Source organism: Streptomyces sp. NPDC026417, from assembly GCF_055567695.1.
Map to the genome: position 1 here is coordinate 162,156 of NZ_JBVHPY010000019.1, position 45,110 is coordinate 207,265.

The following is a 45,110-nucleotide window of genomic DNA, read 5'->3' on the forward strand; positions in this document are numbered from 1 at the left end:
TACCCGGAGTCGTACAGCCGCGACTGCATCTGCTTGACCAGGTCCGCCCGCTTGGCCGGGTCGTACTCGGCGAGCTGCCGCGCGTACAGGTCGTCGTACTTCTTGTCGCAGATGAAGTTGTCGGTCGCGCCGGTGTCCTTGGGGGTGGCCGGCAGTGCCGCACAGGTGTGGATGGACAGCACGAAGTCGGGGTCCGGGTTGACCGACCAGCCGTCGAAGGCCAGGTCGTACTCGCCCGCCAGCCAGGGATCGGTCACGTTGTCCAGGCAGTTGAGCGTGACGCCGATGCCGAGCTTGCCGAACCACTCCTTCAGGTACTTCCCGACCGCCTTGTCGTTCGGGTCGGTGGCGTGGCACAGCACGCGGTAGTTGATCGGCTTGCCGTTCTTCTCGACGCGCTTGCCGTCACCGTTCTTCTTGTAACCGGCGTCGTCGAGGAGTTCGGCCGCCTTCGCCGGGTCGTACGCGAGCTTCTGACTCGCCGACGGCTTCCAGTAGTACGTCGAGAAGCGTGGCGGGATGTATCCCTCGCCCTCGACGGCGTGGCCCTGGAAGACCTTGTCGATGAGGGTCTCGCGGTCGATCGCCATGAACAGGGCCTGGCGGACCTTCTGGTCGAGGAGCGACTTGGCGCCGTTGCCGAAGTGCTTCCCGTTCTTCGCCTGGGCGCCCGGGTTGGTGGCGAGGGCGTAGAAACGGCGGCCGGGGGCGTCGTTGACCTTGATGTCGTCCTGGCTCCTGAGGGCCGCAGACTGCGCCGGGGTCAGCCCGGAGACGAACGACACCTCGCCCTTCTGCAGGGCCGCCACCGCCGCGTCACCGTCCTTGTAGTACTTGAAGACCAGCTCGTCGAACTTGGGCGCCCCGCGCCAGAAGCTCTTGTTGGGCTTCAGCCGTACGTAGCTGTCGGCCTTGTAGTCGGTGAGGACGAACGGGCCGTTGCCGACGATCGGGAAGCTCTTGTCGTTGTTGAACTTCGAGAAGTCGTCGACCTTCTCCCACACGTGCTGCGGCACGATCGGCACGTCGAGCGCCGCCATCGTCGCCTGCGGCTTCTTCAGCTCGATGACCAGCTGGGTGGGGCTCGGGGCGGTGACCTTCTCGAAGTTGGCGACGAAACTGCCGTTGGCCGTCGCCGCGCCCTCGTCCGTCATCATCTTGTTGAAGGTCCACGCGGCGTCCTCGGCGGTGGCCTGTTCGCCGTCCGACCACTTGGAGTCGGAGCGGATCGTGTAGGTCCAGGTGAGCTTGTCCGCGGACGGCGTCCACTTGGTCGCGAGACCCGGGATCGCGCGGTTGTCCTTGGCGTCGTAGTTGGTCAGGTACTCGTACATGAGCCGGTGGATGCTCGTACTGACCAGGCGGGACGCCAGGAACGGGCTCAGCGAGTCGACGCTCTGCGCGACCGCCACCGTCAGGACGTTCTTGCTCTCCTTGGCCTGGGCCGGCTGCGGCGCCGGGTTGAGCGGGGTCGCGAGACCGGCGGTGAGGGTGAGGGCCGCGGCGCCTGCGAGGGCGACCAGCCGGGGGAGGCGGATGCGTGGGCGCAACGGCCCTCTGGCGTACTGATCTTGTGTGTTCATGGGTCGGTGACCTCGCGTCATCGCTCGCACAGGGATGGCTTGTCGAACTGCTGGATCAGGGTTGATCGGGTGACGCCGGCGGGGTTGATGTGTGTGTCTATCAGCGGCGGTCTCCGCACGTCAACGGCGCGTGAACCCCATGTGGCCTGCGGAAATAACGAGTTGATGCGGATTTCTCGCTCATTGGTCCAGACCCCTGAAGCCGCCCAGGTCGGGGCCTGACGCCTCGTATCGTCCATGCGTGAGCGCGGCAGGGGTGAGAAGAGAACCGGCTGACATGCGAAGGGCCCGCACCGTCGTCGACGGTGCGGGCCCGAGCGGGAACCGGTCCCCGGAAGGGACCGATCGGGTTACTGCTGAGGCGGCGGGGTCTGCCCCGGGTGCTGCGGGTAACCGGGCTGCGGGGAGCCCTGCTGGGGGTGGCCCGGCTGCTGCGGCGGGTGGGCCGGGCCGGGCTGCGGCGGGTACGCCTGCCCCGGCTGGGGCGGGTACGCCTGCCCAGGCTGGGGAGCCTGCGGCACCTGGCCGGGCATCGGCTGGTCCGGGACAGGCTGCCCCGGCATCCGGCCGGCGCCGTACTGCCCCGGCATCGGCTGCGGCGGGACCTGCTGCCCCGGCAGCGGCGGCGCGGCCACCGGCGGCGGGTTGCCGTCGGAGGTCCACAGGCCGAGCGACTGCTGGTGCCGCGCGATGTCCTCGGCGACCATCGCGGACAGGTTGAAGTACGCCTCGCGCACCTTCGGCCGCATCATGTCGAGGTCGACCTCGGCGCCGGCCGCCAGGTGTTCGTCGAACGGTACGACGACGACACCCCGGCAGCGCGTCTCGAAGTGCCCGACGATGTCCTCCACCTTGATCATCTTGCCGGTCTCGCGGACCCCGGAGATGACGGTGATCGACCGCGAGACGAGATCCGCGTACCCGTGCGCGGAGAGCCAGTCCAGCGTCGTACTGGCGCTGCTCGCGCCGTCGACCGACGGCGTCGAGATGATGATGAGCTGGTCCGCGAGGTCGAGCACCCCGCGCATGGCGCTGTAGAGGAGCCCGGTACCCGAGTCGGTGAGGATGATCGGGTACTGCTTGCCGAGCACGTCGATCGCCCGGCGGTAGTCCTCGTCGTTGAAGGTCGTCGACACCGCGGGGTCGACGTCGTTGGCGATGATCTCCAGCCCGGAGGACGCCTGCGAGGTGAACCGCCGGATGTCCATGTACGAGTTCAGGTACGGGATCGCCTGGACGAGGTCGCGGATCGTGGCGCCGGTCTCCCGGCGGACCCGGCGGCCGAGCGTACCGGCGTCCGGGTTGGCATCGATCGCGAGGATCTTGTCCTGCCGCTCGCTGGCGAGCGTGGACCCGAGGGCGGTGGTCGTGGTCGTCTTGCCCACGCCGCCCTTGAGGCTGATGACGGCGATCCGGTAGCAGGACAGCACCGGGGTGCGGATCAGCTCCAACTTCCGCTGGCGCTCGGCCTCTTCCTTCTTGCCGCCGAGCTTGAAGCGCGAACCGCCGGCCGTCGGGCGACCGCTCTTCGGCTTCTGCTTCTTGTTGTTGAGCAGCCGGTCGGAGGACAGCTCCACCGCGGCGGTGTAACCGAGCGGCGCGGCCCCCGGGTTGGTCGGCTGCCGCTGGTCGTGCTGGATGGGCTGCGGCCAGGCCGCCCCGGCACGGGGGTCCACGGGTGCGGCCGGGGGCTGCGGGTGCGCCTGCTGCGGGTGCTGCCCCTGCTGGGCGTGCGGCTCCGGGAATCCGTGACCGGCCTGCTGCGGCGAAGGGCCGGGAGTACCGGGCATGCCGGGAGGAGACGTCTGCGGGAAGCCGTAGCCGCCTTGCGGTGGCACCGGTGCGCCGGTCTGCGGGAAGCCGTAGCCGGGCTGTGGGGCGGGCGGCTGCGGCGCGTGGGGTTGGGTCTGCGGCGGCTGGGCCTGGGGTGCCGGAGGCTGGGGTGCCGTGGCGTCCGGGGCGGGAGTGCCTGGCTGGGGGAAGCCGTAACCCGTGGGCTGTGCGGGGGTGTTGGGGGCGGCCGGGGGCTGCGCGGGGGCCGGGACACCGGTCTGCGGGAAGCCGTAGCCGCTCTGCGGGGCCGGCGGGGCGTCGGCCGCCGGGTGCTGCGCCTGAGGGTGCGGCGGGGGAGCCGTGTTCCACGCGGCCGGAGCGGGCTGCGGGGCCTGCGGCTGGAAGGGCTGCGGGGCCTCGGGCCGGGACGGCTGCTGCTGCGCGGGCGGTGCCTGAGGCGCGGGGGCCTGGGGGTGCTGTGCCTGCGCGGCCTGCGGCTGCGGCGGTACGGAAGCCTGTGCGCCGGTCGGCTCGGCGGGCTGCGTGGACGCGGGCCACTGCGCGGCCGGAGCGGGCGTCGCGGGCTGGTAGGCCGGCGGCAGCGGCGGAAGGCCGCTCTGCGGCACCGGCGGGGGAGACCAGGCGGGAGGCGCGGCCGGTACGTCGCCGGGAACGCCCGCGGCCGGGTCCTCGCCGACGCCGGGGAGGCCGACGCCGGGGAGGGCGTCGGGTCGCACCGCGGTGCCCTGTGCGCCCTCGGCCTCAAGAGCGGCGGGAGCGCCGGGAGCGCCGGGAGCGGGGGAACCGTGCGGCTCCGCGTCCTGCGCGGAGGCGCCCTGCGGCCCTTCGGGGGTGACGACCGGTTCCTCGGCGTCGGGCGCTTCTTCGCGGGCGTCCGTGCCCCGGGAGTCGGCGGGCGCACCGGATTCGGCGTCCGCGAGTGCGCTCTCCGGCGCCGCGACGGAAGCGTCGTCGTGCGCGGCGACGCCGGTGTCGGTGTCGGATGCGGTGTTCTCGCCCGTACCGGCGACTGTGTCGCCGCCCGCGGTGGGCTGCGGCGCGGCGTCCTCGGCCGTTCCGTGGGACACGACGTCCGCGCCTTCGGCCACGTCCGCGGTGCCCGAATCGTGCGGGCCGTCAGCTGCCTCGGGAGCCTCGGGGGCTTCCGAGGCGGGCGCCTGGGACGCCGTGTCGCCGGCCGTGGTGCTGTCGGAGGAGGCGGGCGCCTCGGAGGGAGCGTGGGCCTCGGGCGCGCCGGAACCGGCGGGGCCCTGGGGGAAGCCGGGGGCGTCCGAGGGAAGAGGGGCGTCGGGCGCGATGCCGACCGGGCTCGTGCCGTCCCCCGCGGGCCCGACCGGCCCGGCGGCGACACCCTCACGCGCATCGGCATCCACGCCCGTCGGCGCCCCACCGCCGGAGGTGTCCGTGTCTCCCGGCGCAGGAGCCTCCGGGGTCGCCTGGGCGGCATGCGCCTCTGCCGGACTCACCTGCGCGGGGTTCGTGTGCGTGGGACTGACCTGCGCGGGACTGACCTGTGCGGGATTCACCTGCGCGGGGTTCGCCTGTGCGGCAGCCGCCGCCTCGGCCCGCTCTGCGATCTCGCGCCGCAGCGCCGCCGACGAGAAGCGCATGGTCGCCCCGCTCTCCAGATCGCCGTTCCCGGCGTCCGCCTCGACGGGCGCCGGGGCCTGCGGCGGCCAACCCGGCTGCTGGAAACCGTCCGAGGGCGGGGGAGGAAGGTCCACGGGCGCACCGACCGGGGGAGCCGGCGTCGACGCCGCTCCGAAAGGAGCCCCCGGGCCGACCGGAGGAGCCGGCGGCGACGGAACCCTAGGCTCCGCCGCGGGTGACGCTTCCGCCGAACCGCCCGACGCGTTCTGCGTGTACCAGGCAGGCGGCGCGTAGTCGATGGTGAACTCGCCCGTCGTCTCGATGGCGGACTCCGCGTCGGACTGGTCATCGCCGGGCGTGGCCCAGCCCCCGCGGATCCCGTCCCGATCGCTGTTCACAATTCCTCCTGGTGTGGTCGAGCACCCTCATGCCGTGCCGGGGCGACCGCTGTCGTTGTCCGAAGTCGTCCGAATCCGCCCGGCTGTCCCCCTGGGGCGCCGACGGCCCGCTCACGGGTCTCGGTGTCGCTCCCCGGTCCCAGCCTAATCACCACAAGCGCCCCCAGGGCAGGCCCGTCCATCCCTCCGCGCCCGCACACTCGGTCCTGCACCGCCCGGAGGGTGCGCACACGTCTGTCCCACCCGCGAACAAAACGGATGATTGTGGGAGGGTAACCGGCCGGAAGTGGGGGCGAATCAGCCTCAAATGCCCCACGGTGATCCGCCGTTGACCCGGATCAGTCCATCCTGCGTGGCGTACCCAACAATCCGGTCTCGGCGTCCGTCGGCTGCGTCATCACGTACTGCCGGTCGCGGTCGGCGCACCAGAGCGTGACGCCGTCGGCGAGCGTCGGCAGCGAGTCCATGTCCCCCCGGGGCAGCGCCAGGGTGCGGCTTATCTCCGCGGCCTCGTCCGGCGAGACCCGCTGCACTCCGACGAGACGCGCCTGCCGCATCAGCCGCGGAGCCACCGGGCTGAGATACGGAAGCAGCGTCAGCACCGCCTGCCACGGACCCGCGACGACCCGCCCGCGCGGCGGCCGCATGCCACAGTCCCGCACCACGAGCACGGGATTCCCCGCCGAGGCGCCCTGCGGCGGGACCCGCCCCACGTCGTACACACTCATCCCGGACTGCCCGCCGCCGACGGCCTGCACCATCTGCGCCCAGGCCTGCGGCCGCCCCGTCTCCACGGCGACGCGCGTCCCCGTGGCCGCGGCCCGCAGGGCGAGCACCTGCGCGGTCCACAGTCCGCCGATCAGGACGACGTCGTACGGGGTCGGCCTGTTGAGGCCCAGCACCGCCGGTTGCCCCTCCGCGTCCACGCCGATGACGACCCCGTCGTCACCGATGGGCAGCGCGAGCGAGTCCACCTGGTCCGCGGGCAGGGTGTGCCGCCCGTGTCGCGGACCGATCAGCCCGAACCCGCTGCGCACCCGGGCCCGCAGCCGGTGCGCCGCCGAGGCATCCGCGGCGCCGCCGGACCCCGGACCACCGGCGGGCACCTGCCCACCGGGGCCTGCACCCGGCCCGTGCGGCCCCGGCGCGTACGCGCCCGGACCGCCCGCCGGCTGGGACGTCATGGCCGTCACCGGGCACCTCCGAGAGGCAGAGTGGCGAGTACGCCGGGCAGTTGCTGACGATCGAGCCGGGCGAGGCCGGCTCCGGCCTGGCGTGCGGCGCCCTCCAGCGCCCGCCGGGCCGCGACCAGTTCGTCGTCCGAGCGGCCCGTCACCCGCAGGTGCCCCGTGAGCGACACCTCCTGCCGCTCACCGCGCCCCAGCGTGAGACTGAACGTGGTGGCCAGCGCGGGAACGGCGGTGAGCAGGGCGACGAGCTGCGGCAGCGCCGGCCCCCGCCCGCCCAACTGCGGCCAGCGGCGCACCCAGTACGTCGTGTGCCGTCGGTTGTCGCAGCGCCAGCTCCGGCTCGACTCCTCGGTCCGCCGCTCGGGCACGTCCGTCCGGCCGGCCTCCGCGGTCACCAGCGGGTTGGCGCACGCCGACGTCGCGACGGCGGCCGTCAGCTCCTCCTCGTCGAGCAGCGTCGTACGGAAACCCGCTCCCGTGAGCCGGCTGGCAAGGTGGTCGGCGGTCCGTACGACGCACTTCTGCGCCCCCACCAGACCGCCCCCGCGCGCGGCCACCGCCTCCGGGCACAGCTCCGGATCAAGCTTCAGCGCGATCCAGGTGATGCGGACCGCGGGAGCTCCGGTCTGGGCCTGCAGCGGCGCGTAGTTGCTCACCGCGACGGACTGCTGGGGGAGATGCAGCGCGGGCGCGGGCTGCGTGTGCAGCACGATCTGCGCCGACTCCAGCCGGATCCCGTCCACGTCCAGGGCGTCCCGCACCAGGCCCAGCGGCAACGGCTGCCGGCTCCGCTCGGCCCGCAGCGCCGTCGCGTCGGCCTCCACCTGAAGGACCGCGGTGACGAACGTGCCGTCCCCGATCATGCCCACGGAACGCCGGTCGCGACCGCCGTACGCATACGTGCGCAGGCTGGGGTCGCACTCCACGGCGGGGGCGAGTCCGGGCTCCGTGCCCGGCTGGATCGGCGTACCCGCCGCATGGCGACGGCGGGCGCGCAGGGCCCTGGCCGTACCGAGCCATTCGGGCAGGGAGCGGCCCCGGCGGCGGACGAAGGCGAGCAGCACCAGTACCAGGGCGACCACGCCCGCCACGATCAGCGCCACCGGGCCGACGACCCACCCGGTGAGCACCACGGCGGCGGCGAGTTCGAGCAGAACGACCCGTTGCAACCGGAACGACCCGAACTGCCCGGGACGCGTTCTCAGATGAAGGGCGTCCGGTTCCTGCGGCCGCGTCCGCGCCGCGGGGAGGCGCGGAGCGTGCGGTGACCGAGGGGCCGCGGACGTACGCGTCCGCGACCGGGTGCGCACCCGGGCCCCCGTTCCGGAACTCATCACTCCATCCCCCCGTTTTGCTCACAACTCGCTGGAATTCCGCCACCACAAAGGGCCCTTGAAGGTCCGGGTACCCTACCCGCTCCACGAGACCGTTCTTTTACCAGGCATAGTAGGGGGCCGGTCCGACAACGGAGGGCGGGGGACGGTGACCCCCGGGCGCCGACCAGGCGAGACACGGGGAGAAGCAGGCACACATGGCATCTCGGCGGGACCAGCTCAACGCCTACACCTTCGCGAAGCGGCGCATGCTCGCGTCCTTCGTCCAGTCGTCCCCCGACGGCTCGGAGGAGGGGGCCCCGCGCCCGCTGCGCGCCGTGGTCCCGGGAGTCGTCGTCGGCGTGATCGTGATGGCCGCCTTCGGGGCGTGGGGCATGTTCAAGCCGACCGCCCCGCAGGGCTGGGACAGCCCCGGCGAGAAGGTGATCGTCGCCAGCGACTCCACCACCCGCTACGTGGTCCTGAAGACCAAGGGCAAGACCCGGCTGCACCCCGTCCTCAACATGGCGTCCGCGAAACTCCTCCTCAAAACGGGTGAGGGCGAAGTCGTCACCGTCGACGAGTCCGTGCTCGACAAGGGCGACATCCCCCGCGGCGTCACCATCGGCATTCCGTACGCCCCCGACCGCCTCCCCTCCGAGGAGGAGGCCGGCTCCGCGAAGCGCTGGGCCGTCTGCGAACGCCCCGGCGCCGGGGGCCGGTCCATCCAGAAGGCCGCGTTCGTCCTCGCCTCCCGCGACATGGCCAGGACCGAGGGCACGAACAAGCTGCGCGGCGGCGAGCTCATGTACGTCGTGGGCCCGGACAGGACCCGCTACATCGTGGACGCGCACGGCACCGCGTACGAGGTCGACGCCTCCGACGAACTGCTGCTGCGCACCCTGGTCGGATCCGGGCGCGAACCCCAACGGGTGTCCGAACCCTGGCTGCAGACCCTGCACCAGGGCGACGCCGTCACCTTCCCCGAGGTGAAGGGGCGCATCGGCGCGGCGGCGGGCGTCGAGGGCAGCCTCCCCACCGACGCGAACAAGGTCGGCATGGTCCTCAAGGCCCCCAACGGCGACACCGACCAGTACTACGTCGTCCAGCCCGGCAAGGTGTCCCCCGTCTCGGACTTCACCGCCAAGCTGCTCCTCAACAGCCGCACCCTGGTGAGCCTCGGCCAGGCCGGCCGGGCACTCGACGTCAGCGCGGGCGCCTTCGTCCCCACCACGACCGCGTTCGCCGCGGACCGCGACTGGCCGGGCAACGCCCCCACGGCCGTCAACGACGCGGGAACCACGGACGGCAGCCGCAACACCGTCTGCAACGTGCTGCGTGACGTCGACGAGAAGAACAAGGGCGCGACCACCCTGAGCACCTGGGCCGGCACCGCGTTCCCCGCCGCCCTCCCCACCGGCTCCGACAGCGCGTACGTCACGCCCGGCTCCGGCCAGCTGTACCGCCAGTTCAAGGGCGAGGAGGTCAAGGCGGGCGGCGTCTTCCTGGTCACCGACACCGGCCTGCGCTATGCCATCCAGTCCAACGACGACAGCGCCACCGACGACTCCGGCATCGGCACCACGGCCAAGGAGCGCAAGCAGCTCCAGGCCGAGGCCAAGCTCGCCCAGATCCGCCTCGGTTACGCCGAAGTGGACCCGGCGCCCATCCCCGCCGCATGGTCCCAGTTCCTGTCCACGGGCCCCCGCCTGTCGACATCGGCGGCCCGTCAGCCGCAGGGTTCCTAGGACGGAGGCGACCATGCCGTACGCACCTTCCGCCGCCGCGGGTTCGCGCCGCACGCTCGCCGCCGCTGGCGCCACGCTGATGCTCGCCACCCTCGCGCTCGCGCCGCCCGCCGCCGCCGACTCGTCCGGTGACCAGTGCACCTTCCCCAACGAGAAGTACGCCGGGCGCCCTTGGTCCCTGCAACGCGTCCTCCTGGACGAACTGTGGAGCCGGTCCAAGGGCAAGGGCGTCCGGGTGGCGGTGATCGACACGGGCGTCGACGTCAAGAACCCGCAGCTCACACGGGCGGTGGACGCGTCGGCCGGCGCCAACTTCCTGCCGGCCGAGGACGACAAGGGCGAGAAGATCGACCGCGGCAACTCCCGGGGCACCACGGACACGGTGGGCCACGGCACGCGCGTGGCGGGCATCATCGCGGCCCGCCCCGCCAAGGGCACCGGTTTCGTGGGCCTCGCCCCGGAGGCGACGATCATCCCCGTCAAGCAGAACGACGCGGAGGGTCACGGCACCGCCGAGACACTCGCCCGGGCGATCCGCCACGCGATCAAGGCCAAGGCCGACGTCATCAACATCTCCCAGGACACCTCGAACGCCGTCGAGCCCGCCCCCGACCTGAAGCAGGCGGTGGACGCGGCCCTGGCCCGGCAGATCGTGGTGGTCGCCTCCGCGGGCAACGACGGCCTCGGCGGCAACGTCAAGCGGACCTACCCCGCGTCGTACGACGGCGTGCTCGCCGTGGCGTCCTCCGACCGCAACAACGAACGCGCCTCGTTCTCCCAGTCCGGCGAGTTCGTCGGCGTCGCCGCGCCGGGAGTCGACATGATCTCGACGGTCCCCAAGGGCGGCCACTGCACCGACAACGGGACGAGTTTCTCGGCCCCTTACGTCGCCGGGGTCGCCGCGCTCATCAGGGCGAGGCATCGCGACTGGACCCAGCGGCAGATCGTCGCCCAGATCGAGCAGACCGCGGAGCGTTCCGTCGCCGGCCACGACCGCCTCGTCGGCTGGGGCGTGGTGGACCCGGTCCGCGCCCTCACGGAGGACGACCAGGCCATCGAGTCCCCCAGTCCGCACGAGGGCCTCACCAAGGCCGAGGCCCCGACCCCCGCCAAGCTCCAGCTCGGCGAGTCACCGGACGAGCGCAACGCCCGCCTCGGCACGTACGTGGCAGTGGGCGCGGCGGTGCTGGTCGCGGCGCTCAGCGGCACGGCCGTGGCCGTTCGGGACGCCCGGCGGCGGGCCAGACGTGTGGCGAGCCGTACCGGCCCTATTTCTTGAGGCAGTCGAGCGACTTCACCGTCGCCGGCATGTAGGACCGCATGAACCGCTCGATGGCCGCGGTCCGCGCCTCGTCGACGCGCCCTCGCGTCACCTTGAGCGCGAGGGTGAAGTGATCGGCACCGGCCCTGTCCTTGCACCGGGTGGTGGCGATGGCCCCGTCATCGGCGGCCACGGCGCGGTCGGCGAGGCGGATGGGGTGGGGGTTTTGGAGGCCGGTCACCGCGTCATCCGGTGCGGCCGCCGTCATCGGGTTCATAGGCCCCGAGTGCGCGGCAAAGTTGAAGTGCAGCACGTCCTGCTTCCCGACGTATACAACACACCAAGATGACTCCCCTGCTGCACGAAATCCCGCGCTGGTCCACTCCTTGACCTCGCCGTCCGGCTGTAGCAGCGGCTTAGTGAGCCTCTCGCTGACCGGAGTTCCGCAGAGTTTCGCTGGAACGGCATGGTCAGAGAGCTCGCTGTCGCACGAGACCAACGAGCTGGTCACCAGGAGAGTGAGCGACACAATCCTCTTTCGCCTCCGCGAGAGCTTTCCCATCTACCTGCCTCCTGAAATGCCGTCTGCGCGAGAAATGCCGGCCTCCGCTGCCAGATCGACGGTGTGGCGAGTCGTGAAGGGGACGGTTGCACCCGACCCATGCACCCCCCACCACTCGTTGGTCAGTGCCGTTAGCTGCCGGTTTCTGTTCTGAAAGTTGGCAACTCGTGTGTCAGTGGCCTCTTCGTCATAGCGCCGTTGTTCGTCGGCGAGCCACTGCTCAGTGACGTAGTCGACTCCGGCCTGGAGCTCGCCACTGCCTACCGGTAGATGACCGATCGCCTGATCCACCATCCACTTCCCGGGCAGCTCCGCCGTCTTCGGCTCCGAGGCCGTCTGTGCGCGGGCCTCCTCCAGGAAGCCCACCGTGCGGCCGGCCCGGAGCAGGGACTCCTCCGGCTCCCGCTGGCCGGGTTCGTGGATGTCGGTGACCAGTGCGTGGTTGATGCCGCGGTTCAGGGTCCCGTAGGCGCCCTGATCCCTGGAGACCTGCTTCATGACCTCGAGAAGCTGGTCCTGCTTGAGCGGGGATCCCGACATGTCGACACTGCTGGCGGCCGCGTGCACGGTGTCACCGTGATTGGCGAGCATCCCGGCGACGGGCGCCCGCAGTGAGGGCGGGAAGTCGTCGCCGCTGTCGGCCAGATACCGCAGCGACGACCGGAAGACCGCGTTGTTCTCCTTGGAGTGGGGCACGAACTCCGCGCCCTTGTCGGAGGGATCGACCCCGGTTGTCGCGGCCTGGAGCGCCGCGCCGAACCCGGCCCGGTCGTCGCCGTCGAGGGCGGCACGGTAGGCCGAGGCCTTACCGCCGTCCTGCTCCGTCTCGACGACCTTCCAGTCCCGTTCCTCCATCAGGTACTTCATGCGGTCGTCCGAGTTCAGATAGGAGGCCGCGGTCTCCGGGTCGTGACTCATCACGCCGAGCAGCCCGTCCAGCGGGTCGTTCGCGAACCAGCCGCTCCGCTTGCCGGCGTACTCGCCCTTGAGATCCCAGATGTCGGGGTTGCTCTGCTCCGCCCTGACGATGTCGTCCCCCAGATCCTTGAGGAAACGGGGTGCGTATCCGTCGCCCTTCTCCATCAGGGTGACGAGCGACTGGTATCCGCGGGCCTTGTCGAGACGGGCGCCCTGGAAGTCCGTCTCGTACCGCTCGACACCGGCGGTGCGCATCTCGGCCCGCCAGTCCTCGTACCACTCGGACGTCGTGTCCCGGGTGGCGGTGGCGAGCGTGCGGGCCAGTCCGGACTCGATCGCGGAGAACTCGCCGGCGTCCTTGCCGCCCCGGACGTGGATGAGGTCGTTCAGACGGTTCGTCATCCTGATCGTGCCGTCGGCTCCGAGCCCGTCGAGGAACGTACGGCTGAACGCCTTGTCCCCGCCGTTGTCGCGGAAGGTGCGGCGCAACTCCGCGATGTCGCGCCCGGAGAGCTCGTGCCCGCTGTTGAGCTTCAGGGCGATGGCGTCGGCGGCTTCGGCCTCGTACGTCTCGATGTCGCCCGCCGCGCGGGAGTTGAAGCCGTTGCAGGTGCCGTCGGAGACGTCGGAATCGATCACGACGGCCTTCAGGGCGATCTCGACTCCCTGGTCGGCGTCACCGACGGCCCTGACCGCCCGGTCGAGGCTGTCCTGCCAGGAGGACGTCGACGTACAGACCCTCGGTGCGTGACCGGAGCCCTGGCGGGCCGACTCGTCCTGGCCGTCGTACGAGACGACGCCCCGTTCGGAGACGCGCATCCCCGCCTCGACGGCCTCCTTGCGTACGGCCTTGACCTGGCCGCGCAGTTCGACGAACTGAGCGTGGGCATCGCGCAGAAGCGAGGCGACGGCTCTGGCCTCCGTCTGTGCGGCCCGGAACTCCTTGAGAGTGATGTCGAAACGAGCGTGGGCGGCCTGTGCGCTCAACCCGTTCCAGGAGTGCCCGAGGGAGATGCCGTGCACGTCCCGCTTGTACTGAGTCTCGCGTTTCTCGAACTCCTTGGCCATGCCGTCCCAGCGTTCTGCGGCGGTGGTGAGGGCCGAGAGGTCGGTGGTCATGATCTCGTGGTAGGTCGGCATGGTTCCCGGGAGGAGGACGGAGACGGGTACGAGAGACGCAACGAGTGCGTGGAGCAACGGGGTTGAGGGTCTGGTCCGACTAGAGGAGGTCGAGACCGGAAGGCCGCCGCACCTGCGCACCGACCGTCACGTCCGTCTTCTGGAAGAGCGCGTAGGTGCTCCGCAGGGCGTCCTTCTCCGAACCGAGTCTGTCCATCAGGGCCTTGACCTGCTCGCTCCAGGCCTTCTGGGCCTGCCGAAGCGCCCCGGACGTCACCCATCCGTGCCCGTCCCGGGCCCCGAACTCCTTGACGGCGACGGCCGTCTCCTCGTCGGCCCACGTTCCGCTCTTGCGGGTGTCGGGCTCCAGATGCTCCTCGATGGCCCGCGCGGCGGCCTTCTTCTCCGCCGGACGGGACGCCAGGTCGGGCCCACGGCCCCCGGTGCCGCTGCGCTGAGCGGGCAGCTGATCCAGCCGCACCCCGGCATCGCCCTGCCCGGCCACCCGCCCTCGAGCCCGCTCCCACTCGTCCCACGCCACGGCAGACCTCTTCCCGCATGCACTCTCGGTCATTGTCAGTGACGCAGAGTAGCGTTGATCGAAGTCGCCGACCGGGCCGTAGAGAGGGGTAAGGGCCCGTGTGGCGCGTAGCGACACGGCGGAACGGTTGCCGCGACTCGTTGGAGGGACGGAGGCTGCGTGACTTGACTCGTGCGGTGGTGTGCGGTGACCCGCGTCAACGCCGCGTGGAGCCGTGCACCCGCAGGTTTTGTAGTTGCAAAGATCCACTCGGATCGGCGGTGACGGCGAACGGATCGTGAGAGTCACCACTCGACCACGCGGGAGATGTGCGATTTGACGCTCTATTTGGATATTTGAGATCACCCACGCGCCGACACCTGGCGAGGTCTCGACGGTTTCGTAACTGACTCAGCACAAAGTTCAGTTGGCCGGGATTTACACAGTGACTACAGTGGTCAATGAGTGTGCCGCGGGCGGTTGAGCCGCAGCTGCCGCTCGGAGGCTGTACAAACGGGGAACGGGGAAGGGGACGCAGCGTGCTTCCTGCGGACATGGTCGGAGGGGCCGTCGGGCTCAGGCGGGGCCTGGAAGCGCTCAAGGACTTCAAGAAGCGCGTGGACACGCTGCTGACGGAGTTCGAGGGCTCCGCGGCGAGCGCGTCCAAGGTCGCCGCACACACGATCCCTCAGCAGGCCTTCAGCGGGGCGGGTGACTTCCCCGAGGCTTCCGGTCTCTACATCCAGTACCACCGGGTGCACGAGCGCCTCACGTCTCTCTCCAAGACCCTGGGTCTGCAGATCGAGGCCATGGGGATCGCGGTGCACGGTGCGGACGTCACGTTCGACAACCTCGACGAGGATCTGCGGCGTCGGTTCTGGGCGATCAAAGCCAAGGTGGACCACGAGCACGAGGCGGCCAAGCGAGCCAAGGACGGCCACGCCCAGCCGGAGCGCAACAACGAGAAAAAGGTCGAGGGCGGGTGGACGGCGTGACCGACAAGGAGCAGCCCAAGGACGTTCACGAGGCGGCCGATGTCCAGGTGGGCGCGACCGACATGCCCAACCGCATGTCGGAGATCATGCACGACGCCTTCGGGTTCGCGCGCATGAACGTCTTCGGCAGCACGAATTTCGAGGGACATGCCCTCAACGCGATGATCGACCTGGTCGAGAACACGCAGCCCGAGGAGCTCGAACGCGCCGGTGAGGCCCTGTGGAAGGCCCGGGACGCGATCAGCGCCGCGGCCAAGGAGCTCAGCGAGCACATCGACCGTGTCGAATGGGAAGGCGAGGCGGCCGAAGCCTTCCGCACCTGGGGCAGGAACCTCGCCAGGGACTCCACCCTGCTGGCGGACTACGCGGAGGTCGCGGGCGTCCAGATCACCGCTGCCGGTACGGGTCTGGCGTCCGTGCGCAAGGCGATGCCGCCCCGTGACGACAGGGCCGACAAGAAGACCGTCGACGACATCCCCCTCCCGGGACGGGTCGAGGGGAACAAGGACTACGCCGCCGCCCTGAAGGTGGAGAAGGACCGCCAAGAGGCGATCAACCAGATGAACCGCCTGGCGTCCTTCTACTCGGTCTCGGAACAGACCCTGGCGGCAAGCGAACCGCCCACGTTCTCGACGATGCCGGATGTGGGAGTTCCCAAGCCGGTGCCCACTCATGAGGGTGGATATTGGCAGGAGGGTTCGGGAACCTTCTCGGGGCGAACCGCGAGTGACTCACAGTCGACACCTGGGCACACCGGTCTGGTCTCCGAAGGTCGCTCTGGCGTTGCAGACTTGCGGGAGCCGATTACGTCCCCCAACGGGTCGCAGGTCGGTACCGAGATCGACAGCATCGCCGCGCCGCAAACAGTAACGGCCCCCACCACGAGTACGCCCGTGTCGGCCACTGGTGCGACGCCGCCCTCCACCAGCGCCCCGGTGCCCTTTGCCCCAGGGTTTGTGAAATCGGGAATGTCCGGTCCATCGAAGTCACTAGGTGGATCCGGCATTCCTAGGGCTTCTGCTCAGGCTCAGGGGAGCGCGCGTCAGAACGCAGCGAGAACGGGCAACCCGACTGCTACTGGACGTTCGGGGAACCCGACCGCCGCCGGACGAGCGCAAAGTCCTGGTGCCGCTGGACGCGCAGCCGCGAACGCCGCGAACCGCACTCCCAATGCGATGGGGCGGGCAGCAGCGACCGGGCAGGGCGCAGCTGGGGGGCGTTCCTCGGGAGGTGCCCGCTCATTGATGGGGCGGGCCGTCGCAGGAGGTACGCCGCGGGCCAGCGGAGCAAATCCCGCCCCCCGCAGCGGCGCGACGGGCGCCGGGCGGGCCAACGGAGTTGTGGGCGGTCGTCCGACGGGGGTCGCGCCAAGCGGGTCCGGTCCGCGGGTACCACGCGGCACGGTCATCGGCGGCGAGACACAGGCAGCCGCCCGAAACGCTGGTGCAGGAGCCAGGGTCGGGCAACGCGGAGTGATTGGAAACCCGAACGCGACGAGTGGCGAGGGTCGCTCTGTCCGCCGACCGGCAGCCAATCCCGACGGAGTCGTCGGCTCCCCTCAGGGAAAGGCCACGAAAGCCCGAGGTGCGCTCGGAGGACTCAACGCGGGAGGCGCGGGCGTGGTGCGTGACTCGTCAGGCCAGAGTCGGTCCGCAGGTGCGACGAAGCGAGGTTCAGCACCAAAGCCGAACCAGCGCGTGACAGACGAGGAGAGCAACCCGTCCGGCGGGAAGGGTGCTTCACGACGAGCGATCGACAGGCGCGAGCAGGGACTTTCAGACGCATGAAACCAGTAATCAGCCGACCCGGCACCGGAGCCATTCCGCTGAGAGGCCGGATGCGGAAGCGGGTGGCGTCGACAGCCGCAGCCGTCGGCCTATGCGTCGCGGTGTCCACGGGTGTTGCCAACGCAGACAGTAAGTCCCCGGATTTGTGGCACTTGGGCGCCATGTCCGCGCAGCAGATGTGGAAGGTCAGCACAGGCAAAGGCATCAAGGTTGCCGTCCTTGACACCGGTGTCAACGCCTCAGTGCCTGGGCTGCAAGGGCAACTCCTGACCGAGGACATCCCTCCCGGGGTTGCCTACGGGGCGACCAAGGATTACGCGGGACACGGCACGAGCATGGCCGAACTGATCGCTGGTACCGGCCGCGGAGGGGGCATCCAAGGCCTGGCACCCGGCGCGAAGATCATTCCGATCCGGGTCGCCTTGTCTGGATTGCAGGGCAAAGATGAGCGGAAGCGTACGGCCCTGCCCGCGGAGGCGATCCGGGCAGCCGCAGACTCTGATGCTCAGATCATCAATATGTCTTTCGGTGCTTACTACCCCAATGACGCTCAGAAGGCTGCTGTCAAGTACGCGGCCAGAAAAGGCAAGTTGCTCTTTGCTGCCGTCGGTAATGACGGCGACAGCTCCGACGACTTCATCGGCTACCCGGCGGCCTACCCAGAAGTGGTAGGAGTTGGCGCCGCGGACAAGAGCGGCGCCGTGGGGAAGTTCTCGCAGTCCGGCGATTACATCAGCCTGGCGGCTCCCGGCCTGGATGTGCCCGTCTGGTGCGACAACACCTTCCAGAGCTACTGCAAAAGCACGGGCACAAGCCAAGCCTCCGCCATCGCCTCCGCCTCCGCCGCCCTGGTCTGGTCCGCGCACCCGGACTGGACCGCGAACCAAGTGCTCCGCGTCCTGATCGACACGGCGGCGCGCGACTGGCCGAAGAACCAGCCGAGCAAGTACCTGGGCTACGGCCTCATCCGTCCCGGTTCCAACCTGCTCAAGGGCAAGGGCGACCCGGGACCCGCCGACGTCAATCCGATCACCAACGAGAAGACACCGGCCGGCGAGGCCGACGCCACTCCCTCCGCATCCGTCCCAGCCTCGTCACAGCCCCCGAAAAGCACTTCAGGCGGCCGGACTTCAGCGGCAGGATCAAGCTCGGAGCCGTCCGACGGCAACACGCTGTGGGTGGTCCTGGGAGCCGTCGCCGCGGCGGCGGTGATCGGAGGAGGCGGCTTCGCCGTGCTGCGTGCGCGTCGCAACGGCTGAGTACCCCCTCCCACTCGGCCCAACTTTCCAGGCCGGGTCGCGCTCTCCTCGACCTGAGACGCGCGCGCCCGGCACGTTCGTACGGCAATCCAGGAAGGAAGCCCAGTCATGGCAGAAGGCCAGCGGCTATCAGATGCCCAAGTAGTCAAGCTCGAGCAGGACATCGCGACGAAGTTCGAGTCCATCAAGGGGCAGGTCCACCGCCTTCAGGGGACCATCGACAGTCTCGAAAGCGGCCAGTGGAAGGGCATCGGTGCCGGTGCCTTCAACACCAAGCAGTACGAGATCAACACGTCGCTGGTGCGCATCGGCAACATCCTCACCAAGTTCCTCGAGGCCATGAGTGCCACCCGCAAGATCAAGGACGGCACCGAGGACGACATCCGTCAGGCCGTCAACAGCATCAACGTGTACGACGGAGCCCCGAAGTCGAGCCTCAGCGGTTTCTGAGCGAGTACCTCCTCGGACACCCGAGGCCGGATCCGTCGAAGCACAACATGAAGGAGTGGAGTGAGTATGGCCGGCAACAGCCACGATGAACTCGTAGTCAAATACGGGGCCCTCGACGCAGCCGCGACCGAGATCGGCAACCAGGCCAAGCAGCTCGAGCAGGACCTGGAAGAGATCAAGAAGATGGTCGCCAGTGTCGCCTCCGGCTGGGAGGGCGAGGCGCACAACATGTACAAGCAGCAGCAGACCCTGTGGGACAAGGAAGCCCGGGACATCCACCAGGCCCTCGTCTCCATCGCGCAGGTCGTCGGCCGCGCCGGCGGTGACTACATGGGCGGCGACAAGAAGGCCGCCAGCTACTACGCGTAGTGCCGGCGGGCACAGGTCACCGGGGTGGGCGCGCGCGGGAGGCGCCCACCCCGAGCCGTGCGAGGGACGAGGGGACAGAAGACGTGAACGCGCCGGACGGGATGCCGGGTCACTGACGCCATGACAACCGCACACCGCGTCGGCCCCTACACCGTGATCACCGCGCTGGACGCCCCCTCGGCCCACGTGCCGGTCCCGGAACGTCGCTTCATCGCCCGCGACGCCGACGACGGCCGTACCCTCCTGATCAGCACCCCGCGGGCGGGGGCGGACCCCCGGCGCTTCCGGGCGGAGGCCGAGATCTCCCGCTATCTCCTCGGTCCGGCGTCCGCGCCCCCGACCGAACTCGCCGCCCCCGACGACCCTCCCTGGCACGCCCGCTCCTACGTGCCCACGCTTCCGCTGCCCACTGCACTCGCGGTGCACGGCGGCCCGCTCCTCGAGCGCACCGTCCGGGCCATCGGCGCCGCCCTCGCCGAGACCCTCGCCATCGGGCACGGACAGGGCGTGGTCCACGCGGGGGTGTCACCCGCCGCCGTACTGCTCACCGCCGAGGGCCCGCGTCTCGGCTGCTTCGGCGCCGTGAGGACCGCGGCCCCGGACGGCACGCCTCGTTCCGGCCTGCCCGGACTCGACCCGGGGAGCCTGCCGCCCGAGCAGGCCGCCGGCGGCAGGCCCCGCCCCCTGGGCGACGTCTACGCGCTGGGTGCCACCCTCGCCTACGCGGCCACCGGCCACACCGTTCCGGAACGGGACGAACTCCCGGATTCCCTGCGCTCCGTCATCGGGCGGTGCCTCGCCCGGGACCCCTCCACCCGACCCCAACTGGCCGAACTCCTCGACGTGTTCCTCCCGGCCACGACCACCGCCACGACCACGGCCGCCGTCGGCGTCGGGACCGGGGACGGTGCACCCCTCACGAGCCGTGCCTCCGCGCTCACCACTCCCGGCTGGCTGCCCGGCCGCGTGATCGCTGCGCTCGCCCACCAGTCGGCGGCCATCCTCGCCGCGGAGGTTCCCCTGCCGTCCCCGACGGCCGGGGCGGACGCCGGATCCGCACGGAGCCGGCCGCGCCACCCGCACCCCGCCCCTTCCGCATCCGCCCACCGCCAGGACTGACGACACCCGCATGCCTCTGCCGCTCACCCACGACGACCCACAGGCGTTCGGCCCCTACCGTCCGATCGCCCGCCTCGGCGGCGGTGGCATGGGCACCGTTTATCTGGCGCGCTCCGCGGCAGGGCGAACCGTCGCGATCAAGACGATGCACGCCCGCTTCGCCTCGGACCCCGCGTTCCGCACCCGGTTCCGGCTGGAGTCCGATGCCGCCCGCGTCATCGGAGGTCAGCACGGTGCCGAGGTGGTGGACGCGGATCACTCCGCCGAGACCCCCTGGCTCGCGACCGAGTACGTCCTCGGGCCGCCCCTCGACGTGGCGGTCGAGCAGGCCGGTCCGCTCCCGGAGGCGTCGGTCCGCGTCGTGGGCGCGGCCCTGTGCGCGGCGCTCGGCCAGCTGCACCGCTCCGACGTGGTCCACCGCGACCTCAAGCCGTCCAACATCATGCTCACTGCGTACGGCCCGAAGATCATCGACTTCGGCATCGCCCGGGCGGCCGGCGACGACCGGCTCACCAGAACGGGGGCGGCCGTCGGAACTCCCGCGTTCATGTCGCCGGAACAGGCGACGGGGCAGGAGCACACCCCGGCCGGTGACGTGTTCGCGCTCGCCGGGGTGCTCGTGTTCGCCGCCACGGGGCGCGGCCCCTTCGGCCACGGGCAGCCCGCGGACCTTCTCTACCGGGTGCGGTACGCCGATCCGGACCTGGCCGGGGTGCCGACGGACCTGGCCCAAATCCTCGGCCGGTGCCTGGCCAAGGACGCCGCCGCGCGCCCCTCGACCTTCGAGCTGGCGGCCCGACTCCACGACGGTGCGGGGCAGTTCGCCGACCACCTGCCGGACGAGGTGCTCGCGGAGATCGCCCGACGGGCGACAGAGGTCTGGCAGATCGCGCCTCGCCGTCTCCCCGCGCCGCCCGAGGAGCAGATGACGCCCTCGATGGCACAGCCCGCTGCCGTGTCCCGGCGCCGACTGCTGCTGGCCGGCGGGGGCCTCGTGGCCGGGGCCGCGGCCGCCGGAACCGGAGCGTGGATGTGGCGGGAACGGCGCCCGCCGGAGTCGACGGCGCAACCGGCGCCGGGACCGAGCAACAGCGCGCTGCCGAAGAAGAAGCTCGACTCGCTCTGGCAGATCCAGGTGGCCGACCCGCCGAACGACATCCTGCCGGCGGAGCCCCTCGTCGTCGGCGACCTTGTCGCTCTGGTGGCCGGTTCCGGTCTTGGTGGTGTCGACGCGAAGTCGGGGTCGGTCAGATGGTCCTCCGACCAGATGGAGAAGACGACGCAGGTGGTGTCGGACGGCAACCGCATCCTCCGGCTCGTGGATCCCGAGGGGGCCGAAGGCAACCGGGGGCGCGTGAAGCCGTTCCCCCTGGTCATCGCATCCGTGGACGTGGCCGACGGCAAGGCGGACAAACCCCTCGCCGAGCTCTCGGAGTTCAACGGCGTGCTGTACGAGAACCAGGCGCTGTGCACAGCCGACGACATCCTCTGCCTGGCCGCCGGCCAGGGAAAGTACGCGGACGGCTTCCGCGCCGACCAGTCCTGGTCCGTCTTCGCTGTCGATGTCGGCACGGGAAGGAAGATGTGGTCCGACGGACTGCCCCCGCGCCCCGACGGGAGCGACCGCCTGCATTTCCTCGCGGCCAAGATCGTCGACGGCCGTCTCGTCGCCCTCCAGGAGACGAACGACGGCAAGGTGCGGGCCGTCGTACGCGATGTGCGGACCGGAAGTGTGCGGTGGGACAGGCCACTTGCCGGTGTCGAACCGCACACCGTGCGGGTGCCGCTCACGACGGATGACCGGCACCTCTATGTCGGCGGCCCGCTGCAGGCCCTGCGCCTGAGCGACGGCCGCCAGGTGTGGAGCTCGAAGTCCGGCCACGCCGGACGGAGTTACAGTCCACCGGCCCTCAAAGACGGCGTGGTCTACGCGGTGGAGAAGGATGTCGGCCTGGTCGCGTTCGGTGCCGCCGACGGACGGCAGAGGTGGCGGGAGAAGAGCGGAGGAGCAGTGAAGACGGATGCCGCCGTACCGCCGGTGATCGGGTCCGACCAGGCCTACGTCAAGAGCGCTTCGACGCTCCGGGCCATCGACCTCTCCACCCGCACCACCGTCCGTGCCTACAAGACCACGGGGGACCGCTTCATCGCCCATGAGCAGGCCGAGGTGACCATCGCCCTCGGTGGCAAGTTCCTCGCGGCCTTCCCCCTCCGGTGAGTTCATTGAGTCGAGCAGAGAGCAACCAGCCATGAAACCTCTCGGTATCGGCGATCCGCTGCGTCTCGGCCCGTACCGGCTGCTCGGAGTCCTCGGTGAAGGCGGCATGGGCAAGGTGTACGTGGGCCGGGACAGCTCCGGAGTCATGGCAGCGGTCAAGGTGCTGCGTCCGGAACTCGCCCACGAGACGGACCTGGCCCGGCGCTTCGTTCGGGAGGCACAGGCGGCACGAGCCGTGACCAGTGCGGGAGTCGCCGCGGTGCTCGGAGCGCAGACCGAGGGCGGACGCCCGTGGATCGCCACGGAGTTCCTGGTCGGCCCCACCCTGGACGAGGCGGTCGGCACGCACGGGCCGCTGGACGAGACGGCCGTACGTGCTCTCGCGGTGTCGATCGCGCGCACACTCGCGGACATCCACGCGGCCGGCTTCATCCACCGCGACCTCAAGCCCTCGAACATCGTGCTGACGTCGAAGGGTCCGCGCGTCATCGACTTCGGTATCGCCCGGCCCGAGCACGGCCTGACCCTCACGACGACCGGCCAGATCCCTGTGACCCCCGGCTACGGAGCACCCGAGCAGGTGCTGGGGCACCGCGTCACCGCCGCCGCCGACGTGTTCTCGCTCGGCGCCGTCCTCGTGTACGCGGCGACGGGACGACGGGCGTTCGACGGCGGGCATGTGGCCGCGGTGCAGTACGAGGTCGTGCACGGCACGCCTCGGCTGGAGGGGCTGTCGGCCGGGCTTCACTCACTCGTCTCGCCCTGCCTCAGCAAGGACGCGGCGGCCCGCCCCGCACCCGGCCTGGTCGTGGCGGCTTCCGCCACGCGCGGTGCCGGACGAGTGTGGCGCCGGGGCGCGGTAGCCGAGGAGATCAAGGAACGTGAGCGCCGTGTCCGGGAGCTGACGGCCACGGCCCAGGCGGGTACGGCACCCGCGCCGAGCCGCCGTCGCGCGCTCATGGGGTTCGCGGCGGGCACCGCGGCCCTCACCGCTGGGGGCGCGACCGCCGCCTGGCTGCTGTTCCCGCAGGAGGCGGAGGACAAAGCGGAGCAGGACCCGTTCACCTTCCCCGCAGCCGTGAAGACGCCGTCGGCACGCGTGCTCTCGGCGGACGACGGCGACTACATCGTCGGGGAGTCACCGAAGCCGCTCTGGGGCCCGCGCGACATGGTCGCCCTGGACTCTCCCGCGCCGCTTCCCGTTCGGGACGTCGTCGTTTTCGGGGCACCGGAAGGCGGCATAGCGGCGCACAACGTAGTGGACGGGAAGCGCCGCTGGGCGGCGTACGACGTGACGACGGAGGGCCGCTACCTGTCGCTCTCCGACCGCCTGATCGCGGCCGTCGACACCCAGGGGGTGCTGCGAACGTTCGTGGCGTCCACCGGCGAGGCGAAGTGGACGGCCGATGTAGACGCGGCATCGCTGGTGGCCGCGGACGAGGAAGCGGTCTACGTCGTGACGAAGGACAGCCGGCTGCGCAGCGTGGGCCGCTCGGACGCGAAGGTCCGCTGGACGGCGCGTGTCCCGGCCGAGTACCGCAAGCGGATACTCCCGCGAGCTGCCGTCGGGGACGGGCGGCTCGTCCTGGCGACGAAGGACGGCCACGTCTTCGCGGTGGACACGAGCGACGGCCGTCACGTCTGGGAGCTGCGGGACCAGGCGAAGGGGCTCGACGCCGTCGACATCATCCCCCTCGTGCAGGACCACACGGTGTATCTCAACGGCGAGACACTCACGGCCCGCCGGATCGGCGACGGCAAGGAGCTCTGGACGGCCGAGGACACGGACGAGCAAGACCGCTCCGTGGAGTGGGGCCCGGCCCGCTTCCACTCCGGCTCCGTCTACGCCGTCGCCGGGAACTGGCCCAAACGGATCGACAGCGCCGACGGCAGCACCACATGGACGTCGCGGGCCTCGGCGGCCGGCGCGGCGCCGGTGCCCGTGCAGGGGAGCGGGGTCTGGATGGTCGAAGACCGGGACACCAGCGAGGTGCTGACGGTGGACATCGACGACGGCTGGCAGGTCTGGTCGTACCGTCTCCCCGTCGCCGAATGGCACTCGATCGCGGCCGACGGCAACCGGGTCTTCTTCAGAAGCGACACCACCCTCTGCGCCCTGCCCGTCTTCTGAACGCCCCGCAGCGACAGCACGGGCGGGGGCCCTGGCAGCGCCCTCCGCGGGTCAGCCGCCGGCCATGCTCGCCGACGCGGCCTCACCGTCCTGAACCTGGCGGGCGCGCTTCGCGAACGTCGAGGCGAAGTCGGCGATCAGCTCCTCGCTCATGCCCACGCCCGGGGCGGCCTCTCCCATGGTCAACAGGATTGCGCTGCCCACCCGCACCTGAGCGATCACGCTCTTCGAGTCCTTGTCGAAGGAGGGGCCCAGCCCGGCCACGGCGTCGTCGCGCTCGCCGATCTCGCCGAGATCAACGTTCCGGGACTCCGGGACCCCCTTCTTCCACGCCTTCCAGACCCGGTCGTAGGCGGACGCAGCCGTGTCCGCGTCCGGATAGGTCGTGATCACGAAGGAGATCCGGGGCTTGCGGGAACTCTGGAACACGGACGAACCGGCGAAACGCACGTCCTCGCACGACGCCCGCGTGTAGCACCGCGCGACCCCGAGGGACAGCGCCTTCTTCAGGGGATGGGCGACGGGCTCCGCGGCGATCTTCCAGTCGGGGACGGCCTGCTTGTCCGGCAGTATCTCCCGCGTCCGCTTCGCGTCCAGTGTCACGGCGCCTTCATCCCCGCTTCCGCCGCAGGCGGCAAGGAGCGGCAGTACGGCGGTGGTGGCGACGACGGCGAGGAGGCCGCGGCGACGAGGTGTCGGAACCGGCATGATGTGGGGGCTTTCCGATGGTGAGGGAGTCGCGGCTGGGGCGGCGTGACGTCGTCAGCTCATGCGCAGGCGTCCGACTCCGCGACGGCCTTCGTGTAGTCCGCGGTCAGCTTCTTCATCGCGGACGCGTCCTGTCGTTCCTCGTCGTATGCCTGCACCGCGGTGTACAGGACGTGCCCGGCCTGGTCGGGGCTGCTGCAGGGCTGCACCCTGCCCACGCCGCCCGTGCCCGAGTAGAGGAAGACGCCGTCCTGTGTGGACTTCGCCGACTCCAGCTCCGGGTGGGCCTCGGCCACGTCGGTGATGCCGTCCCGCTTCTCCCACCATTCCCGGCTCAGCGTCAACGCGGCCTTGCCGTCGATGTTCACCTGGCAGCGCGTCCGGCTGGGCACCGGGTTCTTCTCCTGGACGTCGAGCTTCTTGCCGGCGGGCAGGAACGTCGAGACCAGGTCCTGGTCGACCGTGACACCGCACAGCGCCCGGGGTACGTCGTACTCCTTCTTCTCCTCGGACCCCGAGCAGCCGGCGAGCATGCCGAACGCCGCGAGCACGGCCGATGCCTGAGCGACCCGTCGAGCAAACAACTGAGAGCCTTCCTTCGGTTCGGGCGACGGGTCACTGGTGTGAGCCGCGCGTGGGTCCGATGCGGGGCCACGCCCCACGGTCGATGGGACGCAGCCCGCGGTCAGATGTCCGTGACCAGTTCCGGGGCCACCCGGTCCATGTAGGACCCGGCCTCCATGAATCCCTTGGACGACTCGTCCTCCGCCCAGGTGGCGACGTCACCGGGGTGCGCCAGGTGATGCGCCAGAGCGGCCTCCGAGGCGGCCCTGCGGGTGTACTTCATGTTGCTGTCCTGGCCGTTCTCCCAGTTCTCGCCCATCTTGGGGCCCGCCTCGTCCTTGGCGCTGCCCTCGACGTCCTTGAACATCTGCTCCAGGACCACGCTGGTCACGGTGCCGGCGGCACCACCGACGCCGGCACCTACGACGGGGCTGGCGATGAAGGACGTACCGACGCCGACTCCCGTACCGACCGTCCCCGAGATGACGTTCTTCCACTGGGACACCGAGTGGTCGTAGTCGTCGTCCGACGCCGCGGCAGGGCCGGCGATCGCTTCGTTGCGCCCCATGGCGAGCGTTCCCGAGACCTGGCCCGAGTGCCGCGCGATGTCGCGGACCGTGAGCTCCAGGTCGTGGTTGGGGCGCTGGCCCTCCGGCAGATCCGGGTTGAGGTGCATGTCCATCAAGCTGGCCATGTACTGCTTCTGGCCCACCTCGACCGCCGCGTACCCTTCCGGATTCTGGCCGACGGCGAAGAGGAAGCGCGAGGCGTCGCGGTGGTTCAGCTCGGCGGACGAGCCCGCGACGGGGTAGAGCTTCTCGACCCGGTCCCAGGCAGCCTGGGCGTCCCGGTCGTTCTTGTCCGGGTTGGGATCCACGTCGGTCGCGGCGCGGTTGATGTCCGGGAGGTACTCGGAGGCTATCTGGCCCATGCTGTCCGACATGTAGCCCTTGTCGGTGAGGCGCGTGGGGTCGTCCGAAATGGAGGCCACGATGCCTTCGAAGAGCTTGGTCTGGCCCGCGTTGTGGGCCGGGGTGTCCGCGGTGGGAAGTTCACCCGCCGGATGCCCCGTCGTCGCCGCCTCCAGGGCCAGCGCCATGTTGTTGCGGCCCGCGATGCTGTCCTCTCCCTTGTCGTCCTGGTCCATGGGCCAGTCCCGCTCGTTGAAGAGGTAGTCGAAGTTGGACAGGGACTTCTTGACGTCCTTGCCGTCCTTCTTCTCGGTGAAGTCGTGGTCCTCGTCCTTGGTGACGAAGTCGTCGTTGAAGAACTCGGTGGCCGCGTCGGGGCTGTTCGACAGCGCCTTCAGATAGCCGGTCATCGGGTCCCAGCCGGAGTCCGTGCCGGTGCGGTTGATGAGCGGGTCCATGCCCATGCGCTGCCAGGCACCGTGCCGGCCGTTGCTCGTGAACTTCTTCTCCGTCTCGATCAGCTTGCCGCCGTAGTCGGTCAGGAAGCGGTCGTCGTAGTCGCCCCACCGCATCAAGTTGGACATCACCTGGGCACCCAGCGGAAAACCGCCGCTGCGGCCGACTGGCTTGTCGGCCAGGTCGACCATCTTGCTCTTCCACTCGGTCATGTCGGCCGTGTCGCTCTGCGTCGCGTTGGCCAGAGTGAGGCTCAGGTTCTTCTGCAGGTCGTCGTACTGGTCCACCCGCTTGCTGCCCACCGCGTAGGCGCTGTGCGGGTCGTTGAGCCCGGTCCAGAAGTCGAGCGTGCCCTTCGGCCCGAGCTTCGTGGCGAACTCCTCCGCGAACAGGTCGTCGTTGGCGTACTTCTTCAGGCCCGCGTTGAGCCGGTCGAAGTCCTCGACGCTGAGGTCCTCCGGCTTCTTCTTCGCGAGCGCGGCCAGCTCGTCGGCCTCCTTGACGGCATCAGCCGCGGAGTCCCGGTCCGTGTAGCTCGCATCGGAGAAGCCGAGCCGGCTCTGGTCGGCCAGGGCCTGCAGCACGGTGCCGGCGGAGTCGTCGATCTGCGTCGCGTCGTCGAGGATCTTCTGGACCTCGTCGCGCAGAGCGGTGACGTCGTGCTCGTCGTGTTCGGGGACCGTCGTCCCCTTCGCCGCACGGTCGGGGTGGATGTTCATCGTGACGGTGAAACCGCCGCCCCCGGTGGTCGTCACGGTGAGGTTCTTCTTCAGGCCGCGCTCGATGGAGTCCTTGAGCTTGGTCTGACTGGCCTTCAGTTCACCGAGGGTGTCCCGCAGGATGTTCCGTATGGAGGTCGCCTGGGTGTGGGCGTCCGCGAACTCGCCGGCGGTCTTGCCGACGAACTCCTTGGACACGGTGGCGTTCTCGCCGGTCCAGTTGGCCTTGTTGGCGGCGCCGCGGAGTCCTTTGTCGGCGGATTCCTTGAGCTCGTCGAGGTCGCCGATCATCGTCGTCCAGTCGGTGACCGCTTCTTCGAGGAGCTTGAAGTCGGCGAAGCGGAGCGCGTCGAGGTCCATCAGTCGCCCTTCTTGTCTTTCTTGTCGTCCTTGTCGACGTACGCGGGGTTCTTCTCACCCGGAGCGCCCACACGTTCGTCGAAGCCCTCGTCCAGGACGTCGATGCTGCTCATCTGCCGCCGGATGTAGTGATCGTCTCCGGCGTGGAGCTTCTTGGTGACGTGCATGTGGTTGGAGATGTGGGCGCACGCGTCGCGCAGGGAGGCGAGCTGCTCGTCCCAGCGGGTGGAGACGTGCTGGAGGCCGCCCCCGAGGGAGAAGCCCTGCTTGGTCAGGTCACCGGCGGCCTTGTCGCTGCTGGGGACGGCGCGGCGGCCCTTGTTCCACAGGTCGTTGTAGAGGGTGAAGGCATGCTCGCCGATCTTCGCCAGGTCACCCTGGTTCACGGTGAGATCGCCGTACTGACTCGGGTCCGTGACCCGGCCACCGCCTCCGCCCGGCTCCAGCTGGTTGAGCTGCATATGGTCCGACTGCCGCTCGGCAGCCCGCGACTTCAACTGCTCCCACTCGTCCCACGCCATGCGCGACCCTTCCCGTGTCCCCGTCGAACCCGCCTTCTGGGCGGGACCGCTCCGCCGTCCATCGGCAGGCTCAATCTGCGAAGCTGATCCAAGAATCCCGAGCGACCGCGACGCACTCCGCGGACGTGACGTCGCCGCCGCCCACCATCAGTAAGCAACCTCCGGCACCAACCCCGTCTGCACCAAGGGCTTCCCCCGCTTCCGGGAGACGAAGACGCCGCGGCCCACCGGCATCGGCCGTGGCCTGACCCCGCCGAGGATGTCGCCCTCGCCCGGATCGCCGGCCATCACGACACCCTGGGCGCCGAGTTCCTTCATCCGCTGCATGAACGGCTCGTACGCCGCACGCCCCGCGCCCGCCGTCGAGCGGGCGATGATGAAGCGCACGCCGACGTCGCGGGCGAAGGGGAGCAGTTCCGTCAGGCCGCCCAGCGGGTTCCCGCTCGACGTGGACACCAGGTCGTAGTCGTCCACGATCACGTACACCGTCGGCCCCCGCCACCAGCTCCGGTCCCGCAGCTGCTGCGCCGTCACGTCGGCCGTGGGCGTCCGGCGCTGCATCAGGTCCGCCAGGGCGGTCATGTGGTGGTCCATGGCGTTGGACATCGGGATGTACTCCGCCAGGTGCGAGGACGGCGTGGCGTCCAGCAGCGAACGCCGGTTGTCCACGACGAACAGCTTGCACTCGTCGCCCGAGTACCGGGTGGTCAGCTGCTGGATGAGCAGCCGCAGCAGGTTCGACTTGCCCGTCTCGCTCTCGCCGAAGACGAGGAAGAACGGGTCCTGCTCGAAGTCGACGAAGACCGGTTCGAGGTTGTCCTCGTCCAGGGCGAAGGCCACCCCGCGGCGCGGGAACCGGTCGCCCGGCGGCAGCTGCTCCGCCGGGAACTCCCGCGGCAGCAGCCTGACCTCGGGCGCACCCGGCCCCTCCCAGTGACGGGCGACCTCGGTCGTCAGCGCCGCCGTGGCATCGGCGAGGTCCGAGTCCGAGGTGAGCCCGTCGATCCGCGGCACGGCGCCCATGAAGTGCAGCTTCTGCGGCGACTGACCGCGGCCCGGCACCCCGGTGGGGACGTTCGCCGCCACCTTGCGGTCCAGCTCGGAGTCCATCGTGTCGCCGAGCCGCAGCTCCAGGCGGTTCATCAGGTGGTCCTTGAGGTTCGAGCGGACCTCCATCGACCGGGACGCGGTGAGCACGACGTGGATGCCGTAGCCGAGACCCCGCGCGGCCATGTCGAGGACGACCTGTTCCAGACCCTCGTAGTCCGCGCGGAAGTTCCCCCAGCCGTCGATGACGAGGAAGACGTCGCCCCACGGCTGCTCGGTCACGGAGATCTCGCCGCGGGCACGCTTGGTGCGGAACTCCGCGATGGACGAGATGCCGGACGAGCGGAAGTACTCCTCGCGGCGCGTCATGACGCCGTACACCTCGGCGACCGTGCGGCGCACCCGCTCGGGGTCGAGCCGGGACGCGACGCCGCCGACGTGCGGCAGCCCGGCGATCGCCGACATGCCGCCACCGCCGAAGTCGAGCCCGTAGAACTGCACTTCGTGCGGGGTGTGGGTCAGGGCGAACGAGGCGACCAGCGTGCGCAGCAGCGTCGACTTGCCGGACTGCGGGCCGCCGACGATCTGCATGTGGCCCGCCGCGCCCGAGAAGTCGACCCACAGCGGGTCGCGGCGCTGCTCGTACGGTTTGTCGACGAGGCCGACGGGGACGACGAGGCGTCCCGCACCCTCGTACCCGGGCTGGGTGAGACCCCGGCCCCGGACCGCCGTGAGGCCCGGCAGCAACCCGTCCAGCGACGGCGGGCTGTCCAGCGGTGGCAGCCACACCTGGTGCGCGGCCGGCCCCTGCGCCTCCAGCCGGCGCACGATCACGTCGAGCACGGTGTCCGCGAGCGCGTCGTCCGTGTCGGGCGACGCCTCCGGGCGCTGCTGGGGCACGGTCACGTACTGCACCGGTACCTCGGCGGCCGTGAACACCACCGGCCGCCGGTCCAGCGGCAGCGGCCCGCCCAGTGCGGCGGACTGGGCCGCGCCCGAGCGGTACACCCCGGAGACGTACGCCGCCTTGAAGCGGACCATCTCGTCCGTGCCGAACTTCAGGAAGCCCGAACCCGGCACGTTCGGCAGCTCGTACGCGTCCGGCACGCCCAGCGCCGCCCGCGACTCGGCGGCGGAGAACGTCCGCAGACCGATCCGGTACGACAGATACGTCTCCAGGCCGCGCAGCCGGCCCTCCTCCAGGCGCTGCGAGGCCAGCAGCAGGTGGACGCCCAGCGACCGGCCGATGCGGCCGATCTGCACGAACATCTCGATGAAGTCCGGCTTCGCGGTGAGCAGTTCGCTGAACTCGTCGATCACCAGGACGAGGGAGGGGATGGGCTGCAGCGGGGCGCCGGCCGCCCGCGCCTTCTCGTAGTCGTGGATGTTGGCGTAGTTGCCCGCGTCGCGCAGCATCTCCTGGCGGCGGTTGAGCTCGCCGCGGATGGAGTCGCCCATGCGGTCGACGAGGGTGAGGTCGTCCGCGAGGTTGGTGATGACGGCCGCCACGTGCGGCATCTGCGCCATGCCGGCGAAGGTGGCACCGCCCTTGAAGTCCGCGAGGACGAAGTTCAGGGTCTCCGAGGAGTGGGTGACGGCGAGGCCGAGCACCAGCGTGCGCAGCAGCTCCGACTTGCCGGAACCGGTCGCGCCGACGCACAGACCGTGCGGACCCATGCCCTCCTGTGCGGCCTCCTTGAGGTCCAGCATCACGGGGCGGCCGTCCTCGCCGACCCCGATCGGCACCCGCAGCCGCTCGGCGAGCGAACGCGGCCGCCAGGTGCGCTTGGTGTCCACCGACGCGGCGTCGCCGAGGCTCAGCAGGTCGGTGAACTCCAGGTTGGCGAGCAGCGGTTCGTCGTCGTCGCCGCCCGACGCCATGCGCAGCGGCGCCAGTTGCCGCGCAAGTGCCTCGGCGGACTCGTACGAGAGGGTGTCGGGAATCCCCTCGTAGACGATGCCGTGCCCGGACTCCAGATGCAGCTCCTGCGGCTGCACGACGATGGAGAGGTCGCCCTGCGCGCCCGTGAGTTCGCCCGGCACGACTTCCAGGACGGTGACGCCCTGCAGGCCCTCGGGCGAGGCCAGGACGGAGTCGGGCAGCAGCGACAGGCCGTCGAGTACGACGACGATGTGCGGTTCGTCGGCGAGCGGGGCGGCGTTCGGGTGGAAGCGCGGGCGGCCGGTGAGGCGGGTGGCGAGCAGGTCCTCCAGCTCGCGGGTGTCGCTGCCGATCAGACGCCGGCTGCCCGCGCCGTCCACCGCGCCGGGCGCCTGGACGTGCGGCAGCCACTTGGCCCACTCCCAGTGGGGCAGCGCCGCACGCCCGGCGGCGACCACGATCACCAGGTCCTCGGGGGAGTGCAGCGAGGCCAGCGAGGCGGTCAGGGCGCGCGCCGAGGCACGGACGGACCCCGGCTCACCGCTGACCGTCACGTGGTAGAAGGCGCGCAGTGAGACGGCCATCGGCAGGTCGTCCAGCGTGCTGTGGGTGGCGACGAACCGCTGCATCGCGCCCGCCGTCAGCGGCTCCAGCTGGTCCACGGGGCCGGTCTCGGGGGTGAGCAGCGGGGTGGCGAGGGACTGCGGTCCGAGACCGATGCGGACCTGGGCGAAGTCCTCGTCGCCGGGACGCCGCTCCCACAGCCGGCTGCCCTCCGCGACGAGCGCCCACAGCTGCTCGGGGGAGGGGTGCAGGTAGTACTGGGCGTCGCGCTGCTTCCTGGCGGTGCCGACGGCCGAGCGCCGGGCCTGCGACAGATAGCTCAGGTAGTCGCGGCGCATGTCCGCGAGCTGGCCCTGGGAACCGCGTCGGAAGCGGACCACCATCGCGATGGACATGGCCACCGTCGACGCGATCATCACCATGCCCATGATCTTCATGAAGGGCTGTCCGTTGGTGAAGAAGAAGACCACCGAGCCGCCCATGCCGAGGGTCGGCAGCAGCTGCATGAGGACGCTCTCGTGGTGCCCCCGCGGCAACTCGGGCGGCGGTTGCAGGACGACCTCGTCCGTGGGCACCTCGGACGGCAGCACCCGCGGCGGCCGCTTCACGACGATGTGGCTCACTGCTCACCAATTCCCTTGCCGGCCCCAGGGTCTTCCGCCCGCCGCCCCGTGTCAGGCGGACGCAGGCCGCCGCGTGATCCTACTGACTTCACGCGGGACCGGTGGGCGGTAGGGTGCCGGATGTTCGCGTGAGCACACGCGAACGAGGCCGAAGAATCAGGGCATTTCGCGCCATGTGAGGGTGTGCGGAGCCCGCTGGTCGGCCGGACGGGCCCCGGACCGGCGCCGCGCCGAGCGATCGGCGGAGGACACCGGAGAAACGGGCGCAGGACCTTCACAGCGCAGTCCCAGAACCATCACTGAGGGGGAGCAGCAGGTGAGCATGACGGCCTCCGCGACGACCACCGGAGCCGGCGGTCCCGGTCCCGGAGCCCCTTCGGGGGCGGACACGGGCCTCGGATTCTGCCGGGTCACCATCGTCGCGCCGGACAGCAGGATCGACGTGGCGCTGCCCGACGACATCCCGGTCGCCGACATCTACCCGGAGATCCTGCGGCTCTCCCGGCAGAGCCCCGCGGAGGGCGCCCCGGTCGGCTACCACCTCGTACGGCGCGACGGCACCGTCCTCGACAGCTCCCGTTCCTTCGCCGCCCAGCGCATTCTCGACGGCGAACTCCTCACGCTGCGCCCGTTCTCCGAGTCACTGCCGCCCGCGGTCTTCGACGACGTGTCCGAGGCGGTGGCCTCCGCCGTCACCCGTGAACGCACCCTGTGGAGCGGAGACCTGACGCGCGCCGCGGGTCTCGTGGGCGGCGGGGTCCTGCCGACGCTGCTCGCCTTCGTCGCCTGGACGGCCGACCCGCGGCACGACATGCACAGCCTGCCGGGCATCCTCGCGGCCGTGACCGGCATCCTGCTGGTGGTGGTCGCCGCCGTGCGCGCCCGGGTCTACGACGACCGGACCTCGGCCGTCGCGCTCGGGCTCGGCGCCCTGCCGAACATGGCGGTGGCGGGGTCCGGGCTGCTGGCCCTCGCCGACGGCCAGGGCATCGGAAAGCTCCAGTTCCTGCTCGGCTGCGCGGCGGTACTGGTGGCCTCGGTGGTGCTCACCCTGTGCTCCCCGCGCGGCGACGGCCCGTTCGTGGCCTTCGTGGGCGCCTCCGCCATCGGTCTGATCGCCGTGTTCGTGGCGCTCCTCGCGCACTGGACCCCCACCGAGACGGCTGCGCTGTGCGCCCCCGTCGCCGTGGGCGCCCTGGCGTTCCTGCCCGGGCTCTCCATGCGCTTCGCCCGGCTGCCGATCGGCTTCGACGCGCCGGACAACACCCAGCGCAGCGCGTACGGCGCCGACCCGGTGGCGCCCGAGCCGGTCGACGCCGAACGCATCCAGGCACAGGCCCGGCGCGGTCACGAACTCCTCGTCGGCCTGGTCGGCGGCTGCGCGCTCGTCGCCGTCGCGGCCTGCGCGGTGCTCGGTTTCTCCGACGACGTCTGGGGCCAGCTGCTGGCCTGCGCGACCGGTGTCGCGCTGGCGATGCGCGCCCACCTCTTCCGCTACACCGCGCAGGTCGCGCCCGTCCTCGCCGCGGGGCTCGCCTCGCTCGTCCTGCTCGGTCTGGGCCTGGCGCTCCATCCGCCGCGGTCGCTGATGCTCGACGCGCTGCAGGGGGACCGTGCGGCCCTGGACATCCGCACGATCTGGCTCGTCGCGGTGATCGCGGCGGCGGCGACTCTGGTCACCGCCCTGGGCCTGATCCTCCCGCGCGGCGGCCTCACCCCGTTCTGGGGGCGCTTCCTGGAGATCGCCGAGGGCTTCGTCCTGCTGACGCTCGTCCCGCTGGCACTCGCCGTCTTCGACGTGTACGCGGCGGCCCGCGCGATGACCAGCTGACGGTGCCCCGGCGCCTCGACCGGCCAGGGCGGCACCGGGTCGGCGCCTTCATCACCCGATCCGGTCCGTGCGGGCGGGGCTGCGAGCGCCGCACCCGCACCCCGCCCCTCGAACCGCCCCCGCATCCCGCACCTCAAGCGGCGGTCAGGCCCGCCGGGCGGTGCCCCGTCCGGCGGTCACTGCGCCGGCTCGACGTCCGCTCCGCCGCCCGGCGCCGACTCCAGGTCGAACTCGCCGTCCCGCGCCCCCAGCACGAACGCGGTCCACTCCGCCTCCGTGTAGCGCAGCACGGTGTCCGGGTCCAGCGAGGACCGCATGGCCACGGCCCCCGCGGGCAGGTACGCGATCTCGACCCGCTCCTCGTGCTCCTCGGTGCCCGGTGCGCCGTGCCACTCGACGCCCGAGATGTCGAGGGCGTAGAGCTCGTCCTTCTCGCGCTCCTTGCGGGCCCTGACATCCTTGTCCTCTGCCTCGGCCATGCGAAGCGACCCCTTCCCGACGTACGACTCGATCCGAGCGCTCACCCTAGTGGCCGCCCCCTCCCCGGCAGGGGTGCTTCCGGGACCCGGGCGAGCACGTCCTCGCAGGCTGGTACGCTGTGTGACGGCCGTTTGTGTACGCACCCCCGGAGCCCCGTGCTCTGGAGGTCGCGCCCAGCGGATCCCCGCCTCCCGAGTCACGGAAGCTCCCCTGAGAAGTGGACCAGGGGCACTCGGTGGCCATCAGAAGACTACGAGGAGTACGCGTGCCGCTCGACGCCGCTACGAAGAAGCAGCTCATCAGCGAGTTCGGTCAGAAGGAGGGCGACACCGGCTCTCCCGAGGTCCAGGTCGCCATGCTGTCCCGCCGGATCTCGGACCTGACCGAGCACCTCAAGACCCACAAGCACGACCACCACTCCCGTCGTGGTCTGCTGATCCTGGTCGGCCAGCGCCGCCGCCTGCTGCAGTACCTGGCCAAGAAGGACATCCAGCGCTTCCGTGCGCTGGTCGACCGCCTGGGCATCCGCCGCGGTGCGGCGGGCGCCAAGTAAGACGCCGTGAAGGGAGCGGTTCCCACCTCAGGAGGGGACCGCTCCCTTTGCTGTACGTGCGGAGTGTCGCCGCCCCTTTGTAGTGTGGTAGCACGACGCAGGACGAACGACACAGCGTGACAGCGCCTCCCCGCACCGGGCGGGGTGAGGTCACACACTGAACGAGGAGAAGCGCACCGCGCCGCCGCCGGTCCTCGGTAGTGGCCCCCGGGTGAGCAAGCCCGGGTGCTTCGATCGAAGACCGGCCCGCACCAGACGGAGCGCTTCTCCGCCACCGTCCCCCTGTCACACGGACAGGTGGGACGAAAGACGAAAAGTATCGGAGAAAACGCTAGTGGAGAACGAGACCCACTACGCCGAGGCCGTTATCGACAACGGTTCCTTCGGCACCCGCACCATCCGTTTCGAGACGGGCCGCCTGGCCAAGCAGGCCGCCGGCTCCGCCGTGGCGTACCTGGACGACGACACCATGGTGCTGTCGGCCACCACCGCCTCCAAGAACCCCAAGGACCAGCTCGACTTCTTCCCCCTCACGGTGGACGTCGAGGAGCGGATGTACGCCGCCGGCAAGATCCCCGGCAGCTTCTTCCGCCGCGAGGGCCGTCCCTCCGAGGACGCCATCCTCACCTGTCGCCTGATCGACCGCCCGCTGCGCCCGTCCTTCAAGAAGGGCCTGCGCAACGAGATCCAGGTCGTCGCGACGATCATGGCGCTCAACCCCGACCACCTGTACGACGTCGTCGCGATCAACGCCGCGTCCGCGTCCACGCAGCTGGCCGGCCTGCCCTTCTCCGGTCCGATCGGCGGCGTCCGCGTCGCGCTGATCAACGGCCAGTGGGTCGCGTTCCCGACGCACACCGAGCTCGAGGACGCCGTCTTCGACATGGTCGTCGCCGGTCGCGTCCTCGAGGACGGCGACGTCGCGATCATGATGGTGGAGGCCGAGGCCACCGACAAGACGATCCAGCTGGTCGCGGGCGGCGCCGAGGCGCCGACCGAGGAGGTCGTCGCCGCCGGTCTGGACGCCGCGAAGCCCTTCATCAAGGTGCTCTGCAAGGCCCAGGCCGACCTGGCCGCCAAGGCCGCGAAGCCGACCGGCGAGTTCCCGGTCTTCCTCGACTACCAGGACGACGTCCTGGAGGCGCTCACCGCCGCCGTCAAGGGCGAGCTCTCGCAGGCCCTCACCATCGCGGGCAAGCAGGAGCGCGAGGCCGAGCTGGACCGCGTCAAGGGTCTGGCCGCCGAGAAGCTGCTCCCGCAGTTCGAGGGCCGCGAGAAGGAGATCTCCGCCGCGTACCGCTCGCTGACCAAGTCCCTGGTCCGTGAGCGCGTCATCAAGGAGAAGAAGCGCATCGACGGCCGCGGTGTCACCGACATCCGCACGCTGGCCGCCGAGGTCGAGGCCATTCCGCGGGTCCACGGCTCCGCGCTGTTCGAGCGTGGCGAGACGCAGATCCTGGGCGTCACCACCCTCAACATGCTCCGCATGGAGCAGCAGCTGGACACCCTCTCCCCGGTGACCCGCAAGCGCTACATGCACAACTACAACTTCCCGCCGTACTCCGTCGGTGAGACCGGCCGCGTCGGCTCCCCGAAGCGCCGCGAGATCGGCCACGGCGCGCTCGCCGAGCGCGCGATCGTGCCGGTGCTGCCGACGCGCGAGGAGTTCCCCTACGCGATCCGTCAGGTGTCCGAGGCCCTCGGTTCCAACGGCTCGACGTCCATGGGCTCGGTCTGCGCCTCCACCATGTCGCTGCTGAACGCCGGTGTGCCCCTGAAGGCCCCCGTCGCCGGTATCGCCATGGGCCTGATCTCCCAGGAGATCAACGGCGAGACGCACTACGTCGCCCTCACCGACATCCTCGGTGCGGAGGACGCCTTCGGCGACATGGACTTCAAGGTCGCCGGCACCAAGGAGTTCGTGACCGCCCTCCAGCTCGACACGAAGCTGGACGGCATCCCCGCCTCCGTCCTGGCCGCGGCCCTCAAGCAGGCCCGTGACGCCCGCCTCCACATCCTCGACGTGATGATGGAAGCGATCGACACGCCGGACGAGATGTCCCCCAACGCCCCGCGGATCATCACCGTCAAGATCCCCGTGGACAAGATCGGTGAGGTCATCGGCCCCAAGGGCAAGATGATCAACCAGATCCAGGAGGACACCGGCGCCGACATCACGATCGAGGACGACGGCACCATCTACATCGGTGCCGCGCAGGGCTCGCAGGCCGAGGCCGCCCGCGCCACGATCAACGGCATCGCCAACCCGACCATGCCGGAGGTCGGCGAGCGCTACCTGGGCACGGTCGTGAAGACGACCACCTTCGGTGCGTTCGTGTCGCTGCTCCCGGGCAAGGACGGTCTGCTGCACATCTCGCAGATCCGCAAGCTCGCCGGCGGCAAGCGCGTGGAGAACGTCGAGGACGTCGTCGGCGTGGGCCAGAAGGTCCAGGTCGAGATCGCCGAGATCGACTCCCGCGGAAAGCTCTCCCTCATCCCCGTGATCGAGGGCGAAGAGGGCGACGACCAGAAGGACGACACCGACAAGTGACGTCGAGCAGCTCCACGGCGACGGCCCGCACCTCCTCGGAGGCGCGGGCCGTCGCCCGTACCCAAACCCTCATCAAGGGCAGGAACGGCATCGGCACGGTCCGTAAGACCACCCTCCCGGGCGGCCTGCGCATCGTCACCGAGACGCTGCCCTCCGTCCGCTCCGCCACCTTCGGCATCTGGGCGCACGTCGGCTCCCGCGACGAGACTCCGGCCCTGAACGGCGCCACGCACTACCTGGAGCACCTCCTCTTCAAGGGCACCCGGCGTCGGTCCGCCCTCGACATCTCCTCCGCGATCGACGCGGTCGGCGGCGAGATGAACGCGTTCACGGCGAAGGAGTACACGTGCTACTACGCACGCGTGCTCGACACCGACCTGCCGCTCGCCATCGACGTCGTGTGCGACATGCTCACCGGCTCGCTGATCGAGCAGGCCGACGTGGACGCCGAGCGCGGCGTGATCCTCGAAGAGATCGCCATGACCGAGGACGACCCGGGCGACTGCGTGCACGACCTGTTCGCGCACACGATGCTCGGCGACACCCCCCTCGGCCGCCCGGTCCTCGGCACCGTCGACACGGTCAACGCCCTCGGCGCCGACCGCATCCGCCGCTTCTACCGCAAGCACTACGACCCGACCCACCTCGTCGTGGCGTGCGCGGGCAACGTCGACCACAACAAGGTCGTACGCCAGGTCCGGGCCGCCTTCGAGAGGGCGGGCGCCCTCAAGGGCCCGGAGGCCGCTCCGGTCGCCCCCCGCGACGGCCGCCGCACCATCCGCACGGCCGGCCGCGTCGAACTGCTCGGCCGCAAGACCGAACAGGCGCACGTCGTCCTCGGCATGCCCGGCCTGGCCCGCACCGACGACCGCCGCTGGGCGCTCGGCGTCCTGAACACGGCCCTCGGCGGCGGGATGTCCTCCCGCCTCTTCCAGGAGGTCCGCGAGAAGCGCGGCCTGGCCTACAGCGTGTACTCGTACACCTCGGGCTTCGCCGACTGCGGGCTCTTCGGCGTGTACGCGGGCTGCCGCCCCAACCAGGTGCACGACGTGCTGAAGATCTGCCGCGACGAACTGGACCACGTCGCCGAGCACGGACTCTCGGACGACGAGATCGGCCGTGCCGTCGGCCAGCTCCAGGGCTCGACGGTCCTGGGACTCGAGGACACCGGCGCGCTGATGAACCGTATCGGCAAGAGCGAGCTGTGCTGGGGCGACCAGATGTCCGTGGACGACATGCTGGCCCGGATAGCGGCGGTCACCCCGGACGAGGTCCGCTCGGTCGCCCACGAGATCCTGGGACAGCGGCCCTCCCTGTCGGTCATCGGCCCGCTCCGGGACAAGCAGGCGTCCCGGCTGCACGACGCGGTCGCGTAACCCCCGTCTCAGGTAAGGAACCAAGCAATGAGCAAGCTGCGCGTGGCGGTCCTCGGTGCGAAGGGCCGTATCGGGGCCGAGGCGGTACGAGCCGTCGAGGCCGCCGAGGACATGGAGCTGGTGGCCGCGCTGGGCCGGGGCGACGAGCTGCAGACCCTGACCGAGGCGGGCGCCCAGGTCGCGGTCGAGCTGACCACACCGGCCTCGGTGATGGACAACCTCGACTTCTGCGTACGCAACGGCATCCATGCCGTGGTCGGCACGACGGGCTGGACCGACGAGCGGCTCGCGCAGCTCAGGACCTGGCTGTCCGGCTCCCCGGAGACCGGCGTGCTCATCGCGCCCAACTTCTCCATCGGCGCCGTCCTGACGATGAAGTTCGCCGAGGCGGCAGCGCCGTACTTCGAGTCCGTCGAGGTCGTCGAGCTGCACCACCCGAACAAGGTGGACGCCCCCAGCGGCACCGCCACCCGCACCGCACAGCTCATCGCCGCCGCCCGCGAGCGCGCCGGCAGCCCCGCGCAGCCGGACGCCACGGCGACCGCCCTGGACGGCGCCCGCGGAGCGAACGTGGACGGCGTCCCGGTACACGCGGTCCGCCTGCGCGGCCTCCTGGCCCACCAGGAGGTCCTGCTGGGCGGCGAGGGCGAGACCCTGACCATCCGCCACGACTCGCTGCACCACAGCAGTTTCATGCCGGGCATCCTCCTCGGTGCGCGCCGCGTCGTGACGACCCCGGGCCTCACCTTCGGCCTGGAACACTTCCTGGACCTCGGCTGAGCCGGCGGTCGACGACACGAAGCGGATAGCTGAGACATGCGCGCGAAGATCACTTACGCCATCACGGCGGCCGTCCTGGTCGCCTATTTCGTGCTGGTCGGCTGGCGCGGCGTCCTGCTCATCCAGACCGGCACGGTGCTCACGGTCACCTTCGGTGTGTCCGTGCTGATCCTGCCGGTCATCGGCGTCTGGTTCCTCTGGAAGAACACCCAGTTCGTCCGCAAGGCCAACCGGCTCGCCGCCGAGCTCGACGCCGAGGGCGGCCTGCCCGTCGACGAGCTGGAGCGCACGCCGGGCGGCCGCATCGACCGCGACTCGGCCGACGCGGTCTTCGCCCGTCGCAAGGCCGAGACCGAGGACACCCCGGACGACTGGCGCAGCTGGTTCCGGCTCGCGGTCGCCTACCACGACGCCCGGGACACCCCCCGCGCCCGCAAGGCGATGCAGCGGGCGATCGCCCTGCACGAGGGCCGGTCCGTCCAGGTCTGACGAGCGAGGGCCCCGGCGTACGCCCGGACAGCCGGCCCGGGAACACGGCGAAGGGGCCGGTCCGCAGTGAGCGGACCGGCCCCTTCGCCGTTCGCCGATCAGCCCCGGCGGTACTCGTCGGCCCAGACCTCGACGGCGTCCGCCGCCCGGTCGAAGGCCTCCATCCGCGCCAGGAAGTCGGCGCCGTGCGTGGTGAGCAGCGGCACCAGGTCGTCCGGCGTGCGGTCCTTGCGCACCAGGACCAGCGCCTGCCCCTGCACCGTGCGCGGCAGCCCGAACCAGCGCACCGGCTGCTGGACCGTCCGCACCGCGCCGACCTGCGCCCAGGCAGTGGTGGCGGTCCGCAGGAAGCTCACCCGGCGCAGTCCGTGCGCGCTCACCCAGACGCCCATCCGCAGCAGGCGCAGCGCGGACAGTATGACCAGCAGCGCCGCACCGAGGCAGACGGCGGCACCCGCCATCGTCCCGGTGAGCGCGATGAGCACGGCGGCGAAGAGCACGTACGAGGCGAGCAGCAGGACGAGCGCCGCGGCGCCGACCCGCCACGGCCCGGGCCGGTACGGGCGCCGCCACTGATCGCGGTCGTCGAAGGGCAGTGCGAGATCGTCCGCTGCCTCGTCAAAAGCGCGGTCCGCCGTCAGGAAGGGCAGGGGCACGACTGATCCTCACTCAATCCACGCATGGGGTATGCCCGGTGAGGTTATCGAGCCGGATCCCCGCTCACCACCCTTGGGGGGCCATGGGGGTGCCCACCGCGCCATTCGGGGCCCGCGGAGCGCTCAGCGCCCGTCGGAGGCCTCGGAGTGCTGCGTCGTGGGCGCCGACTGGTCGAGGGAGAGCGCGGGCATCCCGATGAGCAGGGAGCCCACGAGACCGGCGACGACGGTGAGGCCGATGAGCCAGCGGCCGGCGATCTGACCGGCGGTGGCGCGCTCCCGGGGCGGGGGAGCGACGTTGCTGCGGAACTTGTCGGCTTCGGCGATGAAGGCGAACGGGACGGGCTCGCGCCGACGGAACATGGGCGGTGCTTCTCCTCTGGTGACTCGAAGGGATCTCTGTCACCCCTACAGACGTACGAACCTCCCCGGAGGTGCCCGATTTCGGCGAAATTCCCGCGCGAGGGCGGAAAAGGCGCGCAGCGACCTCGCCGTCGAGCCGCCGCACCCAGTACCGGCTCGTCGAGATCCCGTCCTTCCCGCACCGGGAGACCGAGATGGTCGGCGAGAAGACGGAGGCGGAGTGGGGGAAGCTGATGCCGCTCACGTACGCGGCATCAACGCCGACGGACGCGTCGCGCCGTAGCGCGCTTCCGCGCGCCATCCGGCACAGATGTACGCATCAGCCGGTCGAAGTGTCCGTATTGCGGCATTTCTAGAAGTTCATCTAGCCTGATCAAACGGACCCGGCACTGCTTGAACCCCCGAGCAGGCAGTGCCGGGCTCCGCATTTGTCCCGACTTGTCGCCTCCCCCGAGGGCAGACCCCGCGTTGAGCAGCGAGTAGCGTGTCACCCATGGCTCCGACCTCCACTCCGCAGACCCCCTTCGGGAGGGTCCTCACCGCCATGGTCACGCCCTTCACGGCGGACGGCGCACTCGACCTCGACGGCGCGCAGCGGCTCGCCGCCCACTTGGTGGACGCAGGCAACGACGGCCTCGTCATCAACGGCACCACCGGCGAGTCACCGACCACGAGCAACGCGGAGAAAGCCCAGCTCGTACGGGCTGTGGTCGAGGCGATCGGCGACCGGGCGCACGTGGTCGCGGGCGTCGGCACCAACGACACGCGCCACAGCATCGAGCTCGCCCGCGACGCCGAGAAGGCCGGCGCGCACGGCCTGCTCACCGTCACGCCGTACTACAACAAGCCCCCTCAGGAGGGCCTGTACCGGAACTTCACGGCGATCGCCGACGCGACCGAGCTGCCCGTGATGCTCTACGACATCCCCGGCCGCAGCGGCGTCCCGATCAACACCGAGACGATCGTCCGCCTCGCCGAGCACCCGCGGATCGTCGCCAACAAGGACGCCAAGGGCGACCTCGGCCGCGCCGGCTGGGCCATCGCCCGCTCCGGCCTCGCCTGGTACTCCGGCGACGACATGCTGAACCTGCCGCTGCTCTCCGTGGGCGCGGTCGGCTTCGTCTCCGTCGTCGGTCACGTCGTCACGCCCGAGCTGCGAGAACTGCTCGACGCGTACCTCTCGGGCGAGGTCCAGAAGGCCACCGAGATCCACCAGAAGCTGCTGCCCGTCTTCACGGGCATGTTCCGCACCCAGGGCGTCATGACGACCAAGGCCGCGCTGGCCCTCCAGGGACTGCCGTCCGGACCGCTGCGCGCCCCGATGGTCGAGCTGTCCCCCGAGGAGACCAACCAGCTCAAGATCGATCTTGCCGCCGGCGGGGTACATCTCTGACAACGGACTTCACAACTGAATACGCACGACCGCGGGCCATCCGCCCGCACCCCACACAGACAACTGCTACTGCACGAACGTCACGCGCGCCACGTGCCTCCAGGTACGTGGCGCGCGTGGTGAGGAGAGTCTTTTGAGTCATCCGCATCCTGAACTTGCGCCCCCGCCGAAGCTTCCCGAGGGCGGCCTGCGGGTCACCCCGCTCGGCGGTCTCGGCGAAATCGGCCGGAACATGACCGTCTTCGAGTACGGCGGCCGCCTGCTGATCGTCGACTGCGGAGTGCTCTTCCCCGAGGAGGAGCAGCCCGGAATCGACCTGATCCTGCCGGACTTCACGTCCATCCGGGACCGCCTCGACGACATCGAGGGCATCGTCCTCACCCACGGCCACGAGGACCACATCGGCGGCGTCCCCTTCCTCCTGCGGGAGAAGCCGGACATCCCGCTGATCGGCTCGAAGCTGACCCTCGCCCTCATCGAGGCGAAGCTCCAGGAGCACCGCATCCGCCCGTACACGCTCGAGGTGGCCGAGGGCCATCGCGAGCGCATCGGCCCCTTCGACTGCGAGTTCGTCGCGGTCAACCACTCCATCCCGGACGCCCTCGCGGTGGCCATCCGCACCCCTGCGGGCATGGTCGTGCACACCGGCGACTTCAAGATGGACCAGCTCCCGCTGGACGGCCGCCTCACCGACCTGCACGCCTTCGCGCGTCTGAGCGAGGAGGGCATCGACCTCCTCCTCTCGGACTCCACGAACGCCGAGGTCCCGGGCTTCGTCCCGCCCGAGCGGGACATCTCGAACGTGCTGCGCACCGTCTTCGCAGGCGCCCGCAAGCGGATCATCGTGGCGAGCTTCGCCAGCCACGTGCACCGCATCCAGCAGATCCTGGACGCGGCCCACGAGTACGGCCGCCGGGTCGCCTTCGTCGGCCGGTCGATGGTCCGCAACATGGGCATCGCGCGCGACCTCGGATACCTGAAGGTCCCGCCGGGCCTCGTCGTCGACGTCAAGACGCTCGACGACCTGCCGGACCACGAGGTCGTGCTCGTCTGCACGGGCTCGCAGGGCGAACCGATGGCCGCGCTGTCCCGCATGGCCAATCGCGACCACCAGATCCGCATCGTCCAGGGCGACACGGTGATCCTGGCGTCGTCGCTCATCCCGGGCAACGAGAACGCGGTCTACCGCGTCATCAACGGCCTCACCCGCTGGGGCGCGAACGTCGTCCACAAGGGCAACGCCAAGGTGCACGTCTCGGGCCACGCCTCCGCGGGCGAGCTGCTGTACTTCTACAACATCTGCCGGCCGCGGAACCTGATGCCGGTCCACGGGGAGTGGCGGCACCTGCGCGCCAACGCCGAGCTGGGCGCTCTCACCGGCGTCCCGCACGACCGCATCGTCATCGCCGAGGACGGCGTCGTCGTCGACCTCATCGGCGGCAAGGCCAAGATCTCCGGCAAGGTCCAGGCGGGATACGTGTACGTCGACGGGCTCTCGGTCGGCGACGTGGGCGAGCCCGCTCTGAAGGACCGCCGCATCCTCGGCGACGAGGGCATCATCTCGGTGTTCATGGTGATCGACTCCAGTACGGGCAAGATCACCGCCGGTCCCCACATCCAGGCCCGAGGCTCCGGCATCGAGGACAGCGCCTTCTCGGACGTCGTCCCGAAGATCACGGAGGTCCTGGAGCGCTCGGCCCAGGACGGTGTCGTCGAGCCCCACCAGCTGCAGCAGCTCATCCGCCGCACGCTGGGCAAGTGGGTCTCGGACAACTACCGCCGGCGCCCGATGATCCTCCCGGTCGTCGTCGAGGTCTGACCGCGCGAACGCCCCAACCAGGAGCGGGGGGGGGGGGGGGGGGGGGGGGGGGGGGGGGGGGGGGGGGGGGGGGGGGGGGGGGGGGGGGGGGGGGGGAGGGGGGGGGGGGGGGGGGGGAGAGGGAGAAAGGGGGGGAGAGA

The 45,110-nt window shown here is 70.6% G+C and carries 33 protein-coding genes and 2 pseudogenes (1 of these 35 only partly in view); 19 read left to right on the top strand and 16 right to left on the bottom strand.

The features are described 5' to 3' along the window. The 5 genes and pseudogenes from ACZ4NT_RS27815 to eccE form a co-directional block, all read right to left on the bottom strand. Positions 1 to 1,583 carry the 5' portion of an ABC transporter substrate-binding protein gene (locus ACZ4NT_RS27815; protein ID WP_467728097.1) on the bottom strand. Its footprint begins 277 nt before the window's first position, so the window shows 1,583 of its 1,860 coding nt (coding positions 1–1,583); its start codon is at positions 1,581 to 1,583; its stop codon lies off the left edge, out of view. A 350-nt stretch (positions 1,584 to 1,933) separates the two neighbouring features. Continuing rightward, positions 1,934 to 5,101 (bottom strand): nucleotide-binding protein, encoded by a 3,168-nt coding sequence (locus ACZ4NT_RS27820; RefSeq protein ID WP_467728121.1) that lies wholly within the window; start codon positions 5,099 to 5,101, stop codon positions 1,934 to 1,936. A 135-nt stretch (positions 5,102 to 5,236) separates the two neighbouring features. Further along, positions 5,237 to 5,365, bottom strand: a pseudogene (locus tag ACZ4NT_RS27825) (SCO5717 family growth-regulating ATPase); the annotation flags it as partial. A 338-nt stretch (positions 5,366 to 5,703) separates the two neighbouring features. Further along, on the bottom strand, positions 5,704 to 6,558 hold the full coding sequence (locus ACZ4NT_RS27830) for a hypothetical protein (RefSeq protein ID WP_467728098.1): 855 nt from the start codon (positions 6,556 to 6,558) through the stop codon (positions 5,704 to 5,706). Further along, entirely contained in the window at positions 6,555 to 7,889 is a 1,335-nt protein-coding gene (eccE, locus tag ACZ4NT_RS27835; protein WP_467728099.1) for a type VII secretion protein EccE, read from the bottom strand. Before eccE ends, ACZ4NT_RS27830 begins: the two co-directional genes overlap by 4 nt. 197 nt (positions 7,890 to 8,086) lie before the next feature. On the opposite strand from eccE, the gene eccB reads away from it, so the two are divergent. Together eccB and mycP are read left to right on the top strand one after the other, a co-directional pair. Beyond that, entirely contained in the window at positions 8,087 to 9,616 is a 1,530-nt protein-coding gene (eccB, locus tag ACZ4NT_RS27840; protein ID WP_467728100.1) for a type VII secretion protein EccB, read from the top strand. A gap of 13 nt (positions 9,617 to 9,629) precedes the next feature. Further along, a complete protein-coding gene (mycP, locus tag ACZ4NT_RS27845; RefSeq protein WP_467728101.1) occupies positions 9,630 to 10,895 on the top strand; it encodes a type VII secretion-associated serine protease mycosin in 1,266 nt (421 codons plus the stop codon). On the opposite strand, the gene ACZ4NT_RS27850 is transcribed toward mycP, so the two are convergent. From ACZ4NT_RS27850 to ACZ4NT_RS27860, 3 genes are all read right to left on the bottom strand, one after another. Then, positions 10,885 to 11,190 (bottom strand): hypothetical protein, encoded by a 306-nt coding sequence (locus ACZ4NT_RS27850; protein WP_467728102.1) that lies wholly within the window; start codon positions 11,188 to 11,190, stop codon positions 10,885 to 10,887. The two genes, mycP and ACZ4NT_RS27850, sit on opposite strands and share 11 nt — an antisense overlap. A gap of 249 nt (positions 11,191 to 11,439) precedes the next feature. Then, positions 11,440 to 13,476 (bottom strand): hypothetical protein, encoded by a 2,037-nt coding sequence (locus ACZ4NT_RS27855; RefSeq protein ID WP_467728103.1) that lies wholly within the window; start codon positions 13,474 to 13,476, stop codon positions 11,440 to 11,442. 100 nt (positions 13,477 to 13,576) lie between these two features. Further along, entirely contained in the window at positions 13,577 to 14,017 is a 441-nt protein-coding gene (locus ACZ4NT_RS27860) for a hypothetical protein (RefSeq protein ID WP_467728104.1), read from the bottom strand. A 518-nt stretch (positions 14,018 to 14,535) separates the two neighbouring features. On the opposite strand from ACZ4NT_RS27860, the gene ACZ4NT_RS27865 reads away from it, so the two are divergent. From ACZ4NT_RS27865 to ACZ4NT_RS27900, 8 genes are all read left to right on the top strand, one after another. Then, the gene (locus tag ACZ4NT_RS27865) at positions 14,536 to 14,991 is read left to right on the top strand and encodes a hypothetical protein (RefSeq protein ID WP_467728105.1); all 456 of its coding nucleotides are present in this window, start codon (positions 14,536 to 14,538) and stop codon (positions 14,989 to 14,991) included. Next, positions 14,988 to 16,778 carry a hypothetical protein gene (locus tag ACZ4NT_RS27870; RefSeq protein WP_467728106.1) on the top strand — a complete coding sequence of 597 codons (1,791 nt, stop codon included), beginning with the start codon at positions 14,988 to 14,990 and terminating at the stop codon, positions 16,776 to 16,778. Before ACZ4NT_RS27865 ends, ACZ4NT_RS27870 begins: the two co-directional genes overlap by 4 nt. 161 nt (positions 16,779 to 16,939) lie before the next feature. Then, the gene (locus tag ACZ4NT_RS27875) at positions 16,940 to 18,037 is read left to right on the top strand and encodes a S8 family serine peptidase (protein ID WP_467728107.1); all 1,098 of its coding nucleotides are present in this window, start codon (positions 16,940 to 16,942) and stop codon (positions 18,035 to 18,037) included. Positions 18,038 to 18,145: 108 nt separating this feature from the next. Then, positions 18,146 to 18,487, top strand: coding sequence for a WXG100 family type VII secretion target (locus tag ACZ4NT_RS27880; protein WP_121406289.1), 342 nt, complete (start codon positions 18,146 to 18,148; stop codon positions 18,485 to 18,487). 66 nt (positions 18,488 to 18,553) lie between these two features. After that, entirely contained in the window at positions 18,554 to 18,856 is a 303-nt protein-coding gene (locus tag ACZ4NT_RS27885) for a WXG100 family type VII secretion target (RefSeq protein ID WP_121406290.1), read from the top strand. Between the two features lie 120 nt (positions 18,857 to 18,976). Further along, positions 18,977 to 19,975, top strand: a complete 999-nt coding sequence (locus ACZ4NT_RS27890; RefSeq protein ID WP_467728108.1) for a protein kinase family protein — start codon at positions 18,977 to 18,979, stop codon at positions 19,973 to 19,975. A gap of 10 nt (positions 19,976 to 19,985) precedes the next feature. Beyond that, the gene (locus tag ACZ4NT_RS27895) at positions 19,986 to 22,193 is read left to right on the top strand and encodes a protein kinase domain-containing protein (protein WP_467728109.1); all 2,208 of its coding nucleotides are present in this window, start codon (positions 19,986 to 19,988) and stop codon (positions 22,191 to 22,193) included. A gap of 31 nt (positions 22,194 to 22,224) precedes the next feature. Then, complete coding sequence (locus ACZ4NT_RS27900; RefSeq protein WP_467728110.1) at positions 22,225 to 24,324, top strand: serine/threonine-protein kinase; 2,100 nt, start codon at positions 22,225 to 22,227, stop codon at positions 24,322 to 24,324. 51 nt (positions 24,325 to 24,375) lie between these two features. Here ACZ4NT_RS27900 and ACZ4NT_RS27905 read toward each other — a convergent pair whose 3' ends face one another. The 5 genes from ACZ4NT_RS27905 to eccCa form a co-directional block, all read right to left on the bottom strand. Then, positions 24,376 to 25,032 (bottom strand): hypothetical protein, encoded by a 657-nt coding sequence (locus tag ACZ4NT_RS27905; protein ID WP_467728111.1) that lies wholly within the window; start codon positions 25,030 to 25,032, stop codon positions 24,376 to 24,378. A 59-nt stretch (positions 25,033 to 25,091) separates the two neighbouring features. Further along, positions 25,092 to 25,616 carry a hypothetical protein gene (locus ACZ4NT_RS27910; RefSeq protein ID WP_467728112.1) on the bottom strand — a complete coding sequence of 175 codons (525 nt, stop codon included), beginning with the start codon at positions 25,614 to 25,616 and terminating at the stop codon, positions 25,092 to 25,094. Positions 25,617 to 25,717: 101 nt separating this feature from the next. Then, positions 25,718 to 28,042: a hypothetical protein gene (locus tag ACZ4NT_RS27915; protein WP_467728113.1), complete on the bottom strand. Its 2,325-nt coding sequence runs from the start codon at positions 28,040 to 28,042 to the stop codon at positions 25,718 to 25,720. Continuing rightward, positions 28,042 to 28,563, bottom strand: a complete 522-nt coding sequence (locus ACZ4NT_RS27920; RefSeq protein ID WP_467728114.1) for a hypothetical protein — start codon at positions 28,561 to 28,563, stop codon at positions 28,042 to 28,044. The genes ACZ4NT_RS27915 and ACZ4NT_RS27920 overlap by 1 nt, the downstream gene beginning before the upstream one ends. Before the next feature lie 147 nt (positions 28,564 to 28,710). Beyond that, positions 28,711 to 32,679 (bottom strand): type VII secretion protein EccCa, encoded by a 3,969-nt coding sequence (gene eccCa, locus ACZ4NT_RS27925; RefSeq protein ID WP_467728115.1) that lies wholly within the window; start codon positions 32,677 to 32,679, stop codon positions 28,711 to 28,713. A 322-nt stretch (positions 32,680 to 33,001) separates the two neighbouring features. Between eccCa and eccD the strand changes: the two genes are divergently transcribed. Continuing rightward, positions 33,002 to 34,510 carry a type VII secretion integral membrane protein EccD gene (gene eccD, locus ACZ4NT_RS27930; protein ID WP_467728122.1) on the top strand — a complete coding sequence of 503 codons (1,509 nt, stop codon included), beginning with the start codon at positions 33,002 to 33,004 and terminating at the stop codon, positions 34,508 to 34,510. 176 nt (positions 34,511 to 34,686) lie between these two features. Here eccD and ACZ4NT_RS27935 read toward each other — a convergent pair whose 3' ends face one another. Continuing rightward, complete coding sequence (locus ACZ4NT_RS27935; RefSeq protein ID WP_121406299.1) at positions 34,687 to 34,989, bottom strand: DUF397 domain-containing protein; 303 nt, start codon at positions 34,987 to 34,989, stop codon at positions 34,687 to 34,689. 266 nt (positions 34,990 to 35,255) lie between these two features. Here ACZ4NT_RS27935 and rpsO point away from each other — a divergent pair, with 266 nt between their 5' ends. The 5 genes from rpsO (at position 35,256) to ACZ4NT_RS27960 (ending at position 40,739) form a co-directional block, all read left to right on the top strand. Beyond that, positions 35,256 to 35,543, top strand: coding sequence for a 30S ribosomal protein S15 (gene rpsO / locus ACZ4NT_RS27940; RefSeq protein ID WP_057579463.1), 288 nt, complete (start codon positions 35,256 to 35,258; stop codon positions 35,541 to 35,543). A gap of 334 nt (positions 35,544 to 35,877) precedes the next feature. Next, a complete protein-coding gene (locus ACZ4NT_RS27945) occupies positions 35,878 to 38,094 on the top strand; it encodes a polyribonucleotide nucleotidyltransferase (protein ID WP_121406300.1) in 2,217 nt (738 codons plus the stop codon). Continuing rightward, a complete protein-coding gene (locus ACZ4NT_RS27950) occupies positions 38,091 to 39,470 on the top strand; it encodes a M16 family metallopeptidase (RefSeq protein WP_121406301.1) in 1,380 nt (459 codons plus the stop codon). The genes ACZ4NT_RS27945 and ACZ4NT_RS27950 overlap by 4 nt, the downstream gene beginning before the upstream one ends. Positions 39,471 to 39,497: 27 nt before the next feature. After that, on the top strand, positions 39,498 to 40,250 hold the full coding sequence (gene dapB / locus ACZ4NT_RS27955; protein WP_121406302.1) for a 4-hydroxy-tetrahydrodipicolinate reductase: 753 nt from the start codon (positions 39,498 to 39,500) through the stop codon (positions 40,248 to 40,250). A gap of 36 nt (positions 40,251 to 40,286) precedes the next feature. Then, entirely contained in the window at positions 40,287 to 40,739 is a 453-nt protein-coding gene (locus ACZ4NT_RS27960) for a tetratricopeptide repeat protein (protein WP_121406303.1), read from the top strand. A gap of 98 nt (positions 40,740 to 40,837) precedes the next feature. Here the strand turns inward: ACZ4NT_RS27960 and ACZ4NT_RS27965 are convergent, their stop codons facing one another. Continuing rightward, positions 40,838 to 41,395, bottom strand: coding sequence for a hypothetical protein (locus ACZ4NT_RS27965; protein WP_467728116.1), 558 nt, complete (start codon positions 41,393 to 41,395; stop codon positions 40,838 to 40,840). A gap of 123 nt (positions 41,396 to 41,518) precedes the next feature. After that, positions 41,519 to 41,758, bottom strand: a complete 240-nt coding sequence (locus tag ACZ4NT_RS27970) for a hypothetical protein (RefSeq protein ID WP_121406305.1) — start codon at positions 41,756 to 41,758, stop codon at positions 41,519 to 41,521. Positions 41,759 to 41,898: 140 nt separating this feature from the next. Between ACZ4NT_RS27970 and ACZ4NT_RS27975 the strand changes: the two are divergent. From ACZ4NT_RS27975 to ACZ4NT_RS27985, 3 genes and pseudogenes are all read left to right on the top strand, one after another. After that, a pseudogene (locus ACZ4NT_RS27975) lies at positions 41,899 to 42,041 on the top strand (FAD-dependent thymidylate synthase); the annotation flags it as partial. A gap of 210 nt (positions 42,042 to 42,251) precedes the next feature. Next, positions 42,252 to 43,151 (top strand): 4-hydroxy-tetrahydrodipicolinate synthase, encoded by a 900-nt coding sequence (gene dapA / locus ACZ4NT_RS27980; RefSeq protein ID WP_121406306.1) that lies wholly within the window; start codon positions 42,252 to 42,254, stop codon positions 43,149 to 43,151. 133 nt (positions 43,152 to 43,284) lie between these two features. Further along, entirely contained in the window at positions 43,285 to 44,970 is a 1,686-nt protein-coding gene (locus ACZ4NT_RS27985) for a ribonuclease J (RefSeq protein WP_121406307.1), read from the top strand. Positions 44,971 to 45,110: the final 140 nt, after the last annotated feature.

Bases quoted from the DNA above. Each gene is read 5' to 3' on its own strand.
- eccE (WP_467728099.1), bottom strand. From the start codon at position 7,889: ATGAGTTCCGGAACGGGGGCCCGGGTGCGCACCCGGTCGCGGACGCGT.
- eccB (WP_467728100.1), top strand. From the start codon at position 8,087: ATGGCATCTCGGCGGGACCAGCTCAACGCCTACACCTTCGCGAAGCGG.
- mycP (WP_467728101.1), top strand. From the start codon at position 9,630: ATGCCGTACGCACCTTCCGCCGCCGCGGGTTCGCGCCGCACGCTCGCC.
- ACZ4NT_RS27855 (WP_467728103.1), bottom strand. From the start codon at position 13,476: ATGACCACCGACCTCTCGGCCCTCACCACCGCCGCAGAACGCTGGGAC.
- ACZ4NT_RS27875 (WP_467728107.1), top strand. From the start codon at position 16,940: ATGTCCGCGCAGCAGATGTGGAAGGTCAGCACAGGCAAAGGCATCAAG.
- ACZ4NT_RS27880 (WP_121406289.1), top strand. From the start codon at position 18,146: ATGGCAGAAGGCCAGCGGCTATCAGATGCCCAAGTAGTCAAGCTCGAG.
- ACZ4NT_RS27885 (WP_121406290.1), top strand. From the start codon at position 18,554: ATGGCCGGCAACAGCCACGATGAACTCGTAGTCAAATACGGGGCCCTC.
- ACZ4NT_RS27890 (WP_467728108.1), top strand. From the start codon at position 18,977: ATGACAACCGCACACCGCGTCGGCCCCTACACCGTGATCACCGCGCTG.
- ACZ4NT_RS27895 (WP_467728109.1), top strand. From the start codon at position 19,986: ATGCCTCTGCCGCTCACCCACGACGACCCACAGGCGTTCGGCCCCTAC.
- ACZ4NT_RS27900 (WP_467728110.1), top strand. From the start codon at position 22,225: ATGAAACCTCTCGGTATCGGCGATCCGCTGCGTCTCGGCCCGTACCGG.
- ACZ4NT_RS27905 (WP_467728111.1), bottom strand. From the start codon at position 25,032: ATGCCGGTTCCGACACCTCGTCGCCGCGGCCTCCTCGCCGTCGTCGCC.
- ACZ4NT_RS27915 (WP_467728113.1), bottom strand. From the start codon at position 28,042: ATGGACCTCGACGCGCTCCGCTTCGCCGACTTCAAGCTCCTCGAAGAA.
- ACZ4NT_RS27920 (WP_467728114.1), bottom strand. From the start codon at position 28,563: ATGGCGTGGGACGAGTGGGAGCAGTTGAAGTCGCGGGCTGCCGAGCGG.
- eccD (WP_467728122.1), top strand. From the start codon at position 33,002: ATGACGGCCTCCGCGACGACCACCGGAGCCGGCGGTCCCGGTCCCGGA.
- ACZ4NT_RS27935 (WP_121406299.1), bottom strand. From the start codon at position 34,989: ATGGCCGAGGCAGAGGACAAGGATGTCAGGGCCCGCAAGGAGCGCGAG.
- dapB (WP_121406302.1), top strand. From the start codon at position 39,498: ATGAGCAAGCTGCGCGTGGCGGTCCTCGGTGCGAAGGGCCGTATCGGG.
- ACZ4NT_RS27960 (WP_121406303.1), top strand. From the start codon at position 40,287: ATGCGCGCGAAGATCACTTACGCCATCACGGCGGCCGTCCTGGTCGCC.
- ACZ4NT_RS27970 (WP_121406305.1), bottom strand. From the start codon at position 41,758: ATGTTCCGTCGGCGCGAGCCCGTCCCGTTCGCCTTCATCGCCGAAGCC.
- dapA (WP_121406306.1), top strand. From the start codon at position 42,252: ATGGCTCCGACCTCCACTCCGCAGACCCCCTTCGGGAGGGTCCTCACC.